Below are 57,671 nucleotides of genomic sequence, written 5' to 3' on the forward strand. Positions count from 1 at the left end.
TTTCGGCATCGGCCTCATCGAGAGAGACAAGCTCGACCGCGCCGTCAGCGGCCTCGGTCTCGTCCTCGTCATCCGCTTCCTTGGCGACAACCGCCGCCGCTTTGGCCTGCGGCTCGAACATCGAACGCGGGAAAGCCTGCCCCGTATAGGGCGAGACGATCGGGTCCTTGTTCAGGTCGTAGAATTTGCGTCCCGTGGTCGGGCAAACGCGCTTGGTACCAAGTTCCGGTTTCGCCACTGCGTCGGACCTTCATTCATTCATGTTTTGAAAAGCAGGCGCGTCCGTTAGTCGTGCCGGCCGGCCCTGTCAAATGCTGATTTGATTCGCGTCTCGCGCGTGGCGCGCGACGGGTGGCCATGCTAGGCAGCCAGCGTCCAAGATCAAGCAGCCAGAGACGATCGACGTGGCCCACGCGCAGCACCCAACTCCCGTCACCGCCCGGGCCTCCGGCCCGCTCTCCGGCCGTGTCCGGGTTCCCGGCGACAAGTCGATCTCGCATCGCGCGATGATCTTCGGCTTGCTCGCCATCGGCGAGACCAAGGTCACCGGCCTGCTCGAAGGCGAGGACGTGCTGCGCACAGCCGACGCGGCCCGCGCGCTGGGCGCCATCGTGCATCATGACGGACCCGGCGCTTGGCGCGTCCAGGGCGTCGGCGTTGGCGGATTGAGGGAGCCGGCCGGCCTGCTCGATTTCGGCAATGCCGGCACCGGCTCGCGCCTGATGATGGGCGTTTGCGGCGCGCACCCGATCACCACCACCTTCGATGGCGACGCCTCGCTCAGGAAACGGCCGATGCGGCGTATCCTCGATCCGCTCGAACTGATGGGCGCCACCATCCTGTCGCAGGAAGAGGGCGGGCGCGTGCCGTTGACGATCCGCGGGCCGAAGGAGGCGCTGCCGATCACCTATCGCACACCGGTCGCCTCGGCGCAGATCAAGTCGGCCGTTCTGCTCGCCGGCCTCGCCGCCCCGGGCGAGACCACGGTGATCGAGACCGAAGCGACGCGCGACCATACCGAGAAGATGCTGGCGCATTTCGGCGCCGAGGTGCGGGTGACCCCCGAGGGGGCCCATGGCCAGCGGATCGTGCTGACGGGCCAGCCCGAATTGCAGGCAGCGCCGATCGTGGTGCCGGCCGACCCCTCCTCCGCCGCCTTCCCGCTGGTCGCCGCGCTGATCGTGCCGGGCTCCGACATCCTGATCGAGAGCGTGATGACCAATCCGCTCCGCAGCGGGCTGCTGACCACGCTGCGCGAGATGGGGGCCGACATCACGGTCGAGAGCGAGGCCAATGAAGGCGGCGAGACGGTCGCGACGCTGCGCGTCCGCTTCGGCGCCCTCACGGGCGTCGAGGTGCCGCCGGAGCGCGCGCCATCGATGATCGACGAGTATCCGGTCCTCGCGGTCGCCGCGTCCTTTGCCAGCGGCACGACCCGGATGCGGGGGCTTCAGGAGCTGCGCGTCAAGGAATCAGACCGGCTCGCCGCTGTCGAGGCCGGGCTGAAGGCCGCGGGCGTGACCTGCCGGATCGAAGGCGACGACCTCGTCGTCGAGGGCGGAAACGGCAAGGTCACGGGGGGCGGCACGGCCGCAACTCATCTCGATCACCGCATCGCCATGAGCTTCCTCGTCATGGGGCTGGCGACGCAGAAACCGATGCAGGTCGATGACGGTGCGATGATCGCGACCAGTTTCCCGACCTTCATCAGCCTGATGAACGGGCTGGGCGCTGAGATCGCATGAGCCCTGCCGCGATGCGTAAGCGCCTGGTCATCGCCGTGGATGGTCCTGCCGCCTCGGGCAAGGGTACGCTGGCGCGGCGGCTCGCGGCCCATTACGGCCTGCCCTATCTGGATACCGGCCTGCTCTATCGCATGGTGGCCCGCGCGATGCGGGACGTGGGCAAGGATATCCACGATGCCGAGGCCGCCGCAGCGATCGTCTCGACATTCGATGAAAAGGCCTTCGCCGAGGACAGCCTGCGTGGGCGCGAGATCGGCGAGGCCGCATCGGTCGTTGCGGCGATGCCGGCGGTCCGCAAGGGGCTGATCGACCGTCAGCGCCGCTTCGCCGGGCAGCCGGGCGGGGCCGTTCTCGACGGGCGCGATATCGGCACGGTGATCTGCCCCGAGGCTCCGGCCAAGCTCTTCGTCACCGCGACGCCGGAGGTGCGGGCGGCCCGGCGCCACAAGGAATTGGCCGGACGCGGCGAGCTTGCCTCCTTCGAGGGCATTCTGGCCGATATCAGGCGTCGCGATGCCCGCGATTCCGGCCGCAGCGATGCCCCGCTGAAGGCAGCTGAGGACGCGGATATCCTCGACACCTCGGCGCTCACGGTCGAGGAGGCGGTCGCGGCCGCGATCGCCATCGTGGATGCCCGCCGCGCGGGCTGAGCCTGCCGATAAATCATTCTTGGCGAGAGCCGAAACGAGGTGCACACTTCCGCCGCGCCCTGATGGCGGAGGTGGCGATGCGGCATGTGCTGTTCGGTCTCTTGAGTCTTGCGGCGGCCGGCTTCTGGACGGGCACGGCGCCGAATGCGCAGCCGGCGGCCGCCCCGCCCGACGAGGTCGATCTCGCCCTCGTGCTGGCGGTCGACATTTCCTACTCGATGGATCTCGACGAGCTCGCGCTGCAGCGCGGCGGCTATATCGAGGCCTTTCGCTCGAAACAGCTGCACGACGCCATCGCCAAAGGCGCGCTCGGCAAGATCGCCGTGACCTATTTCGAATGGGCCGGCGGCAATTTCCAGCATATCGTCAAGCCCTGGACGGTCATCGACACGCCACAATCGGCCATCGCCTTTGCCGAGGAGCTGGGCGAGGCTCAGACACGGCGCGGCCGGCGGACGTCGATTTCGGGCGCGATCGATCTCGGCATGCAGTTGCTCGAGCAGGCCAATGTCACCGCGATGCGGCGTGTGATCGACATCTCGGGCGACGGCGCCAACAATGACGGGCGCCCCGTTACCGCGGCGCGCGACGATGCCCGCGACAAGGGCATCAGCATCAACGGCCTGCCGGTGATGCTGAAACAGGCGAGCTATTTCGATATCGACAATCTCGACGTCTATTACGAAGACTGCGTCGTCACCGGCGTCGGCGCCTTCGTGATCCCGATCCGCGAACGTCACCAGTTCGTCGATGCGACCCGGACCAAGCTGGTGCGCGAGATTGCCGACGCCCCGGCTGCCGAGGCGACCATCCAGAAGGCGCAGGCCAAGGAGCCGCGCGTGTCCTGCCTCTCGGGCGAGAGGCAGTGGCGCGACCGGATGGGGAATTGAGGCGGCCTCAGGTGCCGCGCGGCTTCGCTCGCGTCGTCGGCAGCGCTGCGGCTGGATCGTCCGGCCAGAGATGGCGGGGATAGCGGCCCTTCATGTCGGCCTTCACCGCGGCCCAGGAGCCGCGCCAGAAACCCGGCAGGTCGCGGGTCACCTGGATCGGTCGATGCGCCGGCGACAGCAGCTCCAGGACGAGCGGCACGCGGCCGGCCGCGAGCGAGGGGTGCTGAGCAAGCCCGTAAAGCTCCTGCACGCGCACCGAGATCGTCGGTCCCGCCTCGGCCGCATAATCCACGGCGAGATGGGAGCCGGTCGGTGCAGCGAAATGCGTCGGCGCCTCGGCATCGAGCCGGCGTTTCAGATCCCAGGGCAGCAGGCTGGCCAGTGCCGCGTCGAGGTCGGCCGGCGCAATCGCAGCGAGCGAGGTTCGCCCCTCGATATGGGGCGCAAGCCAGAGTTCCGGCTCGACTGCGAGCCCGGCATCGGACAGGTCGGGCCAGGGATTTTCGCTTTCTGTGCCGATTGCGGCCTGACGCAGGAAGGCGGTCCGCTCGCGCAATTGCTGCTGTGCCTTCGTCCATGGCAGCAACCCGACGCCCAGCGTCGCCACACCAATCGCCAGGATCGCAGCGTTCTCCGACGTTGCCTCGACTGCAAGCGGGCGTTCCGACAGGCTGATGGCGCCATAGCGCTTGACCGCACGCGCACGCAGGGCGCGGGCATTGCGGTCGAAGATCGTTTCCGTCCGCTCCTCCAGGCCGAAGGACGCCAGGCCTTCGGCGGCCTGACGCAGGACTTCGTCTTCACCGATTGCGGCACCCCCAAGGATTCGGGCCTGTTGCGCTATGCCCGTCATGTCGGCCACGACGATCCAGGGCTCGCGGGCGAGGCGCTGCGTCGGCTCAAGCGCCGCACCGCGGCCATTGGCCAGGAGATACTGGCCCGAGCCCGCTGCGCGTAGCCTGGCGATTCGATCGGGATAGGCGAGCGCGAGCAGGAAGCCGATGGAGCCCGTCGCGTCGCACCCGGGCGGGCTCGCCTTCTCCGCCAACCGGGCCCAGCCCTCCGCGAGGCGGCGCATATCGGCGGCACGACCACCGCGCTCCCGCCCGAAGCGCTCGGCCCGCTCGGCGAGATCCGTCGCATCCCCGCCGAGCCCCCGCTCGACCAGCAGCGCCGCCAGTTCCGCCGCCGCCCTGGCCTGACCGAAGCGCGCGGCAACGACGACCATGCGCGCGAGGCGCGGCGGCAGCGGCAATGCCTGCAAGGCCCGGCCATCGGCGGTGATGCGGCCGTCATCGGCGAGTGCGCCAAGATTGAGCAGCAGCGCCCGCGCCTCCTTCAGGGCAGGCGCCGGCGGCTGGTCGAGAAAGGCGAGCGATGTCGGATCGGCGACGCCCCAGGCGGCGCAATCAAGCAGCAGCGGCGCGAGATCCGCAGAGAGGATTTCAGGCCGGGCGAAGGCTTCCAGGGCGCCAGTACCAGCCTCCTCCCAGAGGCGGTAGCACACGCCCGGTTCGGTGCGGCCGGCGCGGCCGCGGCGCTGGTCGGCCGCAGCGCGGCTGACCCGGCGGGTCTCGAGCCGGGTCACGCCGATATCGGGCTCGTAGACGGGGACGCGCGCGAGGCCCGAATCGACCACCACGCGCACCCCCTCGATGGTGAGCGAGGTCTCGGCGATCGAGGTCGCCAGCACGATCTTGCGACGTCCGGCCGGCGCCGGCAGCACGGCGCGATCCTGCTCGGCCTGATCGAGCGCGCCATAGAGCGGCGCGATCTCGACCGCGGGATCGCGCACCCGTTCGCGCAGCCGCTCCTCGACCCGCCTGATCTCGCCCTGTCCTGGCAGGAAGACGAGGAGCGAACCCGGTTGCTCGTTCAGGGCCTGCTGCACGGCCTCGGTGACCTGGTCCTCGATCCGCTTCAGCGGATCCCGGCCGCGATAGCGCGTCTCGACAGGATAGGCCCGGCCCTGCGATTCGATGACCGGCGCGGCGCCGAGCAGCTTTGCGACCCGCGCGCCATCCAGGGTGGCCGACATCACCAGGATGCGCAGGTCCTCGCGCAATCCGCCTTGCGCGTCGAGCGCCAGGGCGAGACCGAAATCGGCATCGAGGGAGCGTTCGTGGAATTCGTCAAAGAGCACGGCGGCGATGCCGTCGAGCGCCGGATCGTCGAGGATCATCCGGGCGAAGACCCCCTCGGTGACGACCTCGATCCGCGTCTTCGGCCCGATCTTCGATCCGAGCCGGACACGCAGGCCAACCGTGTCGCCAACGCGCTCCCCCAGCGTCTGCGCCATGCGGCCGGCAGCACCGCGAGCCGCGAGCCGGCGCGGTTCGAGGATGATCAGCTTGCCGCCAGCCGCCCAGGGCTCGTCGAGCAGGGCGAGCGGGACACGCGTGGTCTTGCCGGCGCCGGGAGGAGCGACCAGCACCGCATTCGGGCCGGCACGGAGCGCCGCGGCGAGATCGCCCAGGACGGCATCGATCGGAAGCGGGGTATCGAAATCGCGCATGGCGCGATGTGACGCAGCCGGCGCGCGGACGCAAGCGATGGCGGACTCAGGCTGCCTGCCGAAGCCCGACCTCGAAGGGGCTGACCGTGATCGCGCCTGATTTCACCGACACCATCGAATTGCATCCGAGCGCCTGCCAGCAGTCGCGCGCGGCATCGACCGGCTCGGACGCGACGACGATGCTGTCGCTGCGGTTGCAGATATAGAGCGTCGGCGGCCGCGTATCGGAAGACCAGCGCACGGCGTGGATCGTCTCGCCATCGGCGAGCGCGGCGGCGCAGCGCAAGGGCTCGCGAATGCCGGCCGCCTGCATCAGGGCAAGCGCCTCGCCCAAGGTCCAGGCCAGCGCTTCGCCGGGCGAATAGCCGTCCGCCATGCGGGCGAGCGCCAGGAGGAAGATCGCCTCCGAATCCGTCGTGCCGACACGGGCGGCATAGAGCGAATCGGGAATCAGGCTCTCGAGCTTGCGGCGGATCAGGGCGTAGCCGCCGATCTGGCCGTTATGCATGAAGAGATGCCGGCCATGGACGAAGGGATGGCAATTGGCCCGCGTCGTCGCCGTGCCGGTCGCGGCGCGCACATGGGCGAAGAAGAGATGCGAGCGCACCTGACGGGCGATCGAGAGCAGGTTCTCGTCGGACCAGGCCGGACGGACCTCGCGATACTGCCCGGGCTCCGGCTTCTCGCCATACCAGCCGACGCCAAACCCGTCGCCATTCGTGCCGGTCTTGCTCTCCTCGGCATGGAGCGACTGGTGAATCAGCGAATGGCAGGGCGAGGCGACGAAATCCTCAAGAAAGACCGGAACGCCAGAATAGGCGAGGAAACGGCACATGGTCGGTCCCGAATCAGGCTGCGGGCGGGACGCCGCATTGAGGAGATTATTCCACGAGAATGAACCGTGACATAACAAATCTTCCCCGCACCCTACTCGCTGCAGGAGAAATCCAGCTTCGCTTCCTTGCGGCTCCGACCGACCTTCACCTCGATCTCGAGCGGAGAGCAGGTGGCGCTGTCGAGCAGGAAGGCCTTGTGGATGCGCCCCTCTTCGCCGAAGAGGAACCCGCCATAGACGCGCCTGAGCAGGATCCTCTCGCCGGTCTTCGCCTTCTGCCTGACGGTGAGCGAGGCGAGGTCGCGCGCGATCTTGTCCGAGGATTTGGTGTTCTTCGCGCCGGTGAAGGAAAGCGTCACCAGCAGCGCATCGGCCGGCTCGCCGGCTTCGCCCTCGCCGATCACTGCATTGTGGAGCGCCTTCTTCGTCCCGACCAGATTCTCCGAGAGCCTGCCGGTGCGCTCGAGGAAGAGCTGGGCCTTGATCTCCTCGACCGCGACCTGGGCGAAGGCCGAAGCTGAAGACGCCGCCAGAAGGCCCAGGCCGAACAGTGCGGAGAAAGCCGGTTGCATCGTCGAGGCCCCATCTGAATCACGCCTATCGGCAGGATTGCGCAGCTATGCCATTTCGCCGTGAGGTTGCTAGCCCTCCGATCAGGCTTTACGCGACAACACAACCGGGCGATGACGGAAACCGCTCGATATCGGGATTGGGGAGCGGGTCCTTGAAGTCAGTGATTTCGCTTGCGGGTGCAGCCTTGGCGCTGTGCCTGGTTCCCAGCCTCGCGTTCGCGGCGGGCGATATCGGCGGGGCGACGCTCGGTGCGGCCTGGGCTCTTCCCTTTGCCGGCATGCTGCTCTCGATCGCCCTCGGACCGATCCTGTTTCCGCATGTCTGGGRGCTCAATTACGGCAAGTTCGCAGCCTTCTGGGCAGCGCTCGTGCTGGTGCCTCTGGTCCTCTTCCGTGGCTTCGATCCGGCGCTCGGATCACTRCTTCACACCGCGCTGCTCGAATATATCCCCTTCATCATCCTGCTCTTCGCGCTCTTCACCATTGCCGGCGGCATCCTGATCACCGGGAATCTGCGCGGTACGCCAGCGACCAATACGGCTCTGCTGGCGATCGGGACCGCGATGGCGAGCGTGGTCGGCACGACGGGCGCCTCGATCATCATGATCCGGCCGCTGCTGCGCGCCAATGACGACCGCCGCCACAACGTCCACGTCGTCGTGTTCTTCATCTTCCTGGTCTCGAATATCGGCGGCTCCCTGACACCGCTCGGAGATCCGCCACTCTTTCTCGGCTTCCTGCGCGGCGTCAGCTTCTTCTGGACGACCCAGCACCTCCTGCCGGAAACCAGCTTTGCGGTCGCTGTGCTGCTGGCACTGTTCTTCGCGCTCGACACCTATTTCTTCAGCAAGGAAAAGGGGGCTCCAGCCCTCAAGGATCCGACGCCGGACCGTGCCATCAGGCTCTTCGGCAAGGTCAATATCGCCCTGCTCGGCGGCGTCATCCTCGCCATCCTGATGTCGGCGAACTGGAAGCCCGGCACTGTCTTCGACATCCATGGCGTTCATGTCGAGCTGCAGAATCTGGTGCGCGACGCGATCCTGCTCGGCCTCGCGGGTCTCTCGCTGGTACTGACGCCGAAGCCCGTGCGGGCCGGCAATGAATTCAACTGGGGGCCCATCAAGGAGGTCGCCAAGCTCTTTGCCGGCATCTTCGTCTGCATCATCCCGGTGCTGGCGATGCTGCAGGCCGGCAAGGACGGGGCGTTCGCACCGCTCGTCGCGCTGGTGACGCATGCGGACGGAACGCCGAACAACGTCGCCTATTTCTGGCTGACCGGCATCCTCTCGTCCTTCCTCGACAATGCCCCGACCTATCTGGTCTTCTTCGAGCTTGCCGGCGGCGACGCGAAAGCCCTGATGACAACCGGCGCGCTGACGCTGACCGCAATCTCGGCCGGCGCGGTCTTCATGGGCGCCAACAGCTATATCGGCAACGCGCCGAACTTCATGGTCTACGCCATCGCCAAGGATCGGAAGGTCAATATGCCGAGCTTCTTCGGCTACATGCTGTGGTCGGGCACGATCCTGATCCCGCTCTTCCTGCTGCAGACGGTGATCTTCTTCAGGTAGCTGCAGGCCTGTCCGGCAGCTCGGCCCCGTGCCGGGCGGCCGCCGTCCCCGGTTCACGGACGGACGAGGCCGGGGGCGCTCCGGGCGCGTCCGCCCATGGCTGAGCGGCGCTAGGGCCGTCCCGTCGGCACGCCTTCGCGAATCCTCTGCGAAAACGCGGGATCGTCGAGGGACAGAGTGCGTGCCCGCTCGCTGATGCGCCCKCGTCGAATCAACTCGTCGAGCAGCATGTCGGAGCGGATCGCACCGATGCGGGCGAGGTAGCCCGGCAGGTAGCCGGAGAGCAGCACGCGCGGATCGAGGGGCAGCGAGAAGGTCCAGCCGGGGGCAACCGAACCGACGAGATGGTAGACCACCGTCGTGCAATTGGTCGTCAGCGTGTTGTACCAGCGCGGCTTCTTCGCCAGCCGGTTGATGTCGGCGGCATAGGCCAGCAGCACGTCGCGGGCCTGGGTCGGGGTCGCGGCGAGCCGGAACAGCCTCACATCCTCGCCACGCGCATGGGTGCGCAGGCCAACGATGTCGCGCTCGTCGGCGGCGACATAGGCCATCTCATAGGTCCGGAAGAAGCCGGCCAGCGACGACCATTCCTCGCCCTTCTCGCGCCGAACCTCGATCGAGAAGGTCAGCGGCAGGGAATCTGAGAAGGTAAAGCTGACGAGCAGATGCGCAATCGCCTCGCCGGACCAGTAGGACAGGAAGAGATCGGCGCCCTCGATCTTCGACAGGTCGAAGCTGCGCGTTTCCCAGTGCTGATCGTAGTCGGTTTCGGTGCGCCAGCGGAAATGCCGCAAATTGCTGACGGTGATGCGGTCGCCCTCGCGCGCGATCTCCGGCAGGCGCGCAAGCTCGGGGATCCAGTCGCGATCATGGGATGGCAGCATGCTGTTCCACCAGCCGAGCAGGCCGAGGAACACGATCGCGAAGCCCAGCGGCAATCGCAGGGCGCCGGTCCAGATCCCGATCAGCCCGGCCAGCGCGGCGAAGCCGAAGCCGATGGCGCCGATGATCGCCAGCGCGCCGTTGAGGCGGAACAGCAGGAGGCCGACGCCCCAAAGACCCGCCCCGACGATGACGAGGGTGGTGAGAAGCTTCAGTAGAATCAAAAAGAGGCGGCTCATCGCCGCCTCTCGTAACACATCAATCCGATTCGGGCGTCACGCCGCGAGCGAACTGGTCGGCGCTGCCGCCTTCACGGCATCATCGACATGGCTCTCGAAGCGCTTGAAGTTCTCGCGGAACATGCCGACGAGCGTCTTGGCGGTTTCGGCGAACTCGGCCTTATCCTGCCAGGTCTTGACGGGATAGAGGATGTGCGGCTCGACGCCGGGCACCGAGGTCGGCACCGCGAAGCCGAAATAAGGATCGCGGCGGAAATCGGCGCGGTTGAGCGAGCCGTCCAGCGCCGCCGACAGCAGGCGGCGGGTGACGCGGATCGGCATGCGCCGGCCGGTACCGTACTTGCCGCCGGTCCAGCCGGTGTTCACCAGCCAGCAATCGACATGGTGCTTGGCGATGAAGTCGCGCAGCAGATTGGCGTATTCCGACGGGTGACGCGGCAGGAAGGGCGAGCCGAAGCAGGTCGAGAACTCCGGCTCGACGCCGACAAGGCCGCGCTCCGTGCCGGCGACCTTGGCAGTGTAGCCGGAGAGGAAATGGTACATCGCCTCGGCCGGGGTCAGCTTGGCGATCGGCGGCATCACGCCGAACGCGTCGGCCGTCAGCATCACGATGTTCTTGGGCGTGCCGGCCCGGCCGGTGCGCGACGCATTCGGGATGAAATCGAGCGGATAGGCCGAGCGGGTGTTCTCGGTCTTGCTCTGGTCGTCGAAATCCACAACGCGGCTGATCGGGTCGAGCACGACATTTTCGAGCACCGTGCCGAAACGCTGCGAAGCAGCATAGATCTGCGGCTCGGCCTCGGCCGAGAGCTTGATCGTCTTGGCGTAGCAGCCACCCTCGAAATTGAAGATGCCGTCCTTCGACCAGCCATGCTCGTCATCACCGATGAGCGTGCGGTCAGGGTCAGCCGACAGCGTGGTCTTGCCGGTGCCGGAGAGCCCGAAGAAGATCGCCGGGTCTTCATTGCGGCCAACATTCGCCGAGCAATGCATCGGCACGACACCCTTGGTGGGCAGGATGTAGTTCAGATAGGTGAAGACCGATTTCTTCATCTCGCCGGCATAGGCGGAGCCGCCGATCAGCACGATCTTGCGGGTGAAATCGATGGCGACGACGGTCTCGCTGCGGCAGCCATGGCGCTTGGGATCGGCCTTGAAGCTCGGGAGGTCGACAATCGTCATTTCCGGCACATAGGTCGGAATCTCTTCCGGAGCCGGGCGGATCAGCAAGTTGCGGATGAAGAGCGAGTGCCAGGCGAACTCCGTGAAGACGCGAGCCTTGACGCGATGCACCGGGTCGGCGCCGCCATAGAGATCCTGGGCGAAGAGTTCCTTGCCTTCGGCATGGCTGATGAAATCAGCGAGCAAGGTCTCGAACTGCGCCGGCGTGATCGCGCCGTTGTTCTCCCACCAGACGGTTCCTTCCGTCAGCGCATCCTTGACGACGAACTTGTCCTTCGGAGACCGGCCGGTATGGCTGCCGGTATCGGCGCAGAGCGCACCGCCATGGGCGATCTCGGACTCGCCGCGCCGCAGCGACTCCTCGTAAAGGCGCGCCGCTTCGAAGTTCCAGCGCACCGCCTTGAGCTTGCGGAAGCCGAATGTGTCGGCGCCGCAGGCGGTGTTGAAGTGACCGATGGTCTCCACAGGCATTCTCCCAAACGGCGCCCTTCGACGCCTTGTTTCGACATGGCGGACTGTGCTTCCGCCACCGTGGGCGAGATCAAGTGCGGCGCTCTTTAAGCGCATGGCGGCGCCGGCTCAAGTCACCGACGAAACTTGAGCAGGCACAAGCTTCCCTAAATCGATTGAATAATCCGAGCCCTCCGGCACAGCGTCATCAGGCCGCAGCTCGGGCCTTCTGGGCCAGCGCCACCAGCGCGGCACGCAACGCCCCCGGGCTGGTGACACGCTCGGGAAAGACAAGGCGCGCCGCAGCATCGCCGCAGACAAGATCAAGCCCTTCGGGGTCGAGTCCCGTCGCCCGCCAGCGCCCCTCCGCCTCACCCAGCAGCCGCGTCGCATACAGCGCGAGCGCGTCCGCATGGTCCTCGTTCATATGTGCGACGGCGCCGTCCTCGGCCTCGATCAGCGCATCGCACCCCGTCAGGTCGAGCAGGACGTCACCTGTCGCGATCTCGGCTGCGCGGGCAAACCCGCCATTGGGATGGAGCCCGGAGACCTCGAGCCGGAAGAGCGAAAAATCGGGGAAATCAATGTAGAGCTTCGACTTGGGGTGACGCGCCAGGAACCGGCGCCGCGCCCGCGGATCGTCGGTGCGCAGGGCACGCCCGGCCACGCTGACGCGCTTCGAGTTGGCCATGGGGTCGCCCTTCCCCAACGCAAAGCACAGGATCGAGCAGCGCGGATCGGCATCGAGATTGCGCGTATGCAATGCGAGCTTCGAGAGCAGAAGAAGCGGCGTTCCATCGACATCGGTCGCGACATTCACGAGAGTCGACAACGGAAATCCGCTTGCCGGGTCAAGGGTCGCCAGCGGCACCGTGCGAGCAATGCGCAGCAGCTCGCGCGCCATCGCGACCGCATCGAAGGAATCCGGCGCCGTGCCCCCGAGTTCGACGCCGCGCGGCGTGATCGCCTGTCCCTGAACCTCAGACATCGCACGCTCCTCACCCTCAAAAATCGGCCTTGGCGAGCCGCACCAGCCGAAGCCGCCGACAGCCGCTCCGGACCCTTTCGGCATAACAACGCGTTAGGCTGTAGCGAAACCGTCACGGCACCGCTAGATTGCAGCCACGGTTTGGCCGCTCTCTCGCGAGAGTGGACCCGTCATTGCAACGCGGCCCAGAGACGTAAAGCCCATGCCAACCATTGCGCTGGTCGATGACGACCGCAACATCCTGACCTCGGTCTCCATCGCCCTCGAGGCCGAAGGATACCGGATCATGACCTATACGGACGGGGCATCGGCGCTTGATGGGCTGAAGCAGAACCCGCCGGATCTGGCGATCTTCGATATCAAGATGCCACGCATGGACGGGATGGAGCTGCTTCGGCGGCTCAGGCAGAAATCCGACCTGCCGGTGATCTTCCTGACGTCGAAGGACGAGGAGATCGACGAGCTCTTTGGCCTGAAGATGGGCGCGGATGACTTCATCCGGAAGCCGTTCTCGCAGCGACTGCTGGTCGAGCGCGTCAAGGCGATCCTGCGCCGCGCAGGCGCCAAGGATGTCAGCGCGCCAGCGCGGCCGGAAGACGCCAAGGCCCTGGAGCGCGGCCAGTTGCGCATGGACCCGGAGCGTCATACCTGCACGTGGAAGGGCGAGCCGGTCACGCTGACCGTCACCGAATTCCTGATCCTGCAGTCGCTGGCACAGCGTCCCGGCGTGGTGAAAAGCCGCAACGCCCTAATGGACGCCGCCTATGACGACGAGGTCTATGTCGACGACCGCACCATCGACAGCCATATCAAGCGGCTGCGCAAGAAGTTCAATCAGGTCGATGCCGAGTTCGACATGATCGAGACGCTGTACGGTGTCGGTTACCGCTTCAAGGAGATGTGAGAATCGCGATCGATGCCTTGACCTGCTCCGAGGGACACTTAACGGCCTTCGTGGAATTGGAACGCATCACGCATGGCGACGATTGAACAGGACAGACCCCGCGCCGAAGGCCGCCGCAGCCGTCCGGCGCTGCGGCGGCGCGTAGCGCTTGCGGGACGGCATGCCTGGCGCGCCATCTCGTCGCGCGCGGCCTCCAGCCTGACGCGTCGCATCGYCGTCCTCAATCTTGCCGGGCTCGTGGCACTGCTGCTCGGCTTTCTCTACCTCAATCAGTTCCGCGAAGGATTGATCGAGTCCCGGGTGCAAAGCCTGCTGACGCAGGGCGAGATCATTGCCGCGTCGATCGCGGCCTCCGCGACGGTCGAGACCGACACGATCACCATCGACGCCGATAAGTTGCTGCAGCTGCAAGCAGGTGAGAGCGCCGGCATTGCCGACGATCCGCTCGATTTCTCGATCAATCCCGAGAAAGTGGCGCCGCTGCTCAGGCGCCTGGTGACGCCGACCAAGACCCGTGCCCGCGTCTATGACAAGGACGGGATGCTGACGCTCGATTCGCGCAATCTCTATTCGCGCGGCGACGTGCTCCGGCTCGACTTGCCGCGCCTCGGCGAGCAGGACGAGGCGCCCTTGCTCGAGCGCACATGGAACATGCTGCGCAGCCGGCTCGGGCGTGCCGACGTGCCGGCCTATGACGATTTCGCCAATGCCAATGGCAAGTCCTATCCGGAGGTGGCACGCGCCTTGAGCGGCGTTCCAGCCAGTGTCGTGCGCGTCAATACGCGCGGGCAGACCATCGTCTCCGTCGCCGTGCCGGTCCAGCGCTTCCGGACCGTACGCGGAGCGCTTCTGCTCTCGACCCAAGGCGGCGACATCGACGGCATCATCGCCGGCGAACGCTACGCCATCATCCAGGTCTTTGCCGTTGCTGCGGGCGTGATGATCGTGCTGTCGGTGCTGCTGGCCGGCACGATCGCCGAGCCGATCCGCAAGCTCGCCGACGCTGCGCAGCGCGTGCGCAAGGGCGTGAAGTCGCGCGAGGAAATTCCCGATTTCACCAATCGCCACGACGAGATCGGACACCTGTCAGGCTCGCTGCGCGACATGACAAAGGCACTCTACAACCGCATCGAGGCGATCGAGAGCTTCGCCGCCGATGTCGCCCATGAGCTCAAGAACCCGCTCACCTCACTGCGCAGTGCCGTGGAAACGCTGCCGCGCGTGAAAAACGACGATTCCCGCGGCCGGCTGCTCGCCGTGATCCAGCATGATGTCCGGCGCCTCGACCGCCTGATCTCGGATATTTCGGATGCGTCGCGGCTCGACGCGGAGCTGGCACGCAACGATGCCGCCCCCGTCGACATGGCCCAGGTCTTGGAAGCCGTGGTCAGCTTGCAGAACCAGACGCGTCGGGATGGCCAGCCCGGCATCGAGCTTTCGGTCGAGCGGCGCGGGCAGCGCCCTGGCGGACGTCAGGACTTCCTGGTGATGGGCCATGATTCCCGGCTCGGCCAGGTCATGGTCAATCTCATCGACAACGCCCGTTCCTTCTCGCAGCCCGACAAGCCCGTGCGCGTCATACTGTCGCGCGTCGGGCCCGATGTGCTGATCAGCGTCGAGGATGACGGGCCGGGCATCCCGCCCCACGCCATCGAGCGCATCTTCGAGCGCTTCTATACCGACCGACCGGACGAGGGCTTCGGGCAGAATTCCGGGCTCGGCCTTTCGATCTCACGCCAGATCGTCGAAGCCCATCGCGGCAGCATTCGGGCCGAGAACCGGCTCGACCGCTCGACCGGAGCTGAAGACCCGCCACGGCTCGGTGCCCGCTTCGTCGTACGGCTGCCTGCCGTTCAGCACATCGCCTGAGTTGCCGCCATGGACAATGCCAACACGGCCGCAACCGGCGAACGCGTGCATGCCAGCACGATTGCGATTGGAGAGGCCGGAATCATCATCCGCGGCCCATCCGGCGCCGGAAAATCGGTTCTGGCGCTGGCCCTCATCGCGCTCGCCAGGCAGGACGGCCTGTTTGCGCGCCTGGTCGCCGACGACCGGACCGAACTGAATGCGACTGGCGGCAGGTTGGTCGGCTACCCCGTCTCCCCGCTGGGGGGACTGATCGAGCGACGCGGTCTCGGCCTCACGCCCGAGCCCTACTTGCCCGGCGTCGTGATCCGGCTGATTGTCGATTGCAGTGGCRAGGAGCCGGAACGCATGCCTGAGCCGGAAGCGCTGGTGGAACGCCTGGCAGGTATCGACCTGCCGCGGCTGACCGTGAAGGGTCGGGCCGGTGACGAGCGGCTTGTCCTCACCGCCCTGCGCCTGTTCATGGGAGATGCGTGAGCCTTGTTTTCGACAAGATTCAATCCAGCTGTCTTGCCTAACCCGCGCGCCTGCCGCATAAACCGCGACCTTGTCCGGGCGCCTGCAAGCGCTCTCCGGTGCGATAGTGAATGATCGGACTCGTCCTTGTGACGCATGGGCATCTGGCGACCGAGTTCCGCTCAGCGCTCGAACATGTCGTCGGCCCCCAGCAAAACCTCGCCACCATCGCCATCGCCCCCGATGACGACATGGAGGCCCGTCGACGCGACATCATCGCGGCGGTCGAAGCCGTCGAGAACGGCAAGGGCGTGATCGTTCTCACCGACATGTTCGGTGGCACGCCCTCGAATCTGGCCATCTCGGTGATGGAACCCGGGCGGATCGACGTCGTGGCCGGGATCAACCTGCCGATGTTGATCAAGCTCGCCAGCGTGCGCGAGGAGAAGACCCTCGACGAGGCCGTAACCAGCGCGCAGGATGCCGGCCGAAAATACATCACCGTAGCCAGCCGGGTTCTGGCGGGAAAATAGGATGAGCGGCCAGGTGAGCAGCAGCGAAGACGATTGTGATTGCCCGGAGACGGCGATCCCGAACGGCGCGCTTTATTGCGAACTGCCGATCGTCAACAAGAAGGGGCTGCACGCCCGCGCCACGGCGAAATTCGTGCAATGCGCCTCGAATTTCGACGCCGACATTACCGTGACCCGCTGCGGCGAGACCGTCGGCGCGACCTCGATCATGGGTATCCTGACGCTCGGCGCCGGCATCGGCTCGACCATCACCGTCGTCGCCAAGGGCCGTGACGCCCAGGAGGCGCTGAAGGCGCTCGAAGCGCTGGTCGCCGACAAGTTCGGCGAAGGCGAATAGACTGAGGCGCCGGCCACGCTCCCTTCCAGGTCGCCTGAGATCGGATTTTGCTGCGCTCGGCCTGAGATGCGCTGGTGGCAAACCGTCCCCTCCCTTCCCGGACTGCTGACTTCTGATGGCAGGCACGGGACAATGCCCAATGCGGGCATCTGACGGGCGAGGTTCGCGCATCTCGCGCCGCGCTCATTCCCGGCGCATATAAAGACATCTTTATATCTTTGATTGCCTTCTGACGCCGTCGCTGCTAGAGAGCCGCGCGTCATTCAAGATCAAGCCATTGGAGCAGCCCCGTGTCGAAGCACGATTACGTCGTCAAGGACATCAGCCTCGCGGATTACGGCCGCAAGGAAATCAACATGGCCCAGGACGAGATGCCGGGCCTGATGGCGATCCGCGCCGAGCATAAGGGCAAGGCCCCGCTCAAGGGCGCCCGCATCGCCGGCTGCCTGCACATGACCATTCAGACCGCCGTGCTGATCGAGACGCTGAAGGAACTCGGCGCCGACGTGCGCTGGTCGTCCTGCAACATTTTCTCGACCCAGGACCACGCCGCCGCCGCGATCGCCGCGACCGGCACCCCGGTCTTCGCCATCAAGGGCGAGACGCTGGAGGAGTATTGGGAATACGTCCTGCGCACCGCGACATGGGGTGACGGCGGCACGCCGAACATGATCCTCGACGATGGCGGCGACCTGACCATGCTGATCATCCTCGGTGCCGAGGCCGAGGCCGGCAAGGCCGAATTCCTGGACAAGCCGGGCAAYGAGGAAGAGACGATCTTCTTCAAGCTGATCAAGCGGGAGCTCAAGGCCAATCCAGGCTGGTTCACCAAGACCCGCGCCGCGATCAAGGGCGTCTCGGAAGAGACCACCACCGGCGTGCACCGCCTCTACGAGCTGGCCAAGGCCGGCCGCATGCCCTTCCCGGCGATCAACGTCAACGACTCCGTCACCAAGTCGAAGTTCGACAACCTCTATGGCTGCCGTGAATCGCTGGTCGACGCCATCCGCCGCGGCACCGACGTGATGATGTCGGGCAAGGTCGCGGTCGTCGCCGGCTATGGCGACGTCGGCAAGGGCTCGGCCGCTTCGCTGCGCCAGGCCGGCTGCCGCGTGCTCGTCACCGAGATCGACCCGATCTGCGCGCTGCAGGCGGCGATGGAAGGCTACGAGGTCGTGACCATGGAAGATGCTGCGCCCCGCGCCGACATCTTCGTGACCGCCACCGGCAATCTCGACGTCATCACCGTCGAGCACATGCGCGCCATGAAGCACCGCGCCATTGTCTGCAATATCGGCCATTTCGACTCGGAGATTCAGGTCGCCGGCCTGAAGAACTTCAAGTGGGACAACGTCAAGCCGCAGGTCGACGAGGTCGAGTTCCCCGACGGCAAGCGCATCATCCTGCTCTCGGAAGGTCGCCTGGTGAATCTCGGCAACGCCACCGGCCACCCGTCCTTCGTGATGTCCTGCTCGTTCTCGAACCAGACGCTGGCCCAGATCGAGCTCTGGAACCACCACGCCAAGTACGAGAACAAGGTCTACACGCTGCCGAAGCATCTCGACGAGAAGGTCGCGGCGCTCCACCTCGCCAAGGTCGGCGCCAAGCTGACTGTGCTCAACGATGCGCAGGCGAAGTATCTGGGCCTAGCCCCGACCGGCCCGTTCAAGCCCGAGCTCTACCGCTACTGACACGCCAACAGGCGTAAAGTTGAAGAAGCCCGGCGTTCGCGCCGGGCTTTTTTGTATCTGACTGACCTCTCATTATTGCAAGAAGACACCACTAATAGACAGCGCCCTACAGTCAGGCTCAATTTGTTGATTTCTTGACCTGGGGCGGCACTCGGTCGCGATTTTCCACGCATTTACCTGCCATTAAGCACTTCCTGCCGGACTCCACCGGTGATTAGAGTGGAGCTGATTCGGGCCCGCTGCGTTCGCGCGAGGTCGAGCAAGCTCAAACGGGTTGGTGTGGTGGTGTGCGTGCGTCCGGTTCGGGCTGCGGCGCCTCGATCGGCTTTCCACCTTGGCCGTTCAACGCCAGGGTCGGGTTCAGACTAAGTGACGGAAGCAGAATGAGACGAGCGGGGCGAAAGAGACGGAACGGAGATGCGGGGCGCCACAGCGCACTGCTCCCAGGCCTCGCCGTCGGCAGCATTCCGCTTCCGGCGCTCGCACAAACCGAGATCATGGCTCCGCTCCCGGCAGGCGCGCTTGGTGCCGGCAGCCTTTCGATCGTCCTGGCCGGGCTTGTGGTCTTCGCGGCAACAACCTCGATCATCTATGTGCGCGAGCGGGGACGCTGGCAGCGCCGCGAAGGAGAGCTCGCGAGCGAACTGGAAGCGGCCCGCAGCCACCAGGAACGCCTGGGTGCGCTGCTCGCATCCGATGCCCAGGTCGTGGTGAGCTGGAACGGAAAGAACGCCGAGCCGATCTTCGAGGGCGACAGCGGCTTTCTCGGCGCGCCCGGTGCCGCGCTGGCCCTTGCCTATGGCAGCTGGGCCCCTCCCGCCGACGCCAAGCGCCTGGAACTCGCCACCGACGCATTGAAGGAGCGCGGCGAAGCCTTCGGCTTCACGCTCAGGAGTCGCTCCGGCCCGTTCATCGATGTCGAAGGCCGCCCCGTCGCAGGGCGTGCGGTGATCCGTTTCCGCCAGGTCAGCGGCGAGCGGGCCCGGGTCATGGCGCTGCAAAGCGAACTCGAGCATGTCACCGCCGATCATGCAGCGCTCTCCACCTTGCTGGCTGGCCTGCCGCAACCGGTCTGGACCCGCAATGCCGACGGTCGCCTGAGCTGGGCCAATGCCGCCTATGCCCGCGCGGTCGAAGCTGCCGGCGGCAGCGAGGCGGTGAAGGGCGGCCTCGAGCTGCTCGACCGCAATGAACGGGAGAACGCAGCCAAGGCGCGCAGCGAAGGGCGCCCGTTCGCAACACGCGCTCCGGCCGTGGTAGCCGGCCAGCGGCATACGCTCGACATCCTGGAAATGCCGACGCCGGCCGGCTTTGCCGGCATCGCGACCGACATGAGCGAGCTTGAGGCCGTTCGCGCCGACCTGCAGCGCCAGATGGATGCGCATGTGCGCACGCTCGACCGGCTGAAGACGGCCGTTGCCGTGTTCGATGCCTCACAACGGCTGGTCTACAGCAATTCCGGGTTCGAGACGCTCTGGTCGCTCGACTCCGCCTTCCTCGAAGGCAAGCCCAGCGATAGCGAAATCCTCGACCGGCTGAGAGCCGAGCGCCGCCTGCCTGAACTCGGCGACTACCGGAGCTGGAAGGCTGCGGTGCAGGCCACCTATACAAGCCCGCGTGCCAGCGAGGACTGGTGGTATCTGCCGGATGGGCGGACGATCCATGTCGTCTCGAGCCCCAACCCGCAAGGCGGGGTCACTTATCTCTTCGATGACGTGACCGAACGCTTCACGCTCGAATCCCGGTTCAATGCGCTGTCACGCACGCAACGGGAAACGCTCGACTCGCTGCGCGAGGGCGTCGCGGTGTTCGGTTCGGACGGCCGGCTCAAGCTCTCCAACCCCGCCTTCGCCCAGGCCTGGAAGATCCATGGCGACCTGGCCGGAGCCACGCCGCATATCGACGAGGTGGTCCGGCTCTGCCGGCCGCTCTATCCGCATGACGATGTCTGGACGGAGTTGCAAAGCGTCATCACCGGCGTGCGCGATGCGCGTGAGGACTATGGCTGCCGGATGGAGCGTCGTGACGGCACCGTGCTCGATTGCGCCGCCGCGCCGTTGCCGGACGGAGCGACGCTGATCACCTTCGCCGACGTCACCGCAAGCGTGAATGTCGAACGTGCCCTGACCGAAAAGAACGAAGCCCTGGAGAAGGTCTCGCGGCTGCGCGAGGATTTCGTCCACCACGTCTCCTACGAGCTGCGCTCGCCGCTGACCAACATCATCGGCTTCGCGCAATTGCTCGGCGCCGAGACGATCGGTGCGCTCAACGAGAAACAACGCGACTATACCGGCCATATCGTGCGCTCGTCCGGCGCATTGCTCGCGATCATCAATGACATTCTCGACCTCGCCTCGATCGACAACGGCGCTTTGGCGCTCGAATTCCAGGAAGTCGATGTCGCCGAGACCATTGCCCAGGCGACGGCCGGCCTGCACGACCGCCTGATCGACAGCAAGCTGACCCTCAAGGTCGATATCGCGCCCCAGACCGGCCCCTTGAAGGCAGATGGCCGCAGGTTGCGGMAGGTGCTGTTCAACCTGATCTCGAACGCGATCGGCTTCTCCGCTCCCGGCCAGACCATCGGGGTCACGGCCGGGCGCATCGGCGGCGATGTCCGCATCACCGTCGCCGACGAAGGCCGCGGCATCCCGGCCGAGGTCAAGAACAAGGTGTTCGACCGCTTCGAGAGCCATTCTCTCGGCTCCAAGCATCGCGGCGTCGGACTTGGCCTCTCCATCGTGCGTTCGATCGTCGAGCTGCATGGTGGCCATGTCGAGCTCGATTCTGCGCCAGGGCAGGGCACGCGGGTCACCGCGGTGTTTCCCTCGGAAGGCATGCCGCTCTCGGATGCCGCTGAATGACAGAGGATACCGTGAAGACAGGCGGGCATCGGCTGACGCTGGCCGGTGAAGCCGCCACGGTGCGGCTCGGCCGCGATCTCGCCGCGATCCTCAAGCCCGGCGATATCGTGGCGATCTCCGGCCATCTCGGCGCCGGCAAGTCGTTGCTGGCGCGCGCTATCCTGCGCGAGCTTGCCGACAACCCGGACCTGGAGGCTCCGAGCCCGACCTTCACCCTGGTGCAGAGCTACGACACGCTGCGCGGCAGCGTGATCCATGCCGATCTCTACCGGGTGCGATCCCCCGACGAGCTCGATGATATCGGGCTGATCGAGGATCTCGACCGCATCATCACGCTGGTCGAGTGGCCGGACCGGGCCGGTACGCGGCTGCCTGCCGGTCGGCGGCTCGACATCGTGCTCGACGTCGACCCAAAGGCGCCCGAGACCGGGCGGATCGCCAGTCTCGCGGGCGGTGTGCTCTGGCGCTCGCGCCTTGCCATCGCGATCGCAGCGCGGCGATTGATCGACTCTGCCGGATGGGGTGAGGCCAAGCGCGACTTCATGCTCGGCGACGCCTCGACCCGCGCCTATGAGCGGCTGACGCGTCCGGATGGACAAACCGCCATCCTGATGATTTCGCCGCCGCGCGCGGACGGCCCCGCGATCCGCCTCGGCAAGCCTTACAGCGCCATCGCGCACCTGGCGGAATCGGTCGATGCCTTCGTCGGCATGGATCGCGGCCTGCGCTCGCTGACCTATTCGGCCCCCGACATCTTTGCCCAGGACCTCGAGACCGGCCTCCTGCTGATCGAGGACCTCGGTGACGAAGGCGTGCTCGACGAGAACGGACCGATTCCCGAACGCTATGAGGCCGCCGCACGCCTGCTGGCCGACATGCATCGCCACACCTTGCCGGCGATCCTGCCGGTCGCCGACGGACGCGACTACATCGTGCCGGACTATGATCGGGGTGCGCTCTCGATCGAGACCGAACTCGTGCTCGAATGGTACGCCCCGCATATTGCCGGCGTGACCTTGCCGGCGGTGACTCATGCCGAATTCAGCCGCATCTGGAGCAAGCTGTTCGACGAAATCCTCGCCGCACCATCGACCTGGACGCTCCGCGACTTCCACTCCCCCAACCTGATCTGGCTGCCGAAGCGTGAAGGACACGCCAAGCTCGGTCTGATCGACTTCCAGGACGCCGTGCTCGGCCACCCCGCCTATGATCTGGTCTCGCTGGGACAGGACGCGCGCGTTGACGTGCCGGCGGCGCTGGAACTCAAGCTGCTTGCCGCCTATGGCTCGGCGCGGCGGGCGGCGGACGAGAGCTTCGATCTCGCCGGCTTCGCTCGCGCCTATGCGATCCTGGGCGCACAGCGCAACACCAAGATTGCCGGGATCTTCGCACGCCTCGACAAGCGCGACGGCAAGCCTGCCTATCTCAAGCACCTGCCGCGAATCGAAACGTACTTGCGCCGCAACCTCGAGCACCCAGCGCTCGAAGAGCTGAAGGCCTGGTATCAGGCCCATCTGCCGAAGCTGTTCGAGACAGCCGAGAGCCCCTGAGAGGTCGTCCGCGACAAGCGCGACCGCGACGCGCTATGGATCGCACAGGTTCATCACAATCGGGAGATTCGCGTGACTGAGACGGGTTCGCGGCCGATCCGCCGGGCCATGGTGCTGGCGGCAGGCATTGGCCAGCGCATGCGCCCAATCACCGACAGCCTGCCGAAGCCCTTGGTCCGGATCGGCGGCAAGGCAATGCTCGATCACGCGCTCGACCGGCTCGCCGAAGCCGGCGCCACCGAGGCGGTCGTCAATGTCCACCATCTCGCCGAACAGATCGAGGCTCACCTCGCCGGGCGCACGCATCCCCGGATCGTCATCTCGGACGAGCGCGACGAGCTGCTCGAAACCGGCGGCGGCGTGAAGAAGGCCCTCCCGCTGCTCGGCGGCGAACCCTTCTTCCACGTCAACTCCGACTCGCTCTGGAGCGAGACCGGCATCTCCAACATTGCGGCCATGGCCGAGGCCTGGACGCCGGCGGAGATGGACATGCTGATGCTGCTGGCCCGGCGCGAGGACAGTGTCGGCTTCGACGGCGCCGGCGACTTCTTCCAGGATGCGGACGGCCGGCTGACACGGCGCGGACAGGCGCCAACGGCCCCCGTCGTCTATGCCGGGGTGATCATCATGAAACCCGAGATCTTTGCCGACACCCCCGAGGGCTCGTTCTCGCTCAACCTGCTCTTCGACCGGCTCATCGCACGAAAGCGCCTGTTCGGACATGTTCTGCAGGGCCAGTGGCTGCATGTCGGCACGCCGGAAGCGATCGCGCCGGCAGAAGCCGCATTCGCGGCCGCCCAGAGCTTCCATGGCTGAGCTCAACCTGTTCACCATCCCCGCCGGCACAGCGTTTCTCGACGTGCTGGCGCAGGCGGTGCTGGACGGACGATTCGGTCAGGTCTACGCGCCGGATGAGCCGGCAGCGATGGCTCGTGCGACGCTCTATCTCCCGACGCGCCGTGCAGCGCGGGCCCTGGTCGCCGGCCTGTCCGCGAGGCTTGGCGGCAAGCCGCTGCTGCTGCCGCGAATCGTGCCGCTCGGCGATGTCGACGAGGCCGAGACGGCGCTGATCGGCGCGGGCGGCTGGGATGGCGCGCGCGTCGGGCCGATCGACCCGCTGGCGCGGCGGATGCTGCTGGCGCGGTTGGTCGATAGCTGGGGACGCACGGCGAACCGCAGCYACCTGAAGCTCGACCCGTCAGAGCCCTCGCTCGTGCCTTCAACGCTGGCCGAGGCCTGGGGGCTGGCTGGCGACCTCGCCGCCCTGCTCGACCAGATGCAGACCGAAGGCGTGCCGGTCGAGCGGCTGGCGACCCTTGACGCCGCTCGTTTCGACAAGGTTTGGCAGCTCAATGCGAGCTTCCTAGCCATCCTGGGCGAGGCTTGGCCGAAGATCCTCGAAAGCCGCGATGCCTGCGATCCTGCCGATTTTCGCAACCGCATGCTCGAAGCCGAACGCCAACGCCTGCTTTCCGGCAGCGTGACCGGGCCTATCATTGCTGCGGGCTCCACGGGCACGATCCCGGCCACCGCCCGGCTTCTCGCAGCGATCGCGGGGATGCCCAATGGCGCGGTCGTACTGCCCGATCTCGACCTCGACCTGGCTCAGCTTGCCTGGGAGGCGATCGAGAAGGAGCCTGCACCGTCCCACYCGCAGGCGGCATTGTATCGGCTGCTCCAGACATTGAAGGCCGGCCGTGACGACGCCCAGCCGCTGGCGAGGCCGGAACCGGGCCTCGCGGCCCGGGCGGCGTTGCTGCGCGAGGCGATGCTTCCGGCATCGGTCACGGAATTCTGGGCCGATCTCGCGACCCGCGTTTCCCCGGGCGAGGCTGAAGCAGCCTTCGATGGGATCAGCATCGTGGAGACCGCCGACGAGCGCGAGGAGGCGCTGGCAGTCGCCATCGCGCTCCGTGAAACACTGGAGCAGGACGGCAAGCACGCCGCACTGATCACTCCCGATCGCGGCCTCGCCGAACGAGTCGTCGTGGAACTCCGGCGCTGGGGCATCGAAGCCGATGATTCCGCTGGCCTGCCGCTCGCGCGCTGGCCGGCCGGCGCCCTGCTGCGCCTCCTCCTGGAGGCTGCGCGAGCCCAGATGATGCCGGCGAGCCTCGTTCCCTTGCTCGCCCACCCGCTTTGCCGGCTCGGACTGTCGCGACAGACCGTGGCGCAGGGCGCGGCGGCGCTCGAGATCGGCGCCTGGCGGGGCGAGGCTGTCACAAAGGGATTTGCGGGCCTGCGCAACAGTTTTGCGGCGGTTCCGGGACTGATGCAGGACCGGCATGCGCCTGCGCCGCGCAGGCGCCTGAACAGCGCGGATCTCGCCGCCGCGGGCCTGGTTCTCGACGCCCTCGAGGCCGCCATGGCGCCGCTGCTCGCAGCACTGGCCGCCCCGCTGCCTGCCTTCGCTACTGTGGTGACGGCAAGTCGCGATGCCCTGGTCGCACTCAGTCGGGCGGAGAGTGGCGCCACGCTCGCCTTCGTCGGGCCGGACGGCGAGGCCCTTGCAGGGCTGTTCGACCAGATCGACGGCGCCCTCCCCGATGCTCCCGAGGCCGGCCATCCCCGCGATGTCATTGCGATCCTCGACAGCCTGCTGGCCGAGACATCGGTCCGACGCAGCGGGACGGGCCATCCTCGCGTCAAGATCTGGGGCTTGCTGGAAGCGCGCCTGCTGGAAGCCGACCATGTCGTGCTGGGCGGCCTCGTCGAGTCCGTCTGGCCTCCGGAGGCCAAGACCGATTCCTTCCTGAACCGGCCGATGCGGGCCGAACTGGGCTTGAGCGCTCCCGAGCGGCGCATCGGCCAGACCGCGCATGATTTCATCCAGGGCGCGATGGCGCAGCGGGTGACCCTGACCCGCGCGCGCAAGGCCGGCGAGGCCGAGACCATCGCCTCGCGCTTCTGGCAAAGGCTCAAGGCCGTGACCCCTCAGGATGTCTGGAACGGGGCCGCGGCCAGGGGAGCCCGCCTGACCGGGCTTGCTTCACTCCTGAGCAAACCCGCCGACGCCAAACCAATCGGCCGCCCTGCTCCGCGGCCCGCGCGCCAGCTCCAGCCCGTCGCGCTCAGCGTCACCGAGGTCGAGACGCTCTACCGCGACCCCTACCAGATCTTTGCCCGCAAGATCCTGAAGCTCGACGCCCTTCCCGAGCTCGTTGGCGACCCCGGCGCCAGCGATCGCGGCAACCTGATGCATGATATTGTCGGGACTTTCGCGGAGACCTATCCGGAGCAATTGCCGGCCGACTCACTCAATCACCTGATCGCGATCGGCAAGCGCCTGTTCCAGGCGTTTGACGATACACCCGAGGTCCGCGCCTTTTGGTGGCCGCGCTTCCTCCTGACCGCCAGTCATTTCATCGGCTGGGAGGAGCGCCGGCGCGGCGAGCTGGCACGGGTTGCAGTCGAACGCGGTACCGCGGCGACGTTCAAGCTGCCGGACGGCGCGGAATTCAGACTGAGCGGGCGGGCCGACCGAATCGAGATCACGCGGCAGCCCTCGCTGCGCATCATCGACTTCAAGACCGGAGCTCCACCAAGCAAGGCGCAGGTCGAGAAGGGTTTTGCGCCGCAATTGACACTGGAAGCCGAGCTCGCGGCGCGATCCGGATTTCGCGAGGATATCGCTCCTGCACCGGTCGACGCGCTGCTCTATCTCAAGCTCCATCACGATCCGAAGGGTTGGGCCAAGGACAAGCCGCTCGAGTTCGATGGCGAGCCTCTGGCCGATGTCGCCGCGCGCCATCTCGAACGGCTGATCGAGCATCTCCATGCGCTTCGCAGCGGGCGCGAAGCCTATGTCTCGCGGCGCGCGCCCGACTACATCAAATATGCCAGCCCCTACGACCAGCTCGCGCGGGTCAAGGAGTGGTCGGCGGCACCGGGTGGCGACGAGCCCGGAGGCGAAACATGAAGCCCGGCTGGATCGTTCCCCCGCAGACCAACCAACGCCAGGCACTTGCCGCCCGGCCCGATCTCAGCGCCTGGGTTTCGGCCAATGCCGGTTCAGGCAAGACGCATGTGCTGGTCAACCGCGTGTTGCGACTGCTGCTCGACGGCGTCGCGCCGGCCCGGATGCTCTGCATCACCTACACCAAGGCGGCGGCCGCCAATATGGCGAACCGCGTGTTCAAGGCGCTCGGCGCCTGGGCGACCATGCCGGATGAGGCCCTTTCCGCGGCGCTCCAAAGCCTGACCGGCGAGCGCGCGACGGCGCGGCAGCAGGCAAGCGCTCGCCGGCTGTTCGCGGAGGCGCTGGAGACGCCGGGTGGGCTCAGGATCGAGACCATCCACGCCTTCTGCACGCGCGTTCTGCAATCTGCGCCCTTCGAGGCGAACGTACCGCCGCGCTTCGAGGTTGCCGACGATCTCGCGCAGGCCGAGCTGCTGCACGACGCAAGGCGCGAATTGCTCGCGGCCATTGCCGCCGATCCTGCCGGCGCGGAGGCACAGGCGCTCGACCTGCTGGCCAGGCAGGCGGCGCAGGACACCTTTGACGCGATGATGCAGGAGGCTTTGCGCCAGCGCACCCTGTTCAGCGACGCAGACGGCCGCGCACGCTCGGCGCAGGAGATGCGCACGGGCATTTCGGGTTTCCTGGGAATTGCACCGGACCTGACGAATGACGAGGTGCTGGCCGATTTCCGACGCGATCTTGCCTCCGTTCCAGGACTTGCCGCTCTCGTCTCGGCGCTGGAAGCCGGTAGCGCGACCCGGCAGAAATTTGCGGCTGCGCTGCGCAGCCTGACGGCGCAGCAATTCGAGGGCGACCCGATCGCAACCTGCCGCTCCGGCTTCATCACGGCCGAAGGCACGGTCAACGCGCATATCAGGGGCAAGGGCAAATCCGAGCTCGAGCCGGCGCTGATGGCCGTGCTCGACACTCTTGCCGACCTCCTGCTCGGCGCAGTCGACCAGCTCAACGCCATTGCCATCCGCGACCGCAGCCACGCGCTCGCGCTGCTGGTGACACGGATGCTCGCCTCTTATCAGCGGCTGAAGAGCGAGCGCTCGCTGCTGGACTATGACGACCTGATCGCCAAGACGCGCTCCCTGCTCTCGCGGGTCGAGGCCGCCTGGGTGCTCTACAAGCTCGATGCCGGCATCGATCACATCCTGCTCGACGAGGCCCAGGACACCAGCGAGGCGCAATGGGCGATCCTGGGCGCGCTCGCCGACGAGTTCACGGGCGGACGGGACACGCGCGCAGAGAGCCCAAAGCCCCGGACTATCTTCGTCGTCGGCGATGAGAAGCAGTCGATCTACGGCTTCCAGGGTGCCGCGCCGAGCGCCTTCGGCGAGCAGCGGACCCGGCTCGGGCTGAACATCCGGCAGGCGCAGCTCGCATTCGAGGCGGTGAGCCTCAACACCTCCTTCCGCTCGGCGCCCGACATCATGCGGGCGGTGGACATCGTCTTCGCGGTGGCGGAGCACGCCCGCGGGCTGGTCTTCGACGGCAGCGCCCGGCCGGAGGTGCATGACACCGTGCGCCAGGGCGACCCCGGCGCAGTCGATCTCTGGCCGCTATCGGCCGACGACCAGAGCGAGCCGCCGGATGCCTGGACGACTCCGGTCGACGCGCCCGAGCAGCGTAGCGGGACCGTGAAGCTCGCAACGCGCATCGCCGGCGTGCTGGCACGCTGGACGCGCAGCGGGCAGGATGATCTCGGACACGGCTTCAAGCCCGGCGACGTCATGATCCTGCTGCGCCAGCGCGGGCCGCTGTTCGAGGCGATCGTCAAAGCCCTGAAGGATGCGGGCGTGCCGGTGACCGGTCGCGATCGCTTGAGCCTCGCGACACATCCCGCGGTCGAAGACCTCGTCGCACTCGGCCGGGCGCTGCTCCTGCCCGATGACGACCTGTCGCTGGCCATCGCGCTGAAGACGCCGCTGCTTGGCCTCGACGACGACGATCTGATGCGCTTCGCGCCGGAGCGAAAGGGCTCGCTGCGCGGTGCCCTGCACGGCATCGGCGAGTGCGAGCCGCGCTTTGCCGCCATCGAAGCACGACTCTCCCAACTCGGTGACGACGCACGGCGCATCGGGCCATTTCGCTTCTTTGCGCAGCTGCTCGGGCCGGAAGGCGGGCGCAATCTCGCTCTGGCTCGGCTAGGCGCCGAGGCCGGCGACGCGCTCGACGCCTTTCTCAACGCGGCGCTGGACTATGAGCGACGACACGGCCCATCGCTTGCCGGCTTCCTGCACCACATCACCCAGGCCGGAACCGAGGTTAAGCGCGATCTTTCCAGCAGCGCAGGCGAAGTGCGCGTCATGACCGTGCACGGCTCGAAGGGATTGGAGGCGAAAGTCGTGATCCTCGCCGATCTCGCCCCCGAGCCGGGCGCCAAGCGCTTGCCGAAGATTCTCGCGGTGGAACCTCCCAGGGGCAAACTCGTGCCGATCTGGCCCCCGGCCAGGGCAGACGATGCGGAGGCGACCCGCAGGGCGAAGGCGCAGGTCGTCGACCAGCTTGCGGAGGAGCATCATCGCCTCCTCTATGTCGCGATGACCCGGGCCGAGGACCGACTGATCGTCTGCGGAGCGCAAGCCAAAGGCGAGGCGCCGCCCGGAAGCTGGTATGMGATGATCGAAAGCGGACTTTCGCTCGCGACATCGGGCCTGCAGGAGGTCGCCGCACCGGACGGGGTCGGCACGATCCGGCGCTTCATGGTCTCGGCACCAAAGCCCACCGGTCCTGTGGAGGAGGCGCAGTCCAAGCCGGCGCTCGCCGAACCCGGCTGGCTCCGCGCCTCCGCGCCCGCCGAACAGGAACCGTTGCCACCGCTCAAGCCGTCGAATGCGATCAGCGCCGCCGACGCGGCCGAGCGGCCGGGCGACGGCCCATTCCTTGCCGAGGCAGCGCAAGCCGGCCGGCTGGCGCATCTGCTCCTGCAGATCCTGCCGGATGTCGACGCGCCGGGCCGCAACGCGACGGCACAGGCACTCGCCGCCCTGCGCGGAGCTGGTTTGCCTTACGCACGACGCCAGGAGGTCATCGGCCAGACCCTGGCTTTGCTTCGCGACCCTGCGCTTTCCGCCCTGTTTTCATCCGGATCGCTGGCTGAGGTTCCGATTGCCGGCGAGATCACGCTTGCGAATGGTGCAGTGCGCGCCGTCTCGGGCCAGATCGACCGGCTCGCCGTCACGGAGAACGAGGTACTGATCGCCGACTTCAAGACGGCGTCGCGCCCGCCGGCCGATGAATCGGCGATCCCGCCCGCGACGCAAGCCCAGCTCGCCGTCTATCGCGCCCTGATCGGGCAAATCTATCCGGGGCGGCAGGTGCGGACCCTGGTGATCTACACCGCGACGCTCGCGACACTGGAGCCGCAAGCCGCTGCGCTCGATGCCGTTCTGGCGAATTTGGCAGGGTAGCCCTGCTTCAATGCAAGGCCGACGAAACTTGACCCGGGCTGCCGGCGTTCATAGCTTCGGTGTCGAATGCAGCAGTGCTGCGAACTGCTTTTGAAAGGCGAAGAAGCCATGGCGACGAACAAGGTAACCGATGCGAGCTTCGAGGCGGATGTCCTCAAGTCGAGCGAGCCGGTCGTGGTCGATTTCTGGGCCGAGTGGTGCGGCCCCTGCCGGATGATCGGCCCAGCGCTCGAGGAGATCGCCGGTGAGATGGCCGGCAAGGTCAAGATCGTGAAGATGAATGTCGATGAAAACCAGGCCATTCCCGCCCAGTTCGGCATTCGCTCGATCCCGACCCTGATGCTGTTCAAGGACGGCAAGCTGGCCTCGCAGAAGGTCGGCGCGGCCCCTAAGAGCGACCTTTCGCGCTGGATTTCGGCCTCTGTCTGAGTTCTATCGGCCTGTCGGGCCAAAAAATCAGCCCGCCTTCCCTGGGGGAGGCGGGCTTTTCTTTTGGGCGAATGGCGCGCCGTTCCGTCGAAGAATCAGCCCTTCGAGCGGGAATCGACGCTCCAGGCGCCAGCACCGGCGAAGACCAGGTAAAGGAAGATGAAGCAGTAGAGGATCGCCGCATCGCCGCCATTAAGCAGCGGGTAAATGCTGCGCGGTGCGTGGAACATCCAGTAAGCATAGGCCATTTCGCCAGCCAGCACGAAGGCGACAGGACGGGTCCACAGGCCGATCAGGATCAGGAAACCGCCAACAGCCTCCAGAATGGCGCCGAACCAGAACAGAGTGAAGGCGGCGGGCAGGCCGCTGGCTGGCGCGGCCGGGAAACCAAAGAGCTTCTGAGTGCCATGGATGATGAAGATCAGCGCGGTCACGATGCGCAAAACGGCGAGAGCCTGCGGGGCAAAGCGGCTCAGGGGGTTGGAGGCTTGCATTCGGACATAACCTTCTAGGTCGCGGAGGCTCGAGTACGTCGGAACAGGCTGGATTCGTGCCGAATTGCGGCATTGCATCTGGGCTGCGCGGCGAAGTTGTCGGGTTTCACGCGATTTTCAATTCACAAGAACGTTTGCACTGCAACATTCCCCGGCGAAGTGCCATGGCTGGCGCATTTGCCACAAATCCGAGTGATCGCTGCTCCGGGCCCGTGCTGGAATCTGGTTTCCCTTAACCGGCCCTTAAAAGCGCCATGTTTGACTCCTGTGTGAAGCTCGCGCGTTTTCGGTGCAAAGGGCGCGGTTTCACGGGGCTGAACGGGGCAGAATGAACGATCGGGCGAGACGAGGCGGCGAACGGCGCGAGCCGTCCTTCGAGGGTGGGCGGAGCGAGAGTTCCGACGCCTTCGACATGCGCCTCTCCGCCGATGATCGCTCGAGCCGCAGCCATCGCGGCGCCGCACGTCAGGAGCCGAGAGAAGAGATGCCGAAGATCCGCAAGGGCGGGGGCGGAAATGGCGGGGGCCGGCGGCGTGGCCGCAAGCGCCGCTCCTTCCTCGGCCGGATGATGTACTGGACGCTGGTCCTCGGACTCTGGTGCGTCATCGGTGTCGGCGGGCTGGTGGCCTATCACGCGGCGCAATTGCCGCCGATCAATCAGCTCACCGTGCCAAAGCGTCCGCCGAATGTCGCGATCCTCGCCGCCGACGGCTCGCTGCTCGCCAATCGCGGCGAGACCGGCGGGCGTACCGTGACGCTTGGCGAGATTCCGCCCTATCTGCCCAAGGCCTTCGTCGCGATCGAGGATCGACGCTTCTACGAGCATTTCGGCATCGACCCGATCGGCATCGCCCGCGCCATGGTGCGCAACGTCACCAACCGGGGTGGTGGCGTCCAGGGCGGCTCCACCCTGACGCAGCAGCTTGCCAAGAACCTGTTCCTGACCCAGGACCGCACCGCCGCGCGCAAGATCCAGGAAGCGATCCTGGCGCTGTGGCTGGAGCAGACCTACAGCAAGGACCAGATCCTCGAGCTCTATCTCAACCGCGTCTATTTCGGCTCCGGCGCCTATGGCGTCGAGGCGGCGGCGCAGCGCTATTTCAACAAGTCCGCCCGCTCGGTCACCGTCCCCGAAGCCGCCATGCTGGCGGGCCTGGTACAGGCACCGTCGCGGCTGGCGCCCAACCGCAATCCGGATGCGGCCGAGAAACGGGCGCAGCTCGTGATCGCCGCGATGGCCGAGCAGGGCTTTGTCTCGCAGGCTGCGGCGAAATCGGCACTGGTCGCCCCGGCGGAAGCGGCCGAACGTGTCGGCGCCGGCTCGGTGAACTATGCGGCCGACTACGTCATGGACGTGCTCGACGACTTCATCGGTGCGGTCGAGGGCGACGTCTCGGTGCTGACGACGATCGATCCAAAGCTGCAGGCCGCGGCCGAAACGACCCTTGTCGAGTCTCTGGCCGCGCAGGGCGGGAAGCTGAATGCCAGCCAGGGCGCCGTCGTTTCCATGGCGCCGGACGGGGCTCTGCGCGCGCTGATCGGCGGACGCGACTACACCAAGAGCCAGTTCAACCGCGCGACCGCCGCCAAGCGCCAGCCAGGCTCATCCTTCAAGCCCTTCGTCTATCTGACTGCAATCGAGCATGGCCTGACGCCGGACACGATCCGCGACGACTCCCCGGTCTCGATCAAGGGCTGGCAGCCGGAGAACAACAGCCGCACCTATCGCGGCCCGGTGACCCTGCAGACCGCCTTCGCCCATTCGATCAACACCGTCGCGGTGAAGCTGAACCAGGAGGTGACGCCGAAGGAAGTCGTGCGCACCGCGCAGCGGCTCGGCATTTCCTCGGGCCTCCAGGCCAATGGCTCGCTCGCACTCGGTACCTCGGAAGTGACGCCGATCGAGCTCACCACGGCCTATGCCAGCTTCGCCAATGGCGGGCAGTCCGTGCTGCCCTATGTCATCCGAGAGGTGAAATCCGTCTCGGGCAAGGTGATCTACGCCCGCAAGGCGACGAGTTTCGGGACAGTCGTGCAGCCGCAGGTGCTGCCGATGGTCAACGCCATGTTCCACGAGACCATGGCCAGCGGCTCGGGCAGCAAGGGCAATCTCGCCGGTTGGGAAGTCGGCGGCAAGTCGGGAACCACGCAGGATTTCCGCGATGCCTGGTTCGTCGGTTTCACCTCCAAGCTGGTGACCGCCGTCTGGATCGGCAATGACGACAACAGCGCCATGAAGCGGGTCTATGGCAGCGGATTGCCACTCGAAGTCTGGGGCAAGTACATGAAGGCCGCCCATGTCGGCCTGCAGCCATCGCCGCTGCCGGGTGGGTTGTGGCGCGCGGGGCCGAAATCGATCTTCGATGGCGGCGCGCCAGTGGCCGGCATGCAGCCGCCAGCACAGACCCAGACAGCGGGCGCAGGTTCGGACCGCGCCTGGGTACCGCCTGCGCCGCAGGAGAAGAACTTCCTCGAGCGGCTGTTCGGCGGCTGAGCCTTTTCAGGCCTTGGCCGCTCGCAGCTTGCGCGAGGCGTGAAACAGGACCAGTGCCGACACGCCGAGCAGCGACATCATCGCCGGCAGCGGCAGCGCGGAGTCGGTCAGCAGCTTGCCGACGACAAGACCGACACAGGCCGAGAACAGCATCTGGCAGAGCCCGACGAAGGATGATGCAGCACCAGCGCGATCCGGAAACGGCATGAGCGCCGAGGCCTGCGCCTGGGGCATGCTGAGCCCGATCCCGATCGAATAGATCGCCCAGGGTATCGTGACGCCGAGGGGGCCGCCAAAGCCGGCGGTGAGGCATAGCAGCATGCTCAGCCCGCCCGCAGCCAGGAAGGCCACGCCGATCGCAATGACGCCGTCGAGCCCACGCCGGCCGAYGAGACGCTGGGCGATGATGGTGCCCAGGATGAAGCCAAGCACCCCGAACCCGAAGGACAGGCCGTAATCGCGCGGCGACAGGCCATAGATGCTGATCAGCACGAAGGACGAGCCGGAGATGAAGGCGAAGAGTCCGCCATAGGCCAAGGCCGTGATCGCGACATAGACACGATAGGGACGGTTCCTGAGCAAGACGCCGAAGCTGCGGAAAATCGCCAGCAGCGACAGCCGCTCCGATGAACGCACGCGGATGGTTTCCGGCAGGAACAGGATGATCACGACCGCCAGCAGCAGCGCGAGAGCCAGCGTCGCAACAAAGGTCGAGCGCCAGCCAAAGGCCGCCTGCAGTATGCCGCCGACCGCCGGCGCAATGGCCGGGACCAACCCCATGATCATGCCCATGCGGGCGAATTCCCGGCCGGCGCGGGGCCCCTCATAGAGATCCCTGACCATGGCCCGGCCGAGCACGATCGGCCCGGACGCGCCCAATGCCTGCAAGACCCGGCCCGCCACCAGCCACTCGATCGAAGGCGCAAGTGCGCAGAGCAGGGTCGCGACGAGGAAAAGCGCCAGCCCGGTGAGAAGCACGGGTTTGCGCCCCAACCGATCCGAGAGCGGCCCCCAGACGATCTGGCCTCCGGCGAAACCGAACAGAAAGGCGGAGAGCGTCGCCTGCGCCCCTGCAACGTCGGTGCCCATGACACGAACGATCTCGGGCAGGGACGGCAAATAGAAATCGGTCGAGAGCGGCCCGAGGGCCGTCAGCATGGCAAGGACCGCGGTCATTGCGAGCGTGTCGGGGCGCAGCTTCACGAGACCATCCCTGTTTCGGCTGATGCCGGGTTAGGGGAGGTTGCGCCTCAAGTCGAGCCGGACGCCTCCGGCCACGACAGCCTCAGCCGTAGCCGTGCAGCCCTGSGCCATGGCGCTTCAGCCAGGCTTCCGCTTCTTCCGTCCGCGGGCAGAGCTTGTGGGTCAGCGCCCAGAAGCGATGGGAATGGTTCATCTCCTTGAGATGCGCGACTTCGTGGGCCGCGAGATAGTCCAGCACCAGTGGCGGGGCGAGGATCAGGCGCCAGGAGAAATTCAGGTGCCCCCTCGACGAACAGGAGCCCCAGCGGCTCGTGGTGTCGCGGATGGTGATCTTGCGGGCGGGGATGCCGAGTGTTCCCGTATGGTGCCTGACCGCACGCTCCAGATCCTCGAGTGCGGCGCGGCGCAGGAAATCCTTGACCCGACGCGCGACATGGGCGGCTTCGCCGGCGACCGCGATGATGGCGGTGCCATCCTTGTCGATTGTGGCGTGGGTGATGCCGCGCACCTTCGACCAATGCACGATCCGGTGGGGCGCGCCGCGAAAGGGCACGACCTGTCCCGGCTCAAAGGGCACCGAAAGCGGACGCTTGGCGAGCTTTGCCGCGATCCAGCCGCCATGATTCTCGGCGAAGATCTTACCGGTGAGGAAGTCTGCGCGTTCCGGCAGCGTCAGCGTGATCTCGCCGGTCGCCTGCGAGACACGCAGCGTCATCCGCCGAGCGGCAGCGCGCCGCTTCACCGCAACGGAGAACAGCGTGCCGCCATGAGCGACCTCGATCCGATCCGGATCAGGCTGGCGCTTGAACAGGGAGAGCCGCATCGCCCGCAATTGTGCTGGATTCGCGGGCGATGCGGAAGGGCTTCAGTTCGCGATCTTCAAGGCCTTGCGCGCGACGGCCGCGCTGTCGTCCCGGCGCACCTTGGCTGCCTCCATGTCGAGGCTGACCATGAAGTCGGAAATGCGGGGCGCGATTTCGGCGCGGAAGCGCGAACCGTTGAAGACGCCGTAATGGCCGACGCCCTTCTGGAGGTAATGCACGCGCTTGTCGGCCGGGATATTGGCGCAGAGATCATGGGCGGCCTGAGTCTGGCCGACGCCCGAGATATCGTCGTTCTCGCCCTCGACCGTCATCAGCGCAACGCGACGAATGGCCTTCAGATCAACCGGCTTGTCGCGATGCATCATCGTGCCCTTGGGCAGGGCATGCTGAACGAATACGGTATCGACCGTCTGGAGATAGAACTCCGCCGTCAGGTCCATGACCGCGAGATACTCGTCATAGAAATCGCGGTGCTTCTCGGCCGAATCGCCATCCCCGGCGATGAGGTGCTTGTACATCTCGTAGTGAGCCGAGACATGTCGGTCGATGTTCATGGCCATGAAGCCCGATAGCTGCATGAAGCCGGGATAAACCTCCCGGAAGGCGCCCATATGCGGGAACGGCACCATGGTGATGCAATTGCGGCGGAACCATTCGGTCCCGCGCTCCATAGCTAGCTGGTTGACTGCGGTCGGCGAGCGGCGGGTATCGATCGGACCACCCATCAGGGTCATCGACCGCGGCGCATTGGGATCATTCTCCGCTTCCATCCGCGCGATCGCGGCAATCACCGGAACCGCAGGCTGGCAGACGGCCATGACATGGGTGTCGGGGCCGAGCGTCTGGAGCATGCCGACGACGTAGTCGATATAATCGTCGAGATCGAAGCGACCGGCGGCGAGCGGCACCAGGCGGGCATCCGTCCAGTCGGTGATGTAGACCTCATGGCCAGGCAGGAACGCCTCGACCGTGCCGCGCAGCAGCGTGGCATAGTGGCCCGACATCGGGGCAACCAGCAGCACCTTGGGCTGCGGCTTGCGACGCCCGGCGATCTTGCGGTCGAAATAGACCAGCTTGCAGAAGGGCCGCTCCCAGACGACGCGTTCCTCGACGGCGACCTTGACGCCGCCAATCGTGGTCTCGTTCAGGTCGAAGGCGGGCTTGCCATAGCGGCGCGTCATCCGTTCGAACAGTTCACAGGACGCAGCGACCGTGCGGCCGAGCGGCGTGTAGGTCAGCGGATTGGCTGGGTTCTTGAACGCCAGCTGCAGCGCATCCGACATGCCACGAACGGGCGCGACCATCGTATGAACCGCTTCGTAGGCGTGATAAGCGAACGACATGGCAGCTCCATACATGCAGCGACGTCTCCCGGGTGCCGGATGCACCTGATGATGCGCCGCAACAAACAGCGCAGCCTAGATTGTTTCTGCTCTCATTCAATCCGGCAAAAGGCTAAGATTTTCCTTCAATGCCAAAATGCCACAGTTTTGCACTGCAAAACCCCGGCCCGTCATCGGATGCATGGGCGTCATGACGGTCCCTGATGCCGATCTCCCGCCGCTGGCACGATCCAGCCGTCATTTGCGCCTCGACACCCTCGTGCGGTTGCGCTGGCTTGCTATCGCTGGCCAGAGCCTCGCGGTCGCCGGCGTGCATTTTGGCCTCGGCTTCACCCTGCCGTTCGGCTGGTGTTTCCTCGCCATCGCCATCTCCGCCTGGCTGAACATTGCGCTGCGCATTCGCTTTCCGCTCAGCCACAGGCTGCGCGAGGATGCGGCGACCGCACTGTTGGCCTTCGACATCATCCAGCTCGCAGCCCTGCTCTACCTGACCGGCGGCCTGCAAAATCCCTTCGCCATTCTGTTCCTGGCGCCGGTGATGATTTCGGCGACAGCCTTGCCGCCGCAGCGCACCATGCTGCTCGGGCTACTGGCCGTCGTGCTGGCGAGCGTGCTGAACTTCACGCATCTGCCCCTGCCCTGGGCCGGGCCCAACCGGCCGGTCCTGCCGCCATTCTACCAGGCCGGGAACTGGATCGCGCTCGTGCTCGGGCTCGGCTTCACCGGCATTTATGCCTGGCGCGTCGCCAAGGAAGCGCGCGACCTCTCGGAGGCTCTCGCTGCGACGGAGTTGGTCCTGGCACGCGAACAGCACCTTTCGCAGCTCGACGGCCTCGCCGCAGCAGCAGCCCATGAACTCGGCACGCCGCTCGCCACGATCGCCCTGGTGGCACGTGAATTGTCGCGGCTAGCCCCTCCGGAAGGCGAGATGGCGGAGGATATCACGCTGCTGCGCGAGCAGGTCGAGCGCTGCCGCGGCATCCTCGGCAAGCTCACCTCGCTTCAGGACGACGATGCCGGCCCGCTCGACCAACTCTCGCTGCGCCTGCTGATCGAAGAGACGGCCGGCCCGCAGCGGCCATTCGGCGTGCCGTTCCGCATCGAGATGATCGGAGACAAGCCGGAACCCGTCTGCCGACGCAACCCGGGCATGATCTACGGCCTCGGCAATATCGTCGACAATGCCGTCGACTTCGCCCGGTCCGAAGTGGYGATCATCGCACAATGGACCGATATGCATGTCATGCTGACCATCGCCGATGATGGCCCCGGGTTTCCTCCCGACGTCCTGATGCGCGCCGGCGAGCCCTATCTCTCGCGCGCAGCGGCAGAAAGTCGCGCCGGCGGCGGTTTGGGCCTGGGACTTTTCATTGCAAAAACGCTGCTGGAACGCGGCGGTGCAGCGCTCGAATTTTCGAATCTGCCATCCCCGGCGAGCGGCGCGTCCGTCCGCATGGTCTGGCCGAGGGCGGTGTTCGAGGCCGACGCAAAACCTTCCGGGTCTTCAAAACGGGGGGAAATGCCACTACCTGAGGGTGACGGCCCCTTCTCGCCGTCCTGATGCGCGAAACCCATGATCGCGTTACAATTTCGCCGGCCCGAACCGGTGGCAGGAGAGTTGAGATGCAACAGGCGCTGAACGACGCCGCCCAATCGGACATGACCCTGCTGCTCGTCGACGACGACAAGCCGTTCCTGACCCGACTCGCGCGGGCCATGGAAGGGCGGGGTTACTCCGTACGCATCGCCGAAAGTGTCTCGGCTGGTCTTGCTGCTGTCGAAGAAGAGGCCCCGGCCTTTGCTGTCATCGATCTGCGCCTTGCCGATGGCAACGGGCTCGATGTCATCGCCCGCCTGAAGGAGCGCCGCCCCGACGCGCGCGGCATCGTGCTGACCGGCTACGGCAACATCGCGACCGCCGTCAGTGCCGTGAAGCTCGGTGCCTTCGATTTCCTGGCAAAACCCGCTGACGCCGACGAAATCCATTCGGCCCTGGCAGCCGCGCGCGATTCGCGGCCGATGCCGCCGGAAAACCCGATGTCGGCCGATAGGGTCCGCTGGGAACATATCCAACGTGTCTACGAGCTGTGCAGCCGCAATGTCTCTGAGACGGCGCGGCGGCTCGGCATGCACCGGCGCACCCTGCAGCGCATCCTGGCAAAGCGCGCCCCGCGCTGAAGCATCGGCCCGAAAAGTGGATTGCGGTTTTCGGGAAAGCCTATGCAAGCGCTGAAGGTCAGATCATCGGGCCGGATATCCGGCCCACTGATCTAGAGCGGCGGGTCCTCGATCAATGCAAGGCGCTGGGCAGACAGCCTGGCGAAGGCGATCGTGAGCGCCTTGCGTCGTGCAGCCACGAGCGGATGGCGCGGCGCATCGCGCAGGAGTTCGCCGCCATAGCTATCGGCGATGATCAGCCCGACATCGTCGGGCAGGATTTCGCGCGGGAATTCCGGCGCGACCGCGAAGAGAAAACCATCGCAATAGTCGCGATAATCCGGCCATTTGCCATCGACGCGATAGTCCTCGATGCCCGACTTGACCTCGATGACCAGGAGTTCGCCGGTCGGAGACAAGGCGACGATATCGCCCCGACGGCCATTGGCGAAGGTCATTTCCTTGACGATGGCATAGCCGCGCTCACGCAGATGCCTGGCCGCGCCGCGGCAGACGGCACGGGTGATGTCTGGGCGGGCAGGCGGCGGGTTGAGCACGGAATCGGGAAGCAACATACCCACATGTTCACTCTTTGTGCGCCTCAACGCAAGCTGAAGACGCTTGCAGGCCCGCGCCGTCCGGCTATGGTCCCGGCGCTTTGAACTCCCATCTTGCTCTCCTGCTGATCATCATTCCGGCTGCCGCGGCATCGGCGGCGCTCTGCGTGCTTTTGCGGCCCCTGCTGGTCCGCTATGCGTTGGCGCGGCCGAATGCCCGCTCCAGCCATACGCAGCCGACGCCACAGGGCGGCGGCATCGCAGTTCTTGCCGGGGCCTTTCTCGCGCTGATCCTGGCTCTGCTGCTCCTTCCCCTTCCAACGGCGGCGCGCGCTGATCTGGTCTGGGTCATGGCGGCGGCAACGGCACTGGCGGTCGTCGGAGCCTGGGATGACATCCGCCCGCTTCCGGCCGCGACACGGCTCGTCCTGCAGGCGCTTTGCGTCGGGATCGTGCTGTTCTGCGCCGCTCCCGAACTCAGACTGTTCCCGGACCTCATGCCGCTCGGGCTCGAGCGCGGTCTCGCGCTCATCGCCGGGCTCTGGTTCGTCAATCTCGCCAATTTCATGGACGGCATCGACTGGATCACCGTGGCCGGCATCGCACCGCTCGCCGGTGCGCTTGCCCTGGCGGGCGCCAGCGGGGTGCTCGATCCCGCCAGTGGCCTGCTCGCCGCCGCCTTGTTCGGCGGGATCATCGGCTTCGCGCCGTTCAACAAGCCCGTGGCGCGGCTCTTTCTCGGCGATGTCGGCTCGCTGCCGCTCGGTCTGCTCAGCGCCTATCTGCTTTACCGCCTGGCGGGAACCGGCGCACTGACCGCCGCGCTGATCCTGCCGCTCTACCATGTCGCGGATTCGACGATCACTTTGTTCAGGCGGCTGGCGCGCGGCGAGAAAGTCTGGGAGGCGCATCGCAGCCATTTCTACCAGCAGGCCACCGTCAACGGCTTCAGCGTTCGAGAGGTCGTGATGCAGGTCGCGCTGCTCAACCTTGCCCTGATCGCGCTTGCCGGACTCAGCGTCGCCGTTCCCGCGCTTTGGCAACAGCTCATCTGTCTTGCCCTTGCAGCGATGCTGACCGGGCTGCTGCTGCGGCGCTTCGCCAGCAAGCGGATCCGGCCGTGAGCGAACGTGTTCTCGTTACAGGAGCGAGCGGCTTCATCGGCCCGCATGTCGTCGCCGGCATTCGTGCGAGGGGATATGGCGTCCGGGTAGCCCAGCGGCGCGAGAGCCCCGCGGATGAGGGCATCGAATGCGTGGTGATCGGCGATCTCTCCGAGCCGGTGGATTGGCGCCCGGCTGTCGCTGGCATCCGCCATGTCGTCCATCTCGCCGGCCTCGCCCATGCCGGGCCGGGTCTCGACGAATCGCTCTACCGGCGCATCAACACCGAGGCGACGGTCGCGCTGGCGGAAGCTGCTCTGCAAGCAGGCGCCGCGCGATTTGTCTATGTCTCCTCAATCAAGGCTCTCACGGGAGCCTTTGACGGCCATTTTCGCGAGAGCGACGTGCCGGCACCGGACGATGCCTATGGCCGCTCCAAGCTTGCAGCGGAGCAGGGACTCGCCGCGCTCGGTCTCGACTGGATCTCGCTAAGGCCGGTTCTGGTCTATGGGCCCGGCGTCAAAGCGAATATGGCGTCGCTCCTGAAGCTGGCGCKTTTGCCGATACCCTTGCCCCTCGGCGGTCTCGATGCCCCGCGCTCGCTGCTCGCCATCGAGAATCTCGTCGACGCGATCCTCTTCGCGCTGACATCCGCCTGTCCGGCACGGCGTAGCTATACGGTTGCCGACCCCGAGCCCGTCAGCGTGGCCGAGATGATCGCGGCGATGCGCTCCGGCCTCGGGCGCAAGCCCGGCCTCCTGCCCATTCCAGCGGCCCTCCTGAGGCAGGCGGCGCGGCTGGCCGGGAAGGAACAGGCCTTCGCCAAGCTCAGTGGCGGGCTCGTCGCGCGCCCCGAGGGGCTGATCAGGGCCGGTTGGCGGCCACCGGCAGCGACGCTTCCGGCACTGGCGCAGCTGGCCGCGGCTGCTGACGCAGCTTGAAATCCGGAATCGCCTCCTCCAGCACCGCTTCAGCCGCAAGGCGATCCTCAGCCTTGATGGCGGCTTCCAGGCGCGAGAACCAGCCCTGCATGCGGGCGCGCGCCGCGAAGCTCGGCTTCGCCGCCATGACGCCGTCGAGCCCGGTCTCGGCCATCGGCTCATCATGCGCGAAGAGAATCTCGTTCAGACGCTCGCCAGGGCGGACGCCGGTGATCGCGATTTCGATATCGACGCCCGGCTCGTAGCCAGCGAGCCGAATCATGCGCTCGGCCAGATCCATGATCCTGACCGGTTGGCCCATCTTGAGCACATAGACGGCCGCGCGCTCAGTCTCTGGGCCTGCGGCGCGGGCATGCGACGCGGCGGTCAGGACGAGATCGCATGCTTCGCGGATCGTCATGAAGTAGCGGATCATCTCCGGGCTGGTCACGGTCAGCGGACCGCCGCGCTTGATCTGCGCCTTGAACTTAGGAACCACCGAGCCGACCGAGCCCAGCACGTTGCCGAAGCGCACGGCAACGAGGCGCATGCCGGAGGCTGCTGCGACAAACTCGGCATCGCGCGACTGGGCATACATCTCGGCGAAACGCTTGGTCGCTCCCAGCATCGAGACGGGCTCGATCGCCTTGTCGGTCGAGATCATCACGAAGATCTTGGCATCAGCAGCGATCGCGGCATCGATGACATGCATCGAGCCGAAGACATTGGTCTTGATGCCCTCCGCCCAGTCGGCCTCGAGATAAGGCACATGTTTCAGCGCTGCGGCGTGGATCACGATGTCGGGGGCAAACGCCGTGAAGAGCGGCGTGATCCGGGCGCGGTCGCGCACATCGGCAAGCGCTCCCGAGATCCTTGTCTCCAGCCGATGAGCCGCGAGTTCCTCGGTGATCTGGAACAGCGCCGGCTCCGAGCTCTCGACCACCAGGAGCTCCGAAGCACCGAAGGCCGCGCAGCGCAGGCAGATCTCCGAGCCGATCGAGCCACCTCCGCCGGTGACGATGACGCGCTTGCCTTTCAGGAAGGACCCCAACCGATCGCGATCGATCTTGACCGAAGGGCGGACGAGCAGGTCCTCGATCTCCAGCGGTGCCAGCTCAGTCTCGGTCCCGCCTTCGCCGAAGGAATCGAGCCGCGAGATCGGCAAGGCGAGCCTGCGCGTCCGGGCGAGCCATTTGTCCGGCTCGGCTTCCGGTGCCAAGGCGCTCGAAGTGGCGACGATACGGCGGAACGGCTCACCGCGTTCGGCCGCGTCGCCAGCCACCGTCTCGATCTGAGACAGCAGACCAAGCACGGGAACGCCGCGGATCGACTGGCCGAGATCATCGGCGCGCGGTGACAGAATGCCAGCAGGCTTCAATTTGCGCATGGTCCCGGCTTCCATGGCGCGAATGACCATCTCGACCTCGACGCCGCGGCCGAGCAGCAGCGCGGGGAGCGCCGCGTCGCGCTCGGCATGCTGTTTGGAACGGGAATATTTGAGGTAGCGATAGGCGAGGCGCGGGCCGCCGAGCAGCGCGTTCTGCACAAGCCAATAGAGTGCGATGGTGATCTTGCCGAAATAGAAGGCGCCGTAGAGGCTTGGTGATAACAGGAGATAGTCAATCACCAGCAGCGACAGCGACAGGACGGTGACCGCCTTGACGATGTTCGACAGGTCCGGAAGCGAGGCGAAGCGCCATTTCGAGCGATAAAGCGAGAAGAACCAGTAGACCGCGCCAGCATAGGCGACGAAAAACGGCAGGAAGCTCGGCAGGTAGCGCAGATGCTCATCGAGCTGCCAGCCCTCGAACCGCACCACAAAAACGGAAACGATTGCCAGCGCCGTGACCAGAAGATCATGGACGATGACGGCGAGCTTCTTGGTATTCTGCTTGGTGAATAGGGCCATGGCCGGCGGGGTATCCCGCTCCCGTGCCGCCTTGTCAACGCGAAGCGGCAGGCAAAGAGCGCGCTGCGCGCGAAATCAGGCCTCCGCGTGCGAGACCTTGGCGCGCGAATAGCCGAGACCGGCGAGAATGAAATCGACCATCTCCTCGATGCTCGGCCCCGGCAGGCTCAGGCATTGCGAGATCAGCATCGGATGACAGAAGGGCGTCATCGCAAAGCGCACGCAGGCGGTGGCGACTTGCGAGTCCATCGGTCGGAATTCGCCCGAAGCGATGCCTTCCGCCACGACACCGCGCAGGATGCCGTCATAGCGCCCGATATGGGCCTGGACGACCTCCCAGCTCTCCTCCATCGCAGCGGCGACCATCTCGTGCACCTTGTGGTGGTCGAGATAACGCAGCGAGTTGATGCGGTTGTTGGTGATCAGGATATCCCGAAGCCGCTCGGCAGCGGAACGCTTTTCCCGCGCGATCGCCGTAACTGCCGCCTCCATCTCGCCCATATAGCGCTCGGCGACGGCCTCATTGATGGATTTCTTGGAGTCGAAGAACCGATAGACATTGGCGGGACTCATCCGCAGTGCCTTGGCGATGTCCGCCACCGTGGTCTTCTGGTAGCCGATGTCACGAAAGAAGCGCTCCGCCGTATCGACGATGCACTGCCTCGTATCCCGCTCAAGATGACTCAACTCGGTTTCTCGTTCAGTTGCTCGGCGATTTCGGGTGGGAATTGATCATTATGATGAATTTCGTCATTCGTCAACTCCATGACGAATAAAGACTTTAGCCAAATCTTCCTGACATCTCTGACCGGTAGACGGCAAAACTGACCAGTTTGTCAATCCGTCGCCGGGCGGGTAGACCGGGGTGCGGTGAAAGTGTCGCAGGCCAGGCCACGCCGAGGCGGCGCAACTCGATCAGTCGGATTGCACCCGCTCGTGAGCGAGGGTCCAGATCGCATCGATGTCGAGATGCCGAGCCAGATGTCCGGCCAGACGGTCGAGCGCCAATTCGACCTCATCCTCGTAATTCAGCGTCGAAGACAGCGTTCGGCCCGCGATGCCCGCAAGAATGGCGGCACGGACGGCATCTGAGGCAAAGGCGCCATGCAGGTAGGTGCCGATCACGCGCCCATCGGTCGAGGCTGCTCCCTCCCGCCGCTCACCAACCCGGAAGGGCGCGCGTTGCGTGTCGGCCCCCTCGGTGCGGCCAAGATGAATCTCGTAGGCCCGACCTGACGATGCGCTGGGCGCATGGGTGAAAGCGACCTCACGCACGGTCTTGCCAGGCTCCAGCACAGTATCGACCTCGAGCAGGCCGAGGCCTGGAGCCTCACCTGCCGGTCCCTCCAGACCATGAGGATCCCGCACGGTACGCCCGAGCATCTGGTAGCCACCGCAGAGGCCGATGACATGACCTCCGCGTCGGCGGTGGGCAGCGAGATCGATATCCCAGCCCTCGGCGCGCAAAGCCGCGAGATCGCGGAGCGTCGTCTTTGAGCCGGGCAGGATGACGAGATCGGCGTCGCCCGGCAGCGGCGCGCCGCGGGTCACCATGACCAGTTCGACGGCGGCCTCCAGTTTCAGCGGGTCGAGATCGTCAAAATTGGCGATTCCCGGCAGCACCGGTACCGCGACCTTGAGCACGGCGCCGGCCTTGCGCGCGCCGGAGGTCAGATCGAGCCCGTCCTCGGCCGGCAGGCGGGACGCTTCGGCGAACCAGGGCACAATGCCGAGGCAAGGCCAGCCAGTCGCCTGCGAAATCGTGGTGATACCGTCCTTGAAGAGTGCTGCGTCGCCACGAAAGCGGTTGATGGCAAAGGCCCGAATCATCTCGCGATCGGCGGTTTCGAGCACGGCATGGGTGCCGACGAGACTGGCGATCACGCCACCGCGATCAATGTCGCCGATCAGCAGCGCCGGAACGCCGGCCGCGCGGGCAAAGCCGAGATTGGCGATATCTCGCGCGCGCAGATTGGTCTCGGCCGGCGAACCGGCTCCCTCGACGAGAACGAGATCGGCCCCGGCGCTGAGGCGCTCAAAACTCTCCAGTACTTTCGGGAGGAAATCGCCGCGCCGCGCAAAATCGCCGGACGCGAGGTGGCCTGCGACGCGGYCCTGCAGCACGATCTGGCTGCCTGTGTCGCTCTCCGGCTTGAGCAGCACCGGGTTCATGTCGACATGCGGCGGCACGCGGGCAGCGCGGGCCTGAAGAGCCTGGGCGCGACCGATCTCGCCTGAAGCGGTCGCTGCGGCATTGTTCGACATGTTCTGTGGCTTGAACGGCCGCACCCTGAGGCCGCGATCGGCAAAGAGCCGACATAATCCAGCGACGAGCAGCGACTTTCCGACATTCGAGCCGGTGCCGAGAATCATCAGGGCGGGGGTGGGTTTGGGCGCGGCCATGGCGCTTGCTTAGGCGGCGCTCAGGGCGCGGGCAAGCAGGCGGCGATGGAGAGGGAGGGTCACCGGTTCACGCCAATATCCCGCAGCTCCAAAGGGGCGAAGAAACCGCGGGCGCCCGTCGTGAACCGGCGAAACGGAGATAAGCATTGACCGCTGATGAATGTCAACATTCATCATTCCATATTCCGTCAGGAGCATGAGGGCTTGCTTGAGCCGGTGCACAGGGCAGCGGGACATGGTAGAGGCCCAAGCTCTCTCGCACCCAAACTCGACAAGATTGCGATGAACCCGATCTTCTCCGCCCTTCAGACCAGCGTCTTCGAAGTGATGTCGCGGCTCGCGCGCGAGACCGGCGCCGTGAATCTCGGCCAGGGCTTTCCCGACGACCCGGGGCCCGAGGATGTGCGGCGAAAGGCCGCCGAGGCGGTGATGAACGGCTGGAACCAGTACCCGCCGATGATGGGCCTGCCGGAACTGCGTCAGGCCTGCGCCACGCATTACAAGCACTGGCAGGGCCTTGATCTCGATCCGGACAGCGAGGTGATGATCACCTCGGGGGCAACCGAGGCGATCGCCGGCGCCCTGATGGCGTTGATCACGCCCGGTGACGAGGTCGTGCTGTTCGAGCCGATGTACGACGCCTATGTGCCGCTGGTGCGCCGGGCCGGCGGCATCCCGAAATTCGTGACCCTAACCCCGCCGGCTTTCGGCCTGAGCGAAGAGGCGCTGGCCAAGGCCTTTTCACCAAAGACCCGGGTCGTGCTGTTCAACAACCCGCTGAATCCGACCGCGACGATCTTCAGTGCTGCCGATCTCGATCTGCTCGCCGATTTCTGCATCCGGCATGACGCCGTCGCGATCTGCGACGAGGTCTGGGAGCATGTCGTCTTCGACGGCCGCAGGCATGTACCGCTGATGGTGCGGCCGGGCATGCGCGAGCGCACGGTGAAGATATCGTCGGCCGGGAAGATCTTCTCGCTGACCGGGTGGAAGGTCGGGATGGTGATGGCGGCGCCCAATCTGATGCGCGTGCTCGCCAAGGCGCATCAATACATCACGTTTACCACCCCGCCGAACCTGCAGGTTGCAGTCGCCTATGGGCTCGGCAAGGATGATTCCTATTTCGACGGGATGCGGGCCGCTTTCCAGCGCTCGCGCGATCGTTTCGCCAGCGGGTTGCAGGGTCTCGGTTTCAGCGTGCTGCCAAGCGTCGGCACCTACTTCCTCAATGTCGACATCGCGCCGCTCGGCGAGACCGATGACACCGCATTCTGTCAGAGGCTTGTCACGGAGAACGGTGTCGCCGCGATCCCGGTCAGCGCCTTCTATGCGGAGGGCGCCGTCAAGACGGTGGTGCGCTTCTGCTTTGCCAAGCATGACGCGACGCTCGATGCGGCACTTGAGCGGCTCGCGGACTGGAGGAAAGCGGCCTGAGCCGCGGAAGCCCCGCTCTCAGCTCTTGCGGAGTGTCTCGACCAGCCTGCCGGCCTTGATCAACGGCGCCTCGAGGCGCTTGGCATTCGCGGCGTGTCCACTGGCCCGCAAGGCTTCGATCGCGGACATGATCTGAGCGAGGGCCTGCTCGGCCAGGCCCCGATCACGGCGGCGTTCGGCGAGATGCAGGGAAGCCTGTCCGTGACTGGCCGTAGTTGCCGCCCAAAGGGAGGGGACGGTCTCGCGCCGGCGCTCCTCAAGCGCGGCAGCGAACAAGGCGATGGCCTCTTCGAGCACGACGGGCTCGCTATAGCGCTCGCCCATGGCCGCTAGCACCCCACCCATCTGATGCTGCAACTCGGCCCAGCGCAGAGGCTCCCGCGCCCTGTCGACGGTCTTGGCAACCCTGTTGAAGCCGTTGAAAGCCCGCTCGAGCAGGGCGAGGTCCTTCCGGCGCGAACCGAGATCGGCGCGCGCGCGAGAAATCAAGTGCTCGGCCTCGAGCCAACGCGCCTCATCGCGACTTCGATCCCAGCGAGCAAGGACATCGGCGAACGCTGCAACCGCTTCCTCCAGCAGATCATCGTCCGCGCTGGCCTCACCCAGCATCGAGGCAAGTCGGCCAAAGCGGACCTTCAATCCATGCCAGAGGGCCGGCGCTTCATCCCGGCGGAGGTCTTCTAATGCCGCCCGGCAACAGCCGAGCGCCTCGACGCGTAGTTTGCCATCGCCGGACATCTCCGCGAGGCTCTCGAGCACGGCAGCGAAAGCGTCCTGGGCCCCGGCAAAGGCGACCGTATCCTCGAGGCTGTCGAAGCCCTCGAGCAAACGGCGCAGCAAGCCAGTGGCCGCGTCATAGCCGTCTCGCCCACCGAAATCCTCGCTGATCCGCGCCAGCGCTTTCGCCTGGGCGAGAGCCAGATCCCGACTGCGATCGAGATCGGCCAGACCGATTAGCGCAGACGCTTCGCCATAGCGGGCAGCGGCCTCGCGATAGGCCTCCGACGTCATGCGCAGAAAGCTGATCGCCGCCCGGTCGGTGCGGTTCCCGCCGGCCGTGAGCCGCTGGGCGACCGTCAGCGCCGAAAGATCGGTCGAGCCGCCGATCACTTGGAGCTCGGCCTGAGCCAGCGCCTTGTCCGCATCGGCGAAGCGGCCGGCGGCAAGCGCTGCCGCCGCCTCGCTTCGCAGATGCCGGGTGGCCTCGTCGCCAAGTGGATCGCCGAGTCGACCTGCTACTGCGAGGAAATCCTGCGCCTTGCGGTCAAGCAGCGCTTCCCCAGGAAGCGGCAGCGCCACTGCCGGCAGGCCGTAGCGCACGGTGACGCGCACTAGGAGCGGCGCGATCTCCTCCGACCCGCTGATGGCATCCTCCCGTTCCAGATCAGCACTGGCGTCTCACTTCGCGGCGATGACCGCGATCTCGACCGTGAACTGCGGCGCGGCAAGCTTGGCTTCGACGGTGGCGCGACCGGGAGTCTGGCCGGCGACGACCCACTTGTCCCAGACGCCGTTCATCTCTGCGAAGGTCGACATGTCGGAGAGCCAGATATTGACCATCAGCAGCTTGGTCTTGTCGGTGCCGGCTTCGGCCAGCAGGCCGTCAATGATGCCGAGGATGTCGGCGGTCTGCTCGGCAACGCTCTTGCCGGCAGCCTTATCGGCGACCTGACCGGCGAGATAGACGGTGTTGCCATGCACGACGGCCTTGGACATGCGGGGGCCGATACCGATGCGCTGGATGCTCATGATCAGATCTCCTGAAGTAAGGGGCTTGCTGGTAGCCCGAGACATCCGCACACGCAAATCTCAAAATCCAAAAAGGTGAGGCAGCGCTCGCACATAAAACCGATACGCGTCTTGCCTGAGCCCAAGGCTATGACGCTGCGACCCAGCCGGCCCAGAGCGCAGCGTAGCGTGCAGCCTTGCCGATGAAGACGAGCAGCGTGAAGCGGCCGAGTGGGTAATTCAAAGTGCCGGCGACGACCGTCAGCGGGTCGCCGACAATCGGCAGCCAGGCAAGAAGCAAGGACGGCCAGCCAAAACGACCGAACCAGGCCTGGGCGCTGCCGAGTTTCGCAGGGTCCGGGCGCAGCCTGGCCGGCAATCTCCCCAGCCCGCCTCGCGTGATCAATCGACCGATCCACCAGTTGAGGACCGAACCCGCGGTGTTCGCGAGGCTCGCGACCAGGAACAGCGTCAGCGGTTCGGCACTCCCTGCCGCGAGCAGGCCGACAAAGACGGCTTCCGACTGCGCCGGAAGGATCGAGGCCGCAACGAAGGCGGCGCCCGCCATCACCGCGAGCGCGGACAAAGCCTCCATGCCGGTTTCTCAGAGGCGGCGCAGCGCGACCTGCTGGATGCGATGGCTCGCGCCCTTGGTCAGGATCAGGCTGGCGCGCTGGCGCGTCGGCAGGATGTTCTCCTGCAGGTTCGGCATGTTGATCCCGGTCCATAGATTCTCGGCGATCGACAGGGCCTCCTCCTCACCGATCTCGGCATATTTGCGGAAGAAGGAGCGAGGATCGCGGAAGGCGGTCTGGCGCAACGTCATGAAGCGGTTGACGTACCAGCGGTGCAGGTCGTCCTCATGCGCGTCGAGATAGACCGAGAAATCGAAATAGTCGGAGACGAAGGGGATGACCTTGCCGTCCTTCGGCATCCGGCTCGGCTGCAGAACGTTGAGGCCTTCGAGGATCAGGATATCCGGCCGCTCGACAGTGACCTGCTCACCGGGAACGACATCGTAGACAAGATGCGAATAGACCGGCGCCAAGACCGCAGGCCTGCCGGCTTTGACATCGGAGAGGAAACGCAGGATCGCGGAACTGTCATAGCTTTCCGGAAAACCCTTGCGCTGCATCAACCCGCGCCGCTCGAGTTCGGCATTGGGCAGCAGGAAGCCGTCCGTGGTGACGAGTTCGACCTTGGGCGTGTTCGGCCAGCGCGAGAGCAGCGCCTTCAATACCCGTGCCGTGGTCGACTTGCCGACTGCGACCGAGCCGGCGACGCCGATGATATAGGGAACCTTGACCTCGGCTTCTGCCAGCAGAAAACGCTGCGTCGCCTTGAACAGGCCTTGCGTGGCCGCAACGTAGAGCGACAGCAGCCGCGACAGCGGCAGGTAGATCGCGACGATCTCGTCCAGCGAGATCGGATCATTGATCGATTGCAGCTTGGTCAGGTCGTCGACCGAAAGCGTCAGCGGCGTATCGGCGCGCAGATGCGCCCACTCGTCCCGCGTGAAGGTCCGATAGGGTGAAACCAGATCGGGATCGGCCGCGGCCGGGATCAGACGTTGGTCCATGCTGCCGCGATCCGCATTCCAGACTTCGAGATTCAAGGCTCGGATATCCTCGACTGGACTCTGAGCATGCCGCCTTTTCGAAAGCCGGATCCGGCCTTCGGCAACATGGCTCAGGGTTTCCTCGCCGCCTTCTCAGCCAGACCGGACCGGGCGGTACGGGCCTCAAGCTGGCTCAACACATCTTGCAATGCAACATCGCGCGACGAAAGCACGACCAACAGATGATAGAGCAAATCGGCACTTTCGGCGATCAAAGCCTGCTTGTCGCCTTGCACAGCTGCAATCACGGTTTCGACAGCCTCTTCGCCGAGCTTCTTGGCGGCGCGCTCCGGCCCGCCAGCCAGGAGCTTGGCGGTCCAGGACTCTTCGGGGGAGGCCCTTCCCCGCTCGGCGACGATCTTTTCGAGATCGGACAGTGTAAAGCCGCTCATCGCTCAATCCAGCCGCATCGCCAGCCCTGCCGCCGCCATATGGGCTTTGGCCTGGGGGATGGTGAAAGTCCCGAAGTGGAAGATCGAGGCCGCCAGCACGGCACTGGCATGGCCCTCCCGCACGCCGTCGACGAGATGGTCGAGCGTGCCGACACCGCCGGACGCGATGACGGGCACGGAAACCGCATCGGCAATCCGGCTGGTCAGGTCAAGATCGAAGCCTGCCCCGGTGCCGTCGCGGTCCATCGAGGTCAGCAGCAGCTCGCCGGCGCCGAGCGAGACCACCTCGCGGGCATAGGCGACGGCATCGAGCCCGGTCGCATTGCGGCCGCCATGGGTGAAGATCTCCCAGCGCTCCGGCGCCACCTTCTTGGCGTCGATCGCGACGACGATGCACTGATCGCCGAACTTTTCCGCCGCTTCCTTGACGAAGGCACGCCGCTGCACGGCCGCCGTCATGATCGCGACCTTGTCGGCCCCGGCCAAGAGCAGCTTGCGGATATCGTCGACCGTTCGGACGCCGCCGCCCACGGTGAGCGGCATGAAGCAGGCCTCTGCGGTGCGCGTCACCACATCGAACAGGATGCCGCGATCCTCATGGCTCGCCGTGATGTCGAGGAAGCAGAGTTCGTCCGCGCCGGCTGCGTCATAGGCCTTGGCGGCCTCGACCGGATCACCGGCATCGACGAGATCGACGAATTTCACGCCCTTGACGACACGGCCGTCCTTGACGTCGAGGCAGGGAATGATGCGGGTCTTCAGGCTCATGCCGCCTTCCCCTTGTCCGCCTGAGCGATCCGCGCCAGCGCTGCGGCCGGATCGATGCGCCCATCATAGAGCGCGCGGCCCGTGATCGCGCCTTCCAGGATGGCGGCGTCGGGGGCACAGAGGCGCTCAATATCGGCCATCGAGGCGAGCCCGCCCGACGCGATCACCGGAATGGTCAGCGCCCCGGCGAGCGCGATCGTGCCGTCCCAGTTGATGCCCTGGAGCATGCCGTCGCGCGCGATGTCGGTGTAGATGATCGCCGCGACACCCGCGTCCTCGAAGCGGCGGCCAAGATCAACCGCGGCAAGCGAAGAGGTTTCGGCCCAGCCTTCGACCGCGACGAAGCCGTCGCGCGCATCGATGCCGACGGCGACCTGGCCCGGAAAGGCCTTCGCCGCTTCGCGCACGAAAGCCGGATCCCGCACCGCGGCCGTGCCGATGATGACGCGGCGCACGCCCTTGGTGAGCCAGCCCTCGACGGTCGCGATGTCGCGAATGCCGCCGCCGAGCTGCACCGGAAACGCGACCCGGCCGAGGATGGCCTCGACAGCTGCAGCATTCATCGGCTTACCGGCAAAGGCGCCGTCGAGATCGACGACATGGAGCCATTCGAAACCCTGCGCCTCGAATTCCGCGGCTTGCGCAGCCGGATCGTCATTGAAGACGGTCGCCTGGGCCATGTCGCCTTGCTTCAGGCGAACGCAGCGACCGTCCTTGAGATCGATGGCGGGGAACAGAATCACGGTGTCCATCCCAAGAAATTGGCAATCAGCTTCAGTCCGAGCTTCTGGCTTTTCTCGGGGTGGAACTGCGTGCCGGCGATGTTGCCGCGCACCACCATGGCGGTGACGGGCCCGCCATACTCGGTCAGCGCCAGCACATCCTCGGCCCGCTCCGGCGTCAGCGCGTAGGAATGCACGAAATAGGCATGCAGGCCGCCCGGGCCGGTCTCGATGCCGGCGAGCAACGGATGCTCATCCTGCGCATGCAGATTGTTCCAGCCCATATGCGGGATCTTGAGGCTCTCGTCGGTCGGCCTGATCAGGGCGACATCGCCCGGAATCCAGCCGAGGCCGTCCGTCACCGTGTATTCGAGCCCACGGCTTGCGAGGAGCTGCATGCCGACGCAGATGCCGAGAAAGGGGCGCTGCTTGCCGCGGACGACGTCCTCCAGAACCTCGACCATACCGGAGACGGCATCGAGCCCGCGGCGACAATCGGCGAAGGCGCCGACGCCCGGCAGGACGATGCGATCGGCCGCACGCACGACCGCCGGATCACTGGTGACGCGAATAGTGGAGGCAATGCCGGACTCGGCCGCCGCACGCTCAAAGGCCTTGGCGGCCGAATGCAGATTGCCGGATCCGTAATCGATGATGGCGACGGACTGGGTCATCGGCCTTGCGCCTCAGGAAAGAGTCCGATCACCGGGACTGCGCTTGAAGACTGGAAACGCGCAGGAACCGGCGCGGCTTCGCGCGGAGCCGGCGCGGGCCGGCTTTCGAGAGCCCGCTCGAAATAGCGTCGTTCGGCGCTCGCGAGATCGKGGGCCTCGATCACATCGGCAAGCCGCCAGCCTTTCCGCAGCAGCTTGCGCGCGATCAGGTTCCGGCCTTCGAGCCCGAGGAAGAGCCCGATGACGAATTGCGCCAGCAGCGCCGCACCGCTGGCGAGCCCGAGATCGCTCTGCGCGTAATACACGGCAGCCCAGACCAGCGCGAAGACGAGCGTCGCCAGCCAGAGCCGCTTCGCCAGCAGCCAGAAGCCCGTGAAGAGGAAGGCTGCCCAGGAGAATGTCTCGGGCAGGAGCCGCGCCTGCTCGATATCGTCGCGCTCGCTGCCGGAACCGGGCGGCGGAATCAGGACCGTATAGAACGCCATGTCATGGCCCCTTATAGCGCGCCCTTGGTGGACGGCACGCGGCCGCCTTCGCGCGGATCGACCTCGAGCGCGTGACGCAACGCCCGCGCCAACCCCTTGAAGCAGCTCTCGGCGATATGATGGGCATTGTCGCCGTAGAGTGTCTCGACATGCAGGGTCAGGCCCGCATTGATCGCGAAGGCCTGGAAGAACTCGCGCACCAACTCGGTATCGAACGTGCCGATCTTCTCGGCCTTGAAGCTCGTGCGGAACACCAGAAAGGGCCGGCCGGAGACGTCGACGGCGACGCGGGTCAGCGTCTCGTCCATCGGCAGATGCACGTCGGCGTAGCGGCGGATGCCCTTCTTGTCGCCGAGCGCCTGCTTTACCGCCTCGCCGAGCGCGATGCCCGCATCCTCGACCGAGTGGTGATCATCGATATGGGTATCGCCTTTCACCGTGACCGCAAGATCGATCAGCGAATGGCGGGCAAAGAGATCGAGCATATGGTCGAAGAAGCCGACGCCTGTCGCGATCTCGGCCTTGCCCGTGCCGTCGAGCGAGAGCTTGACCGAGATATCGGTTTCATTGGTGCGGCGCTTCACTTCGCCCGAACGCATTTGAAAAGCCCTTGTGACCTTGCTGGCCGGTGCTTTAGCGCGCTTTCCGCTCGACTGAAATCAGCCGAGCGACAAGAATTCGCGCCAAAGTGGCTGCTGAAGCATGTTCTCGTGGCAAAAGTGCATCCCACTTTTGCGGGACATGCTCTAGCAGCGCGTTGACGCTCACGCCACCCGGCCGATTGTGCAGCGCCTGAAAAGCCCTACATCTGGCGGACGGCCGGAAACACTGGAAGACGCTCTGATGGATAACGACAACAAGGCCCCCGTGATGCACGCCACCACCATCCTGATGGTGCGCAAGGGCGGGCGCGTGGTGATCGGCGGCGACGGGCAGGTCTCGCTCGGCCCGACCATCATGAAGGGTAACGCCAAGAAGGTGCGCCGCCTCGCCAAGGGTGCGGTGATCGCCGGCTTCGCGGGCGCAACAGCCGATGCCTTCACCCTGTTCGAACGGCTGGAGACCAAGCTCGAGCAATACCCGACGCAATTGCTGCGCGCCTGCGTCGAGCTCGCCAAAGATTGGCGCACCGACCGCTATCTGCGCCGGCTGGAAGCGATGCTGCTGGTCGCCGACAAGGAGGTCAGCCTGCTGATCTCCGGCACGGGCGACGTGCTGGAGCCGGAAGCGGGCGAACATGGCTCGGTGATGGCCATCGGCTCCGGCGGCAACTTCGCCCTGGCAGCGGCGCGCGCGCTGGTCGATGTCGAGCCCGACGCCGAGACGATCGTGCGCAAAGCGATGAAGATCGCCGGCGACATCTGCGTCTACACCAACCACAGCCTCGTCATCGAGAGCCTCGACATCGCCTGATGTCCGCTGACGCCCAATCGGAAGTATCCATGACCTCTTTTTCCCCCCGTGAGATCGTCTCCGAGCTCGACCGCTTCATCGTCGGCCAGAAGGATGCCAAGCGTGCCGTCGCCATCGCGCTGCGCAACCGCTGGCGCCGTCAGCAGCTCGAAGGGCCGCTGCGCGAAGAGGTCGCTCCCAAGAACATCCTGATGATCGGGCCGACCGGCTGCGGCAAGACCGAGATCGCGCGCCGGCTGGCGCGCCTCGCCAATGCGCCCTTCCTCAAGGTCGAGGCGACCAAGTTCACCGAGGTCGGCTATGTCGGTCGCGACGTCGAATCGATCATTCGCGATCTCCTCGAGATCGGCATCAGCCTCGTCCGCGAGGCCCGGCGCAAGGATGTCCAGGCCAAGGCACATCTTGCAGCCGAGGAGCGCGTGCTCGACGCGCTGGTGGGGTCGACGGCCAGCCCGGCGACGCGCGATTCCTTCCGTCGCAAGCTGCGCGCAAACGAACTCGACGAAAAGGAGATCGAGGTCGAGATCGCCTCTGGCGCGAGCTCGACCCCGATGTTCGAATTGCCCGGCATGCCCGGTGCCTCGATCGGCGCGATCTCGCTCGGCGACATGTTCGGCAAGGCTTTCGGCCAGAAGGGCAAGCCGCGGCGCATCCTCGTCAAGGATGCCTATGGCCCGCTGATCGCCGAGGAGAGCGACAAGCTGATCGACCAGGACGCGATCGTCCAGGATGCCATCCGCGAGGTCGAGAATAACGGCATCGTCTTCCTCGACGAGATCGACAAGATCTGCGCGCGCGAGGGCCGAGGCGGCGCAGACGTCTCGCGTGAGGGCGTACAGCGTGACCTGCTGCCGCTGATCGAGGGCACCACGGTTGCCACCAAGCACGGGCCGGTGAAGAGCGACCACGTCCTGTTCATCGCGTCGGGGGCCTTCCATGTGTCGCGCCCGTCCGACCTGCTGCCCGAGTTGCAGGGACGCCTGCCGATCCGCGTCGAATTGCAGCCGCTCGATGTCGAGGATTTCAAGCGCATCCTGACCGAGACCGAGGCGAGCCTGATCAAGCAGACGGTCGCACTGATGGCGACCGAGGAGGTCACGGTCGACTTCACCCCGGACGCGATCGACGCCATTGCCCGCATCGCCGTCGCGGTAAACTCCACCGTCGAGAATATTGGCGCGCGGCGGCTCCAGACCGTGATCGAACGGATTCTCGACGAGATTTCATTCACGGCCACAGACCGCTCGGGCGAGACCGTCACGATCGACGCGCCCTATGTCGAAGCGCGGATCGGCGACCTCGCCAAAAATGCGGATCTGAGCCGGTTCATCCTGTGATGCAGCCACCGGCGGAGCCGAGTCCTACCGGGTCGCGCCTTGCGCGCGATTCGGCGGTGGTCGGCGCTGCCACGGTGCTGTCGCGCCTGCTCGGCTTCGCCAGAGATGTGCTGATCGCGCGCCTGCTCGGTGCCGGCCCGGTCGCGGATGCCTTCCTGGCAGCCCTGCGCCTGCCCAATCTGGTCCGGCGCGTGCTCGGCGAAGGCGGACTGAATGCGCCCTTCGTACCGCTCTATCTCGACATCAAGGCTTCGCGCGGCGAAGCGGCGGCTCGTGGCTTCGCCGGAGAAGCCACGGCGCATCTCGGTCTGCTGCTGCTGATGCTGATCGCATTCGGCGAAATGTTCACGCCCTGGCTGGTGCTGGGGCTGGCCGGCGGCTTTGCGAACGAGCCCGAAACGCTTGCGCTGGCCAGCCATTTTACCCGGTTGATGCTGCCTTTCCTGCTGCTGACGACGCTCGCCGCGTTGCTGGCTGCGCTGCTCAACGCCGAGCGCCGGTTCACGACGGCGGCTCTCGCGCCGGCATTGATGAACGCCATCCTGCTCGGCGTGCTGCTGGTCCAGCTCTCGCGGGGCGCAGAGGCCATGGTGAGCGCCAGTCTGCTCGCCATCTTCGTCAGCCTGACCGGGTTCGCCCATCTCGGCCTGATCCTGCTCCGATTGCACAGGATCGGGCTGCCGCGCCTCAGTCTGCGCTGGTCGCCTGACATGAGCCGCCTCATGCGCACCGGCGGCGCGACCCTGCTCGCGGCATCGAGCGCACAACTCGTCCTGCTGGTTGCGATGCAGATCGCCTCGACAGAAGGCGGAGCGGTCGCGGCGCTCTATTACGCCGACCGCATCTTCCAGCTGCCGCTCGGCTTCGTCGGCGTCGCGATGGGCACCGTCGTGCTTTCCGAAATGGCGAGCCATGAGAGTGCGCGGGACGATGCCATGCTCGGTCGTGCGCTGGCGCTCGGATTGGCGCTTGCCGTGCCGGCGGCCGTCGCGTTGGCCGCGCTGGCCGAGCCGATCGTATCGGTGCTGTTCGAGCATGGCCGTTTCGGCCCTGAAGATCGGGTGCGCACAGCAGGAGCCCTGGCAGCTTTCGCGCTCGGTCTTCCCTTCGCGGTGATGGCAAAGGTCTTCGGTCAGGTCTATTTCGTCCGGCGCATGCCAC

Annotated in this window: 50 protein-coding genes (1 of these 50 running past the window's edge); 25 read left to right on the forward strand and 25 right to left on the reverse strand. The window is 66.0% G+C overall.

All coding sequences use genetic code 11. The features are described from left to right. A partial coding sequence (locus tag AC1D34_RS02865; protein ID WP_476823433.1) for a TIGR02300 family protein occupies positions 1 to 238 on the reverse strand: 238 nt, incomplete at its 3' end. Positions 239 to 404: 166 nt separating this feature from the next. On the opposite strand from AC1D34_RS02865, the gene aroA reads away from it, so the two are divergent. The 3 genes from aroA (at position 405) to AC1D34_RS02880 (ending at position 3,285) form a co-directional block, all read left to right on the forward strand. Next, positions 405 to 1,745 (forward strand): 3-phosphoshikimate 1-carboxyvinyltransferase, encoded by a 1,341-nt coding sequence (gene aroA, locus AC1D34_RS02870; protein ID WP_476823434.1) that lies wholly within the window; start codon positions 405 to 407, stop codon positions 1,743 to 1,745. A 23-nt stretch (positions 1,746 to 1,768) separates the two neighbouring features. Beyond that, positions 1,769 to 2,395 carry a (d)CMP kinase gene (gene cmk / locus AC1D34_RS02875; RefSeq protein ID WP_441492057.1) on the forward strand — a complete coding sequence of 209 codons (627 nt, stop codon included), beginning with the start codon at positions 1,769 to 1,771 and terminating at the stop codon, positions 2,393 to 2,395. Positions 2,396 to 2,472: 77 nt separating this feature from the next. Then, positions 2,473 to 3,285 (forward strand): DUF1194 domain-containing protein, encoded by an 813-nt coding sequence (locus AC1D34_RS02880; protein ID WP_476823435.1) that lies wholly within the window; start codon positions 2,473 to 2,475, stop codon positions 3,283 to 3,285. A 7-nt stretch (positions 3,286 to 3,292) separates the two neighbouring features. On the opposite strand, the gene hrpB is transcribed toward AC1D34_RS02880, so the two are convergent. The 3 genes from hrpB to AC1D34_RS02895 all read right to left on the reverse strand — a co-directional run bounded on the left by hrpB (position 3,293) and on the right by AC1D34_RS02895 (position 7,207). After that, positions 3,293 to 5,800: an ATP-dependent helicase HrpB gene (hrpB, locus tag AC1D34_RS02885; protein ID WP_476823436.1), complete on the reverse strand. Its 2,508-nt coding sequence runs from the start codon at positions 5,798 to 5,800 to the stop codon at positions 3,293 to 3,295. 46 nt (positions 5,801 to 5,846) lie between these two features. Next, positions 5,847 to 6,635, reverse strand: coding sequence for a class II glutamine amidotransferase (locus AC1D34_RS02890; protein ID WP_441491980.1), 789 nt, complete (start codon positions 6,633 to 6,635; stop codon positions 5,847 to 5,849). Positions 6,636 to 6,727: 92 nt separating this feature from the next. Next, positions 6,728 to 7,207, reverse strand: coding sequence for a hypothetical protein (locus tag AC1D34_RS02895; protein WP_441505062.1), 480 nt, complete (start codon positions 7,205 to 7,207; stop codon positions 6,728 to 6,730). Between the two features lie 152 nt (positions 7,208 to 7,359). Here AC1D34_RS02895 and AC1D34_RS02900 point away from each other — a divergent pair, with 152 nt between their 5' ends. After that, positions 7,360 to 8,778 (forward strand): sodium:proton antiporter, encoded by a 1,419-nt coding sequence (locus AC1D34_RS02900; protein WP_476823437.1) that lies wholly within the window; start codon positions 7,360 to 7,362, stop codon positions 8,776 to 8,778. A 110-nt stretch (positions 8,779 to 8,888) separates the two neighbouring features. On the opposite strand, the gene AC1D34_RS02905 is transcribed toward AC1D34_RS02900, so the two are convergent. The 3 genes from AC1D34_RS02905 to AC1D34_RS02915 form a co-directional block, all read right to left on the reverse strand. Continuing rightward, positions 8,889 to 9,899 carry an Lnb N-terminal periplasmic domain-containing protein gene (locus AC1D34_RS02905; protein WP_476823438.1) on the reverse strand — a complete coding sequence of 337 codons (1,011 nt, stop codon included), beginning with the start codon at positions 9,897 to 9,899 and terminating at the stop codon, positions 8,889 to 8,891. A 36-nt stretch (positions 9,900 to 9,935) separates the two neighbouring features. Then, positions 9,936 to 11,546, reverse strand: a complete 1,611-nt coding sequence (locus AC1D34_RS02910) for a phosphoenolpyruvate carboxykinase (RefSeq protein ID WP_441492058.1) — start codon at positions 11,544 to 11,546, stop codon at positions 9,936 to 9,938. A 193-nt stretch (positions 11,547 to 11,739) separates the two neighbouring features. Then, positions 11,740 to 12,519, reverse strand: a complete 780-nt coding sequence (locus AC1D34_RS02915; RefSeq protein WP_476823439.1) for a HugZ family pyridoxamine 5'-phosphate oxidase — start codon at positions 12,517 to 12,519, stop codon at positions 11,740 to 11,742. A gap of 202 nt (positions 12,520 to 12,721) precedes the next feature. On the opposite strand from AC1D34_RS02915, the gene AC1D34_RS02920 reads away from it, so the two are divergent. The 12 genes from AC1D34_RS02920 to trxA all read left to right on the forward strand — a co-directional run bounded on the left by AC1D34_RS02920 (position 12,722) and on the right by trxA (position 30,532). Next, positions 12,722 to 13,423 carry a response regulator transcription factor gene (locus tag AC1D34_RS02920; protein WP_113515657.1) on the forward strand — a complete coding sequence of 234 codons (702 nt, stop codon included), beginning with the start codon at positions 12,722 to 12,724 and terminating at the stop codon, positions 13,421 to 13,423. A 72-nt stretch (positions 13,424 to 13,495) separates the two neighbouring features. Then, positions 13,496 to 15,292 (forward strand): stimulus-sensing domain-containing protein, encoded by a 1,797-nt coding sequence (locus AC1D34_RS02925; RefSeq protein ID WP_476823440.1) that lies wholly within the window; start codon positions 13,496 to 13,498, stop codon positions 15,290 to 15,292. A 9-nt stretch (positions 15,293 to 15,301) separates the two neighbouring features. Then, positions 15,302 to 15,769, forward strand: a complete 468-nt coding sequence (locus tag AC1D34_RS02930; RefSeq protein ID WP_476823441.1) for a hypothetical protein — start codon at positions 15,302 to 15,304, stop codon at positions 15,767 to 15,769. A 110-nt stretch (positions 15,770 to 15,879) separates the two neighbouring features. Further along, on the forward strand, positions 15,880 to 16,281 hold the full coding sequence (locus AC1D34_RS02935) for a PTS sugar transporter subunit IIA (protein ID WP_043234821.1): 402 nt from the start codon (positions 15,880 to 15,882) through the stop codon (positions 16,279 to 16,281). A 1-nt stretch (position 16,282) separates the two neighbouring features. Further along, positions 16,283 to 16,618, forward strand: coding sequence for an HPr family phosphocarrier protein (locus AC1D34_RS02940; RefSeq protein WP_069878534.1), 336 nt, complete (start codon positions 16,283 to 16,285; stop codon positions 16,616 to 16,618). A gap of 290 nt (positions 16,619 to 16,908) precedes the next feature. After that, positions 16,909 to 18,309 carry an adenosylhomocysteinase gene (gene ahcY, locus AC1D34_RS02945; protein ID WP_113515661.1) on the forward strand — a complete coding sequence of 467 codons (1,401 nt, stop codon included), beginning with the start codon at positions 16,909 to 16,911 and terminating at the stop codon, positions 18,307 to 18,309. Positions 18,310 to 18,806: 497 nt separating this feature from the next. Next, the gene (locus AC1D34_RS02950) at positions 18,807 to 21,173 is read left to right on the forward strand and encodes a sensor histidine kinase (protein ID WP_476823442.1); all 2,367 of its coding nucleotides are present in this window, start codon (positions 18,807 to 18,809) and stop codon (positions 21,171 to 21,173) included. Next, a complete protein-coding gene (gene tsaE / locus AC1D34_RS02955) occupies positions 21,170 to 22,723 on the forward strand; it encodes a tRNA (adenosine(37)-N6)-threonylcarbamoyltransferase complex ATPase subunit type 1 TsaE (RefSeq protein WP_441491987.1) in 1,554 nt (517 codons plus the stop codon). The genes AC1D34_RS02950 and tsaE overlap by 4 nt, the downstream gene beginning before the upstream one ends. A gap of 108 nt (positions 22,724 to 22,831) precedes the next feature. After that, the gene (locus AC1D34_RS02960; protein ID WP_441492059.1) at positions 22,832 to 23,539 is read left to right on the forward strand and encodes a nucleotidyltransferase family protein; all 708 of its coding nucleotides are present in this window, start codon (positions 22,832 to 22,834) and stop codon (positions 23,537 to 23,539) included. Beyond that, positions 23,532 to 26,642: a double-strand break repair protein AddB gene (addB, locus tag AC1D34_RS02965; protein WP_476823443.1), complete on the forward strand. Its 3,111-nt coding sequence runs from the start codon at positions 23,532 to 23,534 to the stop codon at positions 26,640 to 26,642. The genes AC1D34_RS02960 and addB overlap by 8 nt, the downstream gene beginning before the upstream one ends. Further along, positions 26,639 to 30,103, forward strand: a complete 3,465-nt coding sequence (gene addA / locus AC1D34_RS02970; RefSeq protein WP_476823444.1) for a double-strand break repair helicase AddA — start codon at positions 26,639 to 26,641, stop codon at positions 30,101 to 30,103. The genes addB and addA overlap by 4 nt, the downstream gene beginning before the upstream one ends. Before the next feature lie 108 nt (positions 30,104 to 30,211). Further along, on the forward strand, positions 30,212 to 30,532 hold the full coding sequence (gene trxA, locus AC1D34_RS02975; protein WP_043235061.1) for a thioredoxin: 321 nt from the start codon (positions 30,212 to 30,214) through the stop codon (positions 30,530 to 30,532). 95 nt (positions 30,533 to 30,627) lie between these two features. On the opposite strand, the gene AC1D34_RS02980 is transcribed toward trxA, so the two are convergent. Continuing rightward, on the reverse strand, positions 30,628 to 31,026 hold the full coding sequence (locus tag AC1D34_RS02980) for a DoxX family protein (protein ID WP_441491990.1): 399 nt from the start codon (positions 31,024 to 31,026) through the stop codon (positions 30,628 to 30,630). A gap of 328 nt (positions 31,027 to 31,354) precedes the next feature. Between AC1D34_RS02980 and AC1D34_RS02985 the strand changes: the two genes are divergently transcribed. Further along, complete coding sequence (locus AC1D34_RS02985; protein WP_441491991.1) at positions 31,355 to 33,520, forward strand: transglycosylase domain-containing protein; 2,166 nt, start codon at positions 31,355 to 31,357, stop codon at positions 33,518 to 33,520. A gap of 6 nt (positions 33,521 to 33,526) precedes the next feature. Here AC1D34_RS02985 and AC1D34_RS02990 read toward each other — a convergent pair whose 3' ends face one another. The 3 genes from AC1D34_RS02990 to AC1D34_RS03000 all read right to left on the reverse strand — a co-directional run bounded on the left by AC1D34_RS02990 (position 33,527) and on the right by AC1D34_RS03000 (position 36,890). Then, positions 33,527 to 34,723, reverse strand: a complete 1,197-nt coding sequence (locus tag AC1D34_RS02990) for a multidrug effflux MFS transporter (RefSeq protein WP_476823445.1) — start codon at positions 34,721 to 34,723, stop codon at positions 33,527 to 33,529. An 82-nt stretch (positions 34,724 to 34,805) separates the two neighbouring features. Further along, positions 34,806 to 35,546: a M48 family metallopeptidase gene (locus AC1D34_RS02995; protein ID WP_476823446.1), complete on the reverse strand. Its 741-nt coding sequence runs from the start codon at positions 35,544 to 35,546 to the stop codon at positions 34,806 to 34,808. Positions 35,547 to 35,588: 42 nt separating this feature from the next. Next, complete coding sequence (locus tag AC1D34_RS03000) at positions 35,589 to 36,890, reverse strand: polyhydroxyalkanoate depolymerase (RefSeq protein ID WP_476823447.1); 1,302 nt, start codon at positions 36,888 to 36,890, stop codon at positions 35,589 to 35,591. 190 nt (positions 36,891 to 37,080) lie between these two features. On the opposite strand from AC1D34_RS03000, the gene AC1D34_RS03005 reads away from it, so the two are divergent. Together AC1D34_RS03005 and AC1D34_RS03010 are read left to right on the forward strand one after the other, a co-directional pair. Next, on the forward strand, positions 37,081 to 38,451 hold the full coding sequence (locus tag AC1D34_RS03005; RefSeq protein ID WP_476823448.1) for an ActS/PrrB/RegB family redox-sensitive histidine kinase: 1,371 nt from the start codon (positions 37,081 to 37,083) through the stop codon (positions 38,449 to 38,451). A gap of 62 nt (positions 38,452 to 38,513) precedes the next feature. After that, positions 38,514 to 39,068, forward strand: a complete 555-nt coding sequence (locus tag AC1D34_RS03010) for an ActR/PrrA/RegA family redox response regulator transcription factor (protein WP_043234810.1) — start codon at positions 38,514 to 38,516, stop codon at positions 39,066 to 39,068. 92 nt (positions 39,069 to 39,160) lie between these two features. On the opposite strand, the gene AC1D34_RS03015 is transcribed toward AC1D34_RS03010, so the two are convergent. Beyond that, the gene (locus tag AC1D34_RS03015) at positions 39,161 to 39,622 is read right to left on the reverse strand and encodes an MmcB family DNA repair protein (protein WP_441492060.1); all 462 of its coding nucleotides are present in this window, start codon (positions 39,620 to 39,622) and stop codon (positions 39,161 to 39,163) included. 83 nt (positions 39,623 to 39,705) lie between these two features. On the opposite strand from AC1D34_RS03015, the gene AC1D34_RS03020 reads away from it, so the two are divergent. Together AC1D34_RS03020 and AC1D34_RS03025 are read left to right on the forward strand one after the other, a co-directional pair. After that, on the forward strand, positions 39,706 to 40,728 hold the full coding sequence (locus tag AC1D34_RS03020; RefSeq protein WP_441505075.1) for an MraY family glycosyltransferase: 1,023 nt from the start codon (positions 39,706 to 39,708) through the stop codon (positions 40,726 to 40,728). After that, the gene (locus AC1D34_RS03025; protein WP_476823449.1) at positions 40,725 to 41,648 is read left to right on the forward strand and encodes an NAD-dependent epimerase/dehydratase family protein; all 924 of its coding nucleotides are present in this window, start codon (positions 40,725 to 40,727) and stop codon (positions 41,646 to 41,648) included. Before AC1D34_RS03020 ends, AC1D34_RS03025 begins: the two co-directional genes overlap by 4 nt. Here AC1D34_RS03025 and AC1D34_RS03030 read toward each other — a convergent pair. The 3 genes from AC1D34_RS03030 to AC1D34_RS03040 all read right to left on the reverse strand — a co-directional run bounded on the left by AC1D34_RS03030 (position 41,572) and on the right by AC1D34_RS03040 (position 45,939). Next, entirely contained in the window at positions 41,572 to 43,536 is a 1,965-nt protein-coding gene (locus tag AC1D34_RS03030; protein ID WP_476823450.1) for an SDR family NAD(P)-dependent oxidoreductase, read from the reverse strand. The two genes, AC1D34_RS03025 and AC1D34_RS03030, sit on opposite strands and share 77 nt — an antisense overlap. A 75-nt stretch (positions 43,537 to 43,611) precedes the next feature. Then, positions 43,612 to 44,223 carry a TetR/AcrR family transcriptional regulator gene (locus AC1D34_RS03035; RefSeq protein ID WP_476823451.1) on the reverse strand — a complete coding sequence of 204 codons (612 nt, stop codon included), beginning with the start codon at positions 44,221 to 44,223 and terminating at the stop codon, positions 43,612 to 43,614. A gap of 228 nt (positions 44,224 to 44,451) precedes the next feature. Then, entirely contained in the window at positions 44,452 to 45,939 is a 1,488-nt protein-coding gene (locus AC1D34_RS03040; protein WP_476823452.1) for a cobyric acid synthase, read from the reverse strand. A gap of 282 nt (positions 45,940 to 46,221) precedes the next feature. On the opposite strand from AC1D34_RS03040, the gene AC1D34_RS03045 reads away from it, so the two are divergent. Beyond that, positions 46,222 to 47,373, forward strand: coding sequence for an aminotransferase (locus tag AC1D34_RS03045; protein WP_476823453.1), 1,152 nt, complete (start codon positions 46,222 to 46,224; stop codon positions 47,371 to 47,373). Positions 47,374 to 47,391: 18 nt separating this feature from the next. Here AC1D34_RS03045 and AC1D34_RS03050 read toward each other — a convergent pair whose 3' ends face one another. The 10 genes from AC1D34_RS03050 to hisB all read right to left on the reverse strand — a co-directional run bounded on the left by AC1D34_RS03050 (position 47,392) and on the right by hisB (position 54,359). After that, the gene (locus AC1D34_RS03050) at positions 47,392 to 48,705 is read right to left on the reverse strand and encodes a hypothetical protein (RefSeq protein WP_476823454.1); all 1,314 of its coding nucleotides are present in this window, start codon (positions 48,703 to 48,705) and stop codon (positions 47,392 to 47,394) included. A gap of 66 nt (positions 48,706 to 48,771) precedes the next feature. Continuing rightward, positions 48,772 to 49,122, reverse strand: coding sequence for a RidA family protein (locus tag AC1D34_RS03055; protein WP_069878549.1), 351 nt, complete (start codon positions 49,120 to 49,122; stop codon positions 48,772 to 48,774). A gap of 127 nt (positions 49,123 to 49,249) precedes the next feature. Further along, positions 49,250 to 49,696, reverse strand: coding sequence for a YqaA family protein (locus tag AC1D34_RS03060; protein WP_441492003.1), 447 nt, complete (start codon positions 49,694 to 49,696; stop codon positions 49,250 to 49,252). 9 nt (positions 49,697 to 49,705) lie between these two features. Next, the gene (coaA, locus tag AC1D34_RS03065; protein ID WP_441492004.1) at positions 49,706 to 50,680 is read right to left on the reverse strand and encodes a type I pantothenate kinase; all 975 of its coding nucleotides are present in this window, start codon (positions 50,678 to 50,680) and stop codon (positions 49,706 to 49,708) included. A gap of 110 nt (positions 50,681 to 50,790) precedes the next feature. Further along, positions 50,791 to 51,111 (reverse strand): phosphoribosyl-ATP diphosphatase, encoded by a 321-nt coding sequence (locus AC1D34_RS03070; protein ID WP_441492005.1) that lies wholly within the window; start codon positions 51,109 to 51,111, stop codon positions 50,791 to 50,793. Positions 51,112 to 51,114: 3 nt separating this feature from the next. Next, positions 51,115 to 51,879 carry an imidazole glycerol phosphate synthase subunit HisF gene (gene hisF / locus AC1D34_RS03075; RefSeq protein WP_113515679.1) on the reverse strand — a complete coding sequence of 255 codons (765 nt, stop codon included), beginning with the start codon at positions 51,877 to 51,879 and terminating at the stop codon, positions 51,115 to 51,117. Further along, positions 51,876 to 52,631 (reverse strand): 1-(5-phosphoribosyl)-5-[(5-phosphoribosylamino)methylideneamino]imidazole-4-carboxamide isomerase, encoded by a 756-nt coding sequence (gene hisA / locus AC1D34_RS03080; RefSeq protein WP_476823455.1) that lies wholly within the window; start codon positions 52,629 to 52,631, stop codon positions 51,876 to 51,878. Before hisA ends, hisF begins: the two co-directional genes overlap by 4 nt. After that, complete coding sequence (gene hisH, locus AC1D34_RS03085) at positions 52,619 to 53,275, reverse strand: imidazole glycerol phosphate synthase subunit HisH (protein WP_441492007.1); 657 nt, start codon at positions 53,273 to 53,275, stop codon at positions 52,619 to 52,621. Before hisH ends, hisA begins: the two co-directional genes overlap by 13 nt. Further along, positions 53,272 to 53,760, reverse strand: a complete 489-nt coding sequence (locus AC1D34_RS03090) for a DUF2628 domain-containing protein (RefSeq protein ID WP_476823456.1) — start codon at positions 53,758 to 53,760, stop codon at positions 53,272 to 53,274. The genes hisH and AC1D34_RS03090 overlap by 4 nt, the downstream gene beginning before the upstream one ends. An 11-nt stretch (positions 53,761 to 53,771) precedes the next feature. Further along, positions 53,772 to 54,359, reverse strand: a complete 588-nt coding sequence (gene hisB, locus AC1D34_RS03095) for an imidazoleglycerol-phosphate dehydratase HisB (RefSeq protein WP_113515683.1) — start codon at positions 54,357 to 54,359, stop codon at positions 53,772 to 53,774. Positions 54,360 to 54,603: 244 nt separating this feature from the next. Between hisB and hslV the strand changes: the two genes are divergently transcribed. The 3 genes in view from hslV to murJ are tightly spaced (at most 29 nt apart) and all read left to right on the forward strand, a layout consistent with a single transcriptional unit that may run on beyond the window. Beyond that, positions 54,604 to 55,173 carry an ATP-dependent protease subunit HslV gene (hslV, locus tag AC1D34_RS03100; RefSeq protein ID WP_113515684.1) on the forward strand — a complete coding sequence of 190 codons (570 nt, stop codon included), beginning with the start codon at positions 54,604 to 54,606 and terminating at the stop codon, positions 55,171 to 55,173. 29 nt (positions 55,174 to 55,202) lie between these two features. Next, positions 55,203 to 56,510 carry an ATP-dependent protease ATPase subunit HslU gene (gene hslU / locus AC1D34_RS03105; protein WP_476823457.1) on the forward strand — a complete coding sequence of 436 codons (1,308 nt, stop codon included), beginning with the start codon at positions 55,203 to 55,205 and terminating at the stop codon, positions 56,508 to 56,510. Further along, on the forward strand, positions 56,510 to 57,671 hold the 5' portion of the coding sequence (gene murJ / locus AC1D34_RS03110; protein WP_476823458.1) for a murein biosynthesis integral membrane protein MurJ. 428 nt of this gene lie beyond the right edge of the window; 1,162 of the gene's 1,590 nt are visible here — the first part of the coding sequence; it begins with the start codon at positions 56,510 to 56,512; the stop codon falls past the right edge of the window. Before hslU ends, murJ begins: the two co-directional genes overlap by 1 nt.

The organism is Allobosea sp. P1_A7 (assembly GCF_056406775.1).

What these genes read in the sequence shown, in the direction of transcription:
- AC1D34_RS02880 (WP_476823435.1), top strand. Translation starts at nt 2,473, where the DNA reads ATGCGGCATGTGCTGTTCGGTCTCTTGAGTCTTGCGGCGGCCGGCTTC.
- hrpB (WP_476823436.1), bottom strand. Translation starts at nt 5,800, where the DNA reads ATGCGCGATTTCGATACCCCGCTTCCGATCGATGCCGTCCTGGGCGAT.
- AC1D34_RS02890 (WP_441491980.1), bottom strand. Translation starts at nt 6,635, where the DNA reads ATGTGCCGTTTCCTCGCCTATTCTGGCGTTCCGGTCTTTCTTGAGGAT.
- AC1D34_RS02895 (WP_441505062.1), bottom strand. Translation starts at nt 7,207, where the DNA reads ATGCAACCGGCTTTCTCCGCACTGTTCGGCCTGGGCCTTCTGGCGGCG.
- AC1D34_RS02915 (WP_476823439.1), bottom strand. Translation starts at nt 12,519, where the DNA reads ATGTCTGAGGTTCAGGGACAGGCGATCACGCCGCGCGGCGTCGAACTC.
- AC1D34_RS02920 (WP_113515657.1), top strand. Translation starts at nt 12,722, where the DNA reads ATGCCAACCATTGCGCTGGTCGATGACGACCGCAACATCCTGACCTCG.
- AC1D34_RS02935 (WP_043234821.1), top strand. Translation starts at nt 15,880, where the DNA reads ATGATCGGACTCGTCCTTGTGACGCATGGGCATCTGGCGACCGAGTTC.
- AC1D34_RS02940 (WP_069878534.1), top strand. Translation starts at nt 16,283, where the DNA reads ATGAGCGGCCAGGTGAGCAGCAGCGAAGACGATTGTGATTGCCCGGAG.
- tsaE (WP_441491987.1), top strand. Translation starts at nt 21,170, where the DNA reads ATGACAGAGGATACCGTGAAGACAGGCGGGCATCGGCTGACGCTGGCC.
- AC1D34_RS02960 (WP_441492059.1), top strand. Translation starts at nt 22,832, where the DNA reads ATGGTGCTGGCGGCAGGCATTGGCCAGCGCATGCGCCCAATCACCGAC.
- trxA (WP_043235061.1), top strand. Translation starts at nt 30,212, where the DNA reads ATGGCGACGAACAAGGTAACCGATGCGAGCTTCGAGGCGGATGTCCTC.
- AC1D34_RS02980 (WP_441491990.1), bottom strand. Translation starts at nt 31,026, where the DNA reads ATGCAAGCCTCCAACCCCCTGAGCCGCTTTGCCCCGCAGGCTCTCGCC.
- AC1D34_RS02985 (WP_441491991.1), top strand. Translation starts at nt 31,355, where the DNA reads ATGAACGATCGGGCGAGACGAGGCGGCGAACGGCGCGAGCCGTCCTTC.
- AC1D34_RS03000 (WP_476823447.1), bottom strand. Translation starts at nt 36,890, where the DNA reads ATGTCGTTCGCTTATCACGCCTACGAAGCGGTTCATACGATGGTCGCG.
- AC1D34_RS03010 (WP_043234810.1), top strand. Translation starts at nt 38,514, where the DNA reads ATGCAACAGGCGCTGAACGACGCCGCCCAATCGGACATGACCCTGCTG.
- AC1D34_RS03015 (WP_441492060.1), bottom strand. Translation starts at nt 39,622, where the DNA reads ATGTTGCTTCCCGATTCCGTGCTCAACCCGCCGCCTGCCCGCCCAGAC.
- AC1D34_RS03030 (WP_476823450.1), bottom strand. Translation starts at nt 43,536, where the DNA reads ATGGCCCTATTCACCAAGCAGAATACCAAGAAGCTCGCCGTCATCGTC.
- AC1D34_RS03045 (WP_476823453.1), top strand. Translation starts at nt 46,222, where the DNA reads ATGAACCCGATCTTCTCCGCCCTTCAGACCAGCGTCTTCGAAGTGATG.
- AC1D34_RS03055 (WP_069878549.1), bottom strand. Translation starts at nt 49,122, where the DNA reads ATGAGCATCCAGCGCATCGGTATCGGCCCCCGCATGTCCAAGGCCGTC.
- AC1D34_RS03060 (WP_441492003.1), bottom strand. Translation starts at nt 49,696, where the DNA reads ATGGAGGCTTTGTCCGCGCTCGCGGTGATGGCGGGCGCCGCCTTCGTT.
- coaA (WP_441492004.1), bottom strand. Translation starts at nt 50,680, where the DNA reads ATGGACCAACGTCTGATCCCGGCCGCGGCCGATCCCGATCTGGTTTCA.
- AC1D34_RS03070 (WP_441492005.1), bottom strand. Translation starts at nt 51,111, where the DNA reads ATGAGCGGCTTTACACTGTCCGATCTCGAAAAGATCGTCGCCGAGCGG.
- hisF (WP_113515679.1), bottom strand. Translation starts at nt 51,879, where the DNA reads ATGAGCCTGAAGACCCGCATCATTCCCTGCCTCGACGTCAAGGACGGC.
- hisA (WP_476823455.1), bottom strand. Translation starts at nt 52,631, where the DNA reads ATGGACACCGTGATTCTGTTCCCCGCCATCGATCTCAAGGACGGTCGC.
- hisH (WP_441492007.1), bottom strand. Translation starts at nt 53,275, where the DNA reads ATGACCCAGTCCGTCGCCATCATCGATTACGGATCCGGCAATCTGCAT.
- hisB (WP_113515683.1), bottom strand. Translation starts at nt 54,359, where the DNA reads ATGCGTTCGGGCGAAGTGAAGCGCCGCACCAATGAAACCGATATCTCG.
- hslV (WP_113515684.1), top strand. Translation starts at nt 54,604, where the DNA reads ATGGATAACGACAACAAGGCCCCCGTGATGCACGCCACCACCATCCTG.
- hslU (WP_476823457.1), top strand. Translation starts at nt 55,203, where the DNA reads ATGACCTCTTTTTCCCCCCGTGAGATCGTCTCCGAGCTCGACCGCTTC.